Annotated in this window: 47 protein-coding genes and 2 pseudogenes; 17 read left to right on the forward strand and 32 right to left on the reverse strand. The window is 72.5% G+C overall.

Translation table 11 applies throughout. From position 1 onward, the window contains the following. A pseudogene (locus IH09_RS40730) lies at nt 1–184 on the reverse strand (alpha/beta hydrolase); the annotation flags it as partial. Between the two features lie 496 nt (nt 185–680). Then, nucleotides 681–1007 (reverse strand): annotated as a pseudogene (locus IH09_RS40735) (transposase); the annotation flags it as partial. A 177-nt stretch (nt 1008–1184) separates the two neighbouring features. Between IH09_RS40735 and IH09_RS37995 the strand changes: the two are divergent. Continuing rightward, a complete protein-coding gene (locus tag IH09_RS37995) occupies nt 1185–1847 on the forward strand; it encodes a site-specific integrase (protein ID WP_190233431.1) in 663 nt (220 codons plus the stop codon). Between the two features lie 122 nt (nt 1848–1969). Here IH09_RS37995 and glnA read toward each other — a convergent pair whose 3' ends face one another. Beyond that, nucleotides 1970–3379, reverse strand: coding sequence for a type I glutamate--ammonia ligase (gene glnA, locus IH09_RS27620; RefSeq protein ID WP_052860211.1), 1410 nt, complete (start codon nt 3377–3379; stop codon nt 1970–1972). 249 nt (nt 3380–3628) lie between these two features. On the opposite strand from glnA, the gene IH09_RS27625 reads away from it, so the two are divergent. Then, nucleotides 3629–4096, forward strand: a complete 468-nt coding sequence (locus IH09_RS27625; protein WP_165484726.1) for an RDD family protein — start codon at nt 3629–3631, stop codon at nt 4094–4096. A 293-nt stretch (nt 4097–4389) separates the two neighbouring features. On the opposite strand, the gene IH09_RS27630 is transcribed toward IH09_RS27625, so the two are convergent. From IH09_RS27630 to lipB, 4 genes are all read right to left on the reverse strand, one after another. After that, nucleotides 4390–5100: a DUF4191 domain-containing protein gene (locus IH09_RS27630; protein WP_052860213.1), complete on the reverse strand. Its 711-nt coding sequence runs from the start codon at nt 5098–5100 to the stop codon at nt 4390–4392. Between the two features lie 10 nt (nt 5101–5110). Further along, entirely contained in the window at nt 5111–5326 is a 216-nt protein-coding gene (locus IH09_RS27635) for an SCO2195 family GlnR-regulated protein (protein ID WP_052860214.1), read from the reverse strand. Nucleotides 5327–5524: 198 nt separating this feature from the next. After that, a complete protein-coding gene (lipA, locus tag IH09_RS27640; protein WP_052860215.1) occupies nt 5525–6469 on the reverse strand; it encodes a lipoyl synthase in 945 nt (314 codons plus the stop codon). A 144-nt stretch (nt 6470–6613) separates the two neighbouring features. Then, entirely contained in the window at nt 6614–7378 is a 765-nt protein-coding gene (lipB, locus tag IH09_RS27645) for a lipoyl(octanoyl) transferase LipB (protein WP_404827294.1), read from the reverse strand. 373 nt (nt 7379–7751) lie between these two features. Here lipB and IH09_RS27650 point away from each other — a divergent pair, with 373 nt between their 5' ends. Further along, nucleotides 7752–9206: a hypothetical protein gene (locus IH09_RS27650; protein ID WP_052860217.1), complete on the forward strand. Its 1455-nt coding sequence runs from the start codon at nt 7752–7754 to the stop codon at nt 9204–9206. Nucleotides 9207–9281: 75 nt separating this feature from the next. On the opposite strand, the gene IH09_RS27655 is transcribed toward IH09_RS27650, so the two are convergent. The 3 genes from IH09_RS27655 to IH09_RS27665 form a co-directional block, all read right to left on the reverse strand. Then, on the reverse strand, nt 9282–10589 hold the full coding sequence (locus tag IH09_RS27655; protein ID WP_052860218.1) for an FAD-dependent oxidoreductase: 1308 nt from the start codon (nt 10587–10589) through the stop codon (nt 9282–9284). A gap of 245 nt (nt 10590–10834) precedes the next feature. Further along, complete coding sequence (locus IH09_RS27660; RefSeq protein WP_052860219.1) at nt 10835–11749, reverse strand: TIGR01777 family oxidoreductase; 915 nt, start codon at nt 11747–11749, stop codon at nt 10835–10837. Nucleotides 11750–11959: 210 nt separating this feature from the next. Continuing rightward, nucleotides 11960–12478: a DUF4240 domain-containing protein gene (locus IH09_RS27665; protein ID WP_052860220.1), complete on the reverse strand. Its 519-nt coding sequence runs from the start codon at nt 12476–12478 to the stop codon at nt 11960–11962. Nucleotides 12479–12671: 193 nt separating this feature from the next. Here IH09_RS27665 and IH09_RS27670 point away from each other — a divergent pair, with 193 nt between their 5' ends. Beyond that, on the forward strand, nt 12672–14606 hold the full coding sequence (locus IH09_RS27670) for a hypothetical protein (RefSeq protein WP_052860221.1): 1935 nt from the start codon (nt 12672–12674) through the stop codon (nt 14604–14606). A gap of 227 nt (nt 14607–14833) precedes the next feature. Then, nucleotides 14834–15793 carry an SDR family oxidoreductase gene (locus tag IH09_RS27675; RefSeq protein ID WP_381719486.1) on the forward strand — a complete coding sequence of 320 codons (960 nt, stop codon included), beginning with the start codon at nt 14834–14836 and terminating at the stop codon, nt 15791–15793. 6 nt (nt 15794–15799) lie between these two features. On the opposite strand, the gene IH09_RS27680 is transcribed toward IH09_RS27675, so the two are convergent. The 7 genes from IH09_RS27680 to IH09_RS27710 form a co-directional block, all read right to left on the reverse strand. Further along, the gene (locus IH09_RS27680) at nt 15800–16804 is read right to left on the reverse strand and encodes a helix-turn-helix transcriptional regulator (protein WP_052860222.1); all 1005 of its coding nucleotides are present in this window, start codon (nt 16802–16804) and stop codon (nt 15800–15802) included. Between the two features lie 213 nt (nt 16805–17017). Continuing rightward, nucleotides 17018–19690: a pyruvate dehydrogenase (acetyl-transferring), homodimeric type gene (gene aceE, locus IH09_RS27685; protein WP_052860223.1), complete on the reverse strand. Its 2673-nt coding sequence runs from the start codon at nt 19688–19690 to the stop codon at nt 17018–17020. Between the two features lie 220 nt (nt 19691–19910). Then, nucleotides 19911–20534: a GntR family transcriptional regulator gene (locus IH09_RS27690; protein ID WP_052860224.1), complete on the reverse strand. Its 624-nt coding sequence runs from the start codon at nt 20532–20534 to the stop codon at nt 19911–19913. A 141-nt stretch (nt 20535–20675) separates the two neighbouring features. Next, nucleotides 20676–22418: a 2-oxoglutarate dehydrogenase, E2 component, dihydrolipoamide succinyltransferase gene (gene sucB, locus IH09_RS27695; RefSeq protein ID WP_052860225.1), complete on the reverse strand. Its 1743-nt coding sequence runs from the start codon at nt 22416–22418 to the stop codon at nt 20676–20678. Between the two features lie 92 nt (nt 22419–22510). Further along, entirely contained in the window at nt 22511–23899 is a 1389-nt protein-coding gene (lpdA, locus tag IH09_RS27700) for a dihydrolipoyl dehydrogenase (RefSeq protein WP_052860226.1), read from the reverse strand. Nucleotides 23900–24199: 300 nt separating this feature from the next. Next, entirely contained in the window at nt 24200–25726 is a 1527-nt protein-coding gene (locus tag IH09_RS27705) for a leucyl aminopeptidase (protein ID WP_052860227.1), read from the reverse strand. Between the two features lie 327 nt (nt 25727–26053). After that, nucleotides 26054–26869, reverse strand: coding sequence for an adenosylcobinamide-GDP ribazoletransferase (locus IH09_RS27710; RefSeq protein ID WP_052860228.1), 816 nt, complete (start codon nt 26867–26869; stop codon nt 26054–26056). A gap of 84 nt (nt 26870–26953) precedes the next feature. Here IH09_RS27710 and IH09_RS27715 point away from each other — a divergent pair, with 84 nt between their 5' ends. After that, the gene (locus IH09_RS27715; protein ID WP_052860229.1) at nt 26954–27691 is read left to right on the forward strand and encodes a hypothetical protein; all 738 of its coding nucleotides are present in this window, start codon (nt 26954–26956) and stop codon (nt 27689–27691) included. On the opposite strand, the gene IH09_RS39360 is transcribed toward IH09_RS27715, so the two are convergent. The 8 genes from IH09_RS39360 to IH09_RS27755 all read right to left on the reverse strand — a co-directional run bounded on the left by IH09_RS39360 (nt 27666) and on the right by IH09_RS27755 (nt 36464). Then, nucleotides 27666–28373 carry a hypothetical protein gene (locus tag IH09_RS39360; RefSeq protein WP_052860230.1) on the reverse strand — a complete coding sequence of 236 codons (708 nt, stop codon included), beginning with the start codon at nt 28371–28373 and terminating at the stop codon, nt 27666–27668. The two genes, IH09_RS27715 and IH09_RS39360, sit on opposite strands and share 26 nt — an antisense overlap. After that, the gene (locus IH09_RS27725) at nt 28370–30136 is read right to left on the reverse strand and encodes a phosphatidylglycerol lysyltransferase domain-containing protein (RefSeq protein WP_110952629.1); all 1767 of its coding nucleotides are present in this window, start codon (nt 30134–30136) and stop codon (nt 28370–28372) included. Before IH09_RS27725 ends, IH09_RS39360 begins: the two co-directional genes overlap by 4 nt. A 120-nt stretch (nt 30137–30256) precedes the next feature. Then, nucleotides 30257–31303, reverse strand: coding sequence for a nicotinate-nucleotide--dimethylbenzimidazole phosphoribosyltransferase (gene cobT, locus IH09_RS27730; protein WP_052860232.1), 1047 nt, complete (start codon nt 31301–31303; stop codon nt 30257–30259). A 91-nt stretch (nt 31304–31394) separates the two neighbouring features. Further along, complete coding sequence (locus tag IH09_RS27735; RefSeq protein ID WP_318279571.1) at nt 31395–32213, reverse strand: class I SAM-dependent methyltransferase; 819 nt, start codon at nt 32211–32213, stop codon at nt 31395–31397. A gap of 62 nt (nt 32214–32275) precedes the next feature. Then, the gene (locus IH09_RS27740; protein ID WP_052860233.1) at nt 32276–33592 is read right to left on the reverse strand and encodes a bifunctional adenosylcobinamide kinase/adenosylcobinamide-phosphate guanylyltransferase; all 1317 of its coding nucleotides are present in this window, start codon (nt 33590–33592) and stop codon (nt 32276–32278) included. 102 nt (nt 33593–33694) lie between these two features. Further along, nucleotides 33695–34246: a hypothetical protein gene (locus IH09_RS27745; RefSeq protein WP_190233432.1), complete on the reverse strand. Its 552-nt coding sequence runs from the start codon at nt 34244–34246 to the stop codon at nt 33695–33697. A 10-nt stretch (nt 34247–34256) separates the two neighbouring features. After that, entirely contained in the window at nt 34257–35852 is a 1596-nt protein-coding gene (locus IH09_RS27750; protein WP_052860235.1) for an alpha/beta hydrolase, read from the reverse strand. Nucleotides 35853–35855: 3 nt separating this feature from the next. Beyond that, the gene (locus tag IH09_RS27755) at nt 35856–36464 is read right to left on the reverse strand and encodes a type VII secretion target (protein WP_052860236.1); all 609 of its coding nucleotides are present in this window, start codon (nt 36462–36464) and stop codon (nt 35856–35858) included. Nucleotides 36465–36720: 256 nt separating this feature from the next. Between IH09_RS27755 and IH09_RS27760 the strand changes: the two genes are divergently transcribed. After that, a complete protein-coding gene (locus IH09_RS27760; RefSeq protein WP_052860237.1) occupies nt 36721–36933 on the forward strand; it encodes a hypothetical protein in 213 nt (70 codons plus the stop codon). A 103-nt stretch (nt 36934–37036) separates the two neighbouring features. Here IH09_RS27760 and IH09_RS27765 read toward each other — a convergent pair whose 3' ends face one another. The 3 genes from IH09_RS27765 to IH09_RS27775 form a co-directional block, all read right to left on the reverse strand. Beyond that, nucleotides 37037–38977, reverse strand: a complete 1941-nt coding sequence (locus tag IH09_RS27765; protein ID WP_110952631.1) for an ABC transporter ATP-binding protein — start codon at nt 38975–38977, stop codon at nt 37037–37039. A gap of 226 nt (nt 38978–39203) precedes the next feature. Next, nucleotides 39204–39911 (reverse strand): class I SAM-dependent methyltransferase, encoded by a 708-nt coding sequence (locus IH09_RS27770; protein WP_052860238.1) that lies wholly within the window; start codon nt 39909–39911, stop codon nt 39204–39206. An 86-nt stretch (nt 39912–39997) separates the two neighbouring features. Further along, a complete protein-coding gene (locus tag IH09_RS27775) occupies nt 39998–40594 on the reverse strand; it encodes a DUF3043 domain-containing protein (RefSeq protein ID WP_052860241.1) in 597 nt (198 codons plus the stop codon). A 295-nt stretch (nt 40595–40889) separates the two neighbouring features. Here IH09_RS27775 and IH09_RS27780 point away from each other — a divergent pair, with 295 nt between their 5' ends. The 6 genes from IH09_RS27780 to IH09_RS27805 all read left to right on the forward strand — a co-directional run bounded on the left by IH09_RS27780 (nt 40890) and on the right by IH09_RS27805 (nt 48803). Continuing rightward, on the forward strand, nt 40890–41687 hold the full coding sequence (locus IH09_RS27780; protein WP_052860243.1) for a PspA/IM30 family protein: 798 nt from the start codon (nt 40890–40892) through the stop codon (nt 41685–41687). 57 nt (nt 41688–41744) lie between these two features. Continuing rightward, nucleotides 41745–42023, forward strand: coding sequence for a PspA-associated protein PspAA (pspAA, locus tag IH09_RS27785; RefSeq protein ID WP_052860245.1), 279 nt, complete (start codon nt 41745–41747; stop codon nt 42021–42023). Nucleotides 42024–42142: 119 nt separating this feature from the next. Continuing rightward, nucleotides 42143–43423 (forward strand): sensor histidine kinase, encoded by a 1281-nt coding sequence (locus tag IH09_RS27790; protein WP_244934328.1) that lies wholly within the window; start codon nt 42143–42145, stop codon nt 43421–43423. Further along, entirely contained in the window at nt 43420–44106 is a 687-nt protein-coding gene (locus IH09_RS27795; RefSeq protein ID WP_052860247.1) for a response regulator, read from the forward strand. The genes IH09_RS27790 and IH09_RS27795 overlap by 4 nt, the downstream gene beginning before the upstream one ends. A 163-nt stretch (nt 44107–44269) precedes the next feature. Then, nucleotides 44270–47428 (forward strand): efflux RND transporter permease subunit, encoded by a 3159-nt coding sequence (locus tag IH09_RS27800; RefSeq protein ID WP_052860248.1) that lies wholly within the window; start codon nt 44270–44272, stop codon nt 47426–47428. Between the two features lie 271 nt (nt 47429–47699). Continuing rightward, a complete protein-coding gene (locus IH09_RS27805) occupies nt 47700–48803 on the forward strand; it encodes a methyltransferase domain-containing protein (protein WP_052860249.1) in 1104 nt (367 codons plus the stop codon). Nucleotides 48804–48960: 157 nt separating this feature from the next. Here the strand turns inward: IH09_RS27805 and nadA are convergent, their stop codons facing one another. Next, nucleotides 48961–50151, reverse strand: coding sequence for a quinolinate synthase NadA (nadA, locus tag IH09_RS27810; RefSeq protein WP_052860258.1), 1191 nt, complete (start codon nt 50149–50151; stop codon nt 48961–48963). Nucleotides 50152–50478: 327 nt separating this feature from the next. Between nadA and IH09_RS27815 the strand changes: the two genes are divergently transcribed. Further along, nucleotides 50479–50832 carry a HesB/IscA family protein gene (locus IH09_RS27815; RefSeq protein ID WP_052860250.1) on the forward strand — a complete coding sequence of 118 codons (354 nt, stop codon included), beginning with the start codon at nt 50479–50481 and terminating at the stop codon, nt 50830–50832. 181 nt (nt 50833–51013) lie between these two features. Here the strand turns inward: IH09_RS27815 and IH09_RS27820 are convergent, their stop codons facing one another. Both IH09_RS27820 and IH09_RS27825 read right to left on the reverse strand, forming a co-directional pair. Beyond that, nucleotides 51014–52606 carry a hypothetical protein gene (locus IH09_RS27820; RefSeq protein WP_318279572.1) on the reverse strand — a complete coding sequence of 531 codons (1593 nt, stop codon included), beginning with the start codon at nt 52604–52606 and terminating at the stop codon, nt 51014–51016. A gap of 129 nt (nt 52607–52735) precedes the next feature. Then, nucleotides 52736–53059 carry a hypothetical protein gene (locus tag IH09_RS27825; RefSeq protein WP_052860251.1) on the reverse strand — a complete coding sequence of 108 codons (324 nt, stop codon included), beginning with the start codon at nt 53057–53059 and terminating at the stop codon, nt 52736–52738. A 141-nt stretch (nt 53060–53200) separates the two neighbouring features. Between IH09_RS27825 and IH09_RS27830 the strand changes: the two genes are divergently transcribed. Continuing rightward, nucleotides 53201–54175 carry a carbohydrate kinase family protein gene (locus IH09_RS27830; RefSeq protein WP_052860252.1) on the forward strand — a complete coding sequence of 325 codons (975 nt, stop codon included), beginning with the start codon at nt 53201–53203 and terminating at the stop codon, nt 54173–54175. A 49-nt stretch (nt 54176–54224) separates the two neighbouring features. Here IH09_RS27830 and IH09_RS27835 read toward each other — a convergent pair whose 3' ends face one another. Then, nucleotides 54225–55682: an aminotransferase class V-fold PLP-dependent enzyme gene (locus IH09_RS27835; protein WP_052860253.1), complete on the reverse strand. Its 1458-nt coding sequence runs from the start codon at nt 55680–55682 to the stop codon at nt 54225–54227. Nucleotides 55683–56017: 335 nt separating this feature from the next. Here IH09_RS27835 and ctaC point away from each other — a divergent pair, with 335 nt between their 5' ends. Together ctaC and IH09_RS27845 are read left to right on the forward strand one after the other, a co-directional pair. Further along, nucleotides 56018–56980: an aa3-type cytochrome oxidase subunit II gene (ctaC, locus tag IH09_RS27840; protein ID WP_110952630.1), complete on the forward strand. Its 963-nt coding sequence runs from the start codon at nt 56018–56020 to the stop codon at nt 56978–56980. Next, nucleotides 56977–57633 (forward strand): cbb3-type cytochrome c oxidase subunit I (locus tag IH09_RS27845; RefSeq protein WP_190233433.1); only part of this gene is annotated, 657 nt, incomplete at its 3' end. The genes ctaC and IH09_RS27845, both read left to right, overlap by 4 nt.

Raw genomic sequence — 57633 nt, forward strand, 5'->3', positions numbered from 1 at the left:
TGGTGGCGCGGCACTTGGCGGCCAGGTCCTTCTGGAGGGTGACCTGGCGCTCGAAGCTCGTCCGGCTGAGACCGGCCGAGAAGAGATTGGTGCCGACGGGCAAACCGCAGTCCAGCGGGGTGCTGCGGCCGACGAAGCGCGGGTCGAAGCCGACGATGTCGTAACGCGGGCCAACCTTCTTCATCCACGCGTGGAATTCCGGCGGGGATTCGAGGGCGGTGCCGCCGGGGCCGCCGTTGTTGAGCAGGATCGAGCCGATGCGGTGGCGGGTGTCGGTGGCCTTGAGCCGGACTTCGACATGGCGGGGGCCGGCGCGGCCGTGGCGGTGGGGGCCGCGCCGAGGCAGGCGACGAGGGCGAGGCCCACCGCAGAGGTGCGGCGCACGGCGGGGCTGGAGGTGATCACGAATCCTCCTTGGGGTGCTGGGTGTTGTGGTCGGAAGTGCCAGTCGTATGTGCCGAGTCCGCCGCGGGTACGGCAACCGCCGGCACGCCCGACGGGACAGCCGACACCACTGCGGGCCGGGCCGGTCGGTGCCTGTCGAAGGGGGATCTCTCCACCCCGTTCCGTATATGTCTCACACCGCAGACGCTATGCGCAGCAGTAGCCCCCACTCACTACGGCTGTCCCCCCGATCCCGGTGCGGCCATCCCCCGCAACGGATCGTCCACGGCCCTGCATTCGGAGCGAGTGGGCAGGGCCTCGTAGTCGCGGGCCGGTCGGCGGTGCAGCATGAGCCGGCCATAGGTCCGTTCGGCCGCCCACGGTTTCGGTATCGGCGTGAAACCTCTGGTCCCGGGCTTGCGGGCGGTAATTTCCATGTAGCCGTAGACCGTGTTCCAGTGCGGGAAGTCGTGTGGGAGGTAGCGCCACTGAACGCCCGTGCGGTCGACGTACAAGATCGCATCCATGATGTCGCGCAGCTCGTGCTCGGCCGGCCGGCCGAAGTCCAGGGCCCGGCCACGGCGCTCGAAGCGCCAAGCGCGAAGAAGCGATTGGAGAAGGATCTCGGCCCGACCTCCTCCGTCTGGTCTGGGCGACGCTGTCCGGTGTCCTCCAGGCCGCCGTCGAGGACCGCCGCCTCGGGCGCAATCCGTGCCGGTCCAGCACGATCGGCCCGCCGCCTGCCACGCCCGGGAGGGTTGAAGCATGGACGCCTGAACGTGTGCTGGCGGTACGGGCCGATGCCGGACTGCTACCGGCTCCTTGCCACGATCGGTGCGGGTCTTGGACTGCGGCAAGGGGAGGCACTCGGGCTCTCCGTGGAGGACATCGACTTCGCCAAGGAAATCGTCCATGTCCGTCGCCAGGTGAAGATAGTGCGGGCGAAGCTGTGCTTCGCGCCCCCTAAGGGGCGCAAGGTCCGGGATGTGCCGCTGCCGACGAGCGTGGCCCGAGCCGTCCAACGGCATATGGAGGTCTTCACACCCGTGCCGGTCACGTTGCCCTGGGACGACCCGGCTCCTCCGAAGACGTCAGCGGAAGCCAAGCCCCGTCGGCCGAGGACGTACCGCCTCTTGGTGACAGGACGCGAGCGGAAGGCGGTCAACCGGAACTGCTTCAACTCCTACGTGTGGAAGCCCGCTTTGGCCAAGGCCGGCGTGATCGCACCACTGGGGGAGAACGAAGGGAACGGGGCCCGTGTGCGGGAGCCGTCCCGGGAGCACGGATTCCACGCCCTGCGCCACTTCTACGCCTCCGAGGAACTGGAGGCCGGGGAATCGGTCGTCTCGCCGGCACGTTGGCTGGGTCACTCCGAACCGGGGTTCACATTGCGGAAGTACTCCCACTTCCTGCCCCGCGCGGGCGCGCGGGGCAGCGCCGCCATCGATGCGGTTTTCGCGTAGCCAGGTACAGCTGGCAGAAGGCCGGACCCGGCTCAAATTCCCAGAGAAGTCCCACAGATGCCGCCGCACCCCTCCATACCCGCGTCTGCGCAGGTCTGGAGGGGTGCGGCGGCATCTACCTCTTAGATGTCGAAGTAAAGCTCGAACTCATGCGGATGCGGCCGCAGCTGGATCGGGGCGATTTCGTTCGTGCGCTTGTAGTCGATCCAGGTTTCGATCAGGTCGGAGGTGAAGACGCCGCCCTGCTGGAGGTACTCGTTGTCGGCCTCAAGAGCGTCGAGGACGGCGGGGAGGGAGGTCGGGACCTGGGGGACGCTCGCGTGCTCCTCGGGGGCGAGTTCGTAGAGGTCCTTGTCGATCGGCTCGGCCGGCTCGATCTTGTTCTTGACGCCGTCCAGGCCCGCGAGGAGCAGTGCGGAGAAGGCGAGGTACGGGTTCGAGGACGGGTCCGGGGCGCGGAACTCGACGCGCTTGGCCTTCGGGTTGGAGCCCGTGATCGGGATGCGCATGGCCGCGGAGCGGTTGCGCTGCGAGTAGACCATGTTGACCGGGGCCTCGAAGCCGGGGACCAGGCGGTGGTAGGAGTTCACCGTCGGGTTGGTGAAGGCCAGCAGCGACGGGGCGTGCTTGAGGATGCCGCCGATGTAGTAGCGGGCGGTGTCCGAGAGGCCCGCGTAGCCCTGCTCGTCGTAGAAGAGCGGGACGCCGCCGGACCAGAGGGACTGGTGGACGTGCATGCCCGAGCCGTTGTCGCCGAAGATCGGCTTGGGCATGAAGGTCGCGGTCTTGCCGTTGCGCCAGGCGACGTTCTTCACGATGTACTTGAAGAGCATCAGGTCGTCGGCCGCGGCGAGCAGCGTGTTGAACTTGTAGTTGATCTCCGCCTGGCCGGCCGTGCCGACCTCGTGGTGCTGGCGCTCGACCTCCAGGCCGGCCGCCTCCAGCTCCAGGGAGATCTCGGCGCGCAGGTCGGCGAAGTGGTCGACCGGCGGGGCCGGGAAGTAGCCGCCCTTGTAGCGGACCTTGTAGCCGCGGTTGTTCTCCTCCGACCCGGTGTTCCAGGCGCCGGCCTCGGAGTCGATGTGGTAGAAGGACTGGTTCGCGCTGGTCTCGAAGCGCACGCTGTCGAAGACGTAGAACTCGGCCTCGGGGCCGAAGTACGCGGTGTCCGCGATGCCGGTGGAGGCGAGGTACGCCTCGGCCTTCTTGGCGATGTTGCGCGGGTCGCGGCTGTACTGCTCGCCGGTGATCGGGTCGTGGATGAAGAAGTTGATGTTGACCGTCTTGTCCCGGCGGAACGGGTCCACCCGAGCGGTCGACAGGTCCGCGCGCAGCGCCATGTCGGACTCGTGGATCGCCTGGAAGCCGCGGATCGACGAACCGTCGAAGGCCAGCTCCTCGGTCGGGTCGAACGCCTTCGCCGGGATCGTGAAGTGCTGCATCACACCGGGCAGGTCGCAGAAGCGGACGTCGATGAATTTGACGTCCTCGTCCGCGATGTACTTCTTTACCTCGTCGGCGTTCTGGAACATCCCTACTCCTCCTAGCCCGGTCACCGGTCGGCGGACGCGGGGTTGCTACGCGGAACGCACCCTTGTGCAGTGGCGCGCTTGCCCGACCATAAGCAGGCGTGATTTCCCAAGCATGACCCATTTGTTTCGCCGAGGTTAACCGGCGCGCGGCCCGTCGCACGCTCCGGCGTGCGCCGCCGACGGTCCGGCCGGTCCGTGTCCGCCGCCCCTCCGCGAGGCGTATGTATGCGGTCGCAGTACCGTGGACGGGTGGACAACAGGCAAGCAATCGGATCGTGGATCTCCGGGCCCCGCGCGGCAGCCGAGGACATGGGCGTCGAATTCGGATACCGCGGCCAGCGGCTCGGGCTGCCGGAGGAGGGCCCGGGTTCGGTCGCCCGTCCCGGGCGCCGTATCGCCGCCCTCTTCATCGACTGGGCGCTGTGCATGCTGATCGCCTACGGACTACTCAGCGGCGGCAGGATGCAGTCGGCGAGCAACTGGGCGCTGGTCGTCTTCGCGGTGCTCAGCGTGCTGACGGTCGGCACGGTCGGCTTCACGCCCGGCAAGCGGCTGGTGGGCCTGCGGGTAGCCGCCGAGGGCGGCGGCCGGATCTCGCTGCCGCGGGTGGTGCTGCGGACGCTCCTGCTCCTCGTGATCATCCCGGCCGTCATCTGGGACCGCGACGGCCGCGGCCTGCACGACCGCCTGGCCCGCTCGGTAGAGGTACGGATCTGAGAGGTCCGGGCAGCTCGTCCGCCTGCCTGCCCGTATGCCGCTCATCCACGAGCCCCAGCGGGTGCGCCTACGGCCCGACCGTATACAGGCCCCCGTACGAGCCCGCCTGCCGCTCGTACCCGGAAGGCCGGGCCCCCGCCCGTACCGAGGGACACCCGTACCGCATACGGCATACCGCACCCGGATCGCTCGCACACCGCCCCCGCACCGCATACAGAACGCCCCGGAGCTCTCCGCTCCGGGGCGTTCGTGGTTTCTCGTCGGGGCGCCGGGGTGTCCGGCCGTCCGGGTGGTCAGCGCGTCTTGCCGCCGCCCTTGGGCATCCGCATGCCCTTCGGCATCGGACCCTTCGGCACCGGCATATTGCTCATCAGGTCGCCCAGTGCGCGGAGCCGGTCGTTGACGGCCGTGACCTGGGCGCCGGGCAGTACGCGCGGCAGCTTCAGCAGGGTCGTCCGGACCTTCTTCAGCGGCACCTGGCCCTCGCCGTCGCCCACGATGAGGTCGTGGACCGGGGAATCGGCGACGGTGCGCGCCATCCGCTTCTTCTCGGCGGCCAGCAGGCCGCGGAGACGGTTCGGGTTGCCCTCGCCGACCAGCACGATGCCGGCCTTGCCGACGGCGCGGTGCACGACGTCCTGGCTGCGGTTCATCGCCACCGCCGGGGTGACCGTCCAGCCGCGGCCGACGTTCTCCAGCACGGCGGCCGCCGCACCGGGCTGGCCCTCCATCTGCCCGAAGGCAGCTCGCTCCGCGCGGCGTCCGAAGACGATCGCCATCGCGAGGAAGGCCAGGACGAAGCCCAGGATGCCCGCATAGATGGGGTGACCGATCAAGAAGCCGATGGCAAGGAGAACGCCGAATACGACGATGCCCACGCCAGCGACGACAAGACCGACCTTGGAGTCGACCCGACGGGTCATCTTGTAGGTCAGGGCGATCTGCTTGAGCCGCCCGGGGTTCTCAGCGCCGGCAGCGCCGTCTGATTTTGCCTTCCTCGCCATACAGCGAAGTTTACGTGGCCTGTGGGCGCCTGGTCGCCGCGGCCTCCAGTACGTCCTGGGCCTCGTGCCGGTCCTTGGCCCGGCGGCGGTCCTCCAGTACCGACGTCCAGGCGTTCCGGCGGGCGGTGCGCTGTCCGCCGCGCAGCAGCACGGCCTCGACGGCACGCAGAGCACCGGTGACGGCGGGGATGGAGCGGGCGGTGGCGCGGAGCTGCGCGGCCTGCATGTCAGGTCTCCCTCAGGCGGTCGAAGGTGCGGGAGCGGTGCGTGCATCCATCGTCACCGAAGGGTGTTACCAACGGATGACCTGCCGGTCAAACACCTATGAAACGTTGACGCGGCCCGCACCGCCCCCGCCCTGGGGGAGCGCGGGCCGCGTCCTCTCAGCATGTGCCACGATTCACAAGATGGCGCGCCGGGCGGCTCAGACCGCCTGAGTGGACGCCTCGACCTCGCGCCGTTCGATCGCCTGCTGGTAGAGGCGGCCGGCGCGGTAGGAGGAGCGGACCAGCGGGCCGGACATGACACCGGCGTAGCCGATCTCCTCGGCCTCCTCCTTGAGCTCCACGAACTCGGCGGGCTTGGCCCAGCGCTCGATGGGGTGGTGCCGCACGGAGGGGCGCAGGTACTGGGTGATGGTGATCAGCTCGCACCCCGCGTCGTACAGGTCCTGGAGCGCCTGGCTGATCTCCTCGCGGGTCTCGCCCATGCCCAGGATCAGGTTGGACTTGGTCACCAGACCGGCCTCGCGGGCCTTGGTGATGACCTCCAGCGACCGCTCGTAACGGAAGCCGGGGCGGATCCGCTTGAAGATCCGCGGCACCGTCTCGACGTTGTGCGCGAGCACCTCGGGACGCGAGGAGAAGACCTCGGCCAGCTGCTCGGGGACCGCGTTGAAGTCGGGGATCAGCAGCTCGACGCCGGTGTCCGGCATCCGGGTGTGGATCTGCCGGACCGTCTCCGCGTACAGCCAGGCGCCGCCGTCCGCCAGGTCGTCGCGGGCGACGCCGGTGATCGTGGCGTACTTCAGACCCATGGTCTCGACGGACTCGGCCACCCGGCGCGGCTCGTCGCGGTCCAGCGCCTGCGGCTTGCCCGTGTCGATCTGGCAGAAGTCGCAGCGCCGGGTGCACTGGTCGCCGCCGATGAGGAAGGTCGCCTCGCGGTCCTCCCAGCATTCGTAGATGTTGGGACAGCCCGCCTCCTGGCAGACCGTGTGCAGGCCCTCGCTCTTGACCAGGCTCTGGAGGTGGTTGTACTCCGGGCCCATCTTCGCCCGGGTCTTGATCCACTCGGGCTTGCGCTCGATGGGGGTCTGGCTGTTCCGGACCTCCAGGCGCAGCATTCGCCGGCCGTCAGGCTTGGGCATTGACTGCCCATCGGGTGCGACAGCGGACACGTCCGGCTCCCTACGACTTCGATTCTTCGGCGTCCACCAGGGTACGCCCGTAATTCACACGTCTTTACGTGCAGCCCAACCCTGCATGCCAGGGGTGCATTCCCGCCGTGCGGTTCAGACGGCGCGGGGGAGGAGCTCGGCGCCCTCCAGGACGTCCCGCAGATGTTTCTCGACGGCGGGCAGCACCTCGGCGATGGTGATCTCGCGGCCCAGCTCGGCGGAGAGCGAGGCGACACCGGCGTCGCGGATACCGCACGGCACGATCTTGTCGAACGAGGTGTTGTCCGGGTTCACGTTGAGCGCGAAACCGTGCATCGTGACGCCCTTGGCGACGCGGATGCCGATGGCGGCGAGCTTGCGGTCCTCCCGGCGCTGGCCGGCGTTGGACGGCGCGTACTCCGGGCCGTTCAGCCGCGCGTCGAACATCTCGTCCGCCACCAGGGGGTCGAAGTCCAGCGTCAGACCGCCCAGGGCCGGCCGCTCCTCGACCGGGTCGCCCAGCACCCAGACGCCGCTGCGGCCCTCGATCCGGGTGCCCTCGACGCCGAAGTCGGCGCAGACCCGGATCAGGGCCTCTTCGAGACGGCGGACGTGGGCGACGACGTCGACCGGGCGCGGCAGCTTCTGGATGGGGTAGCCCACCAGCTGGCCGGGGCCGTGCCAGGTGATCTTTCCGCCGCGGTCCACGTCGATGACGGGGGTGCCGTCCAGGGGGCGCTCGTCATCGGCCGTGCGGCGTCCCGCGGTGTAGACGGGCGGGTGCTCCAGCAGCAGACAGGTGTCCGGCACCTCATCGGCGAACCGGGCGGCGTGCACCCGGCGCTGTTCCTGCCACGCCGCCTCGTACTCCACGGCGTCCGCTCCGAAGCCCAGGTGCACAAAGCGCAGCCTCTCGGGTACGGGGGTCTCCCCCCGAGAGATCGCAGTCACGGCAGCTCCTCTTCGAACCATTGGTGCAGTTCATCGCCACATTTGATGCCACTTCGCGCCCTTGCCACTGTACGGCCGCCCGCCGGCGTCCCCGCAGGCGGCCGGATCCGGACGGTGCGTACCCCGGGGGAGGGGCGGGTGCCGGGCCGCCTGCCGCACCGAAGCGCCCTGCTCACACGATCGGATGAACGCGGCGCACAGGCGGCGAGAAAGGCACCGAAGGCCGTTACATTCACGCCGTTCCACAAGGGCGAGGAGTGCACCGGGCGGGGCCGGCCGAATCCGGCGGCCCGGCCCGAAAGGCAGGAGACCGGTAAAGCCGATGACCGAACGACCCCCGCAACACATGCCCAACCGCCAGCTCGCAGGGCTGATCGCCGAGGCGGGATTCTCCAATGCCGGGCTGGCCAGACGGGTGGATCAGCTCGGCATCGAGCACGGCCTCGACCTGCGCTACGACAAGACCTCGGTGACCCGCTGGCTCCGCGGCCAGCAGCCGAGAGGCACCACACCGGCGCTGATCGCCGAGGTGTTCACCCGGCGGCTCGGCCGTCGGCTGTCCGCCCAGGACCTCGGCCTGGACGCCTGCGCACCGGTCTACGCCGGACTCGAATTCGCCGCGACGCCCGCCGAGGCGGTGGACATCGTCACCGGCCTGTGGCGCAAGGACTCCGGCAGCCACGCCGAACTGCGGAAGATCGCCTTCACCCCGGCCGGGCTGGTGGTGCCCAGCCGGGACTGGCTGATCGGCCGCGCCGACGAACGGGTGGCCCGCGGCGACCCGCCGGCCGACGGCGCGGGCCGGGTGCCCGCCCAGGGCCGGATGCCGGTGCCGCGGCAGCGCCGGACCGACCGCACCGACCGTCCCCAGGGCGCCCGGGTCTGCGCCGGCGACATCGCGGCACTGCGCTCGGTCGGCGAGCTCTTCCGGGCGCTGGACCACGCCTACGGCGGCGGCCACGCCCGGCAGGCCCTGGTGCGCTATCTGGAGCACGAGGCCGAACCGATGCTGCGCGGCACGTACAGCGAGGCGACCGGCCGCCGGCTCTTCGCGGCCGCCGCCGACCTGACCCGGCTGGCCGGCTGGACCTCGTACGACATCGCCGCGCACGGTCTGGCGCAGCGGTACTTCGTCCAGGCGCTGCGGCTGTCCCAGGCGGCCGGTGACCGGGCGTACGGCTCCTACGTCCTGGTGACGATGAGCCGGCAGGCCGTCTATCTGGGGCACGGCCGGGAGGCCGTCCAACTGGCGCGGGTCGCCCAGCAGGGCGTCGGCAGCAGCGCGCCGCCCGTGGTCCAGGCGCTGCTGCACGCCGCGGAGGCGCGCGGCCACGGCCTGCTGTCCGAGGTCCGGGCCTGCACGGCGGCGCTGGCCCGCGCCGAACGCGCACTGGAGACCGCCCGGCCGGGCGACGAGACCCCGCACTGGGCGCGCTTCTTCGACGAGGCGCAGCTCGCCGACGAGCTGGCGCACTGCCACCGCGACCTCCAGCAGTACCGCGCCGCCTCCCAGCACGCCGAGCGCTCGCTGCAACTGCGCGCCGCCGGCTTCGCCCGCAGCCGGCTCTTCTGCCGCGTCGTCCTGGCCACCGCCCGCCTCGGCCTGGGCGAATTGGAGCAAGCCTGCACGCTCGGCGCCGAGGCGGCCCTGCAAGCCTCCGAGATGCGCTCGGTACGCGCCCATGAGTACGTCCGGGACTTCGAACGCCGCCTGGAGCCGTACCGGGACGCGGCGCCGGTACGGGGATACCGGGACCGGGTCGCGGCGCTGGGCTGACCGGACCGGCCGGCATGCGGCGCCCGGACCGGCGGGTGGCGGGGCGGCGGCCCCGCCACGGCCGGCGGGGCCGGATCAGGCCGCGGTGCGCAGGGTGTTCGGCTCCACCAGCGGCGGCAGACCGAAGTCCCGGAGCAGGGCGCGGGCGGCGCGGTGGCCCGAGTGCAGGGCGCCCTGGACGGTGCTGATGTCGCGGTGGTCGCCGCACACGTAGAGACCCGACAGCACCCGCACGGGCCGCTCCGGATCGTGCGGGACCGGCATCGCGGGCACCGCGTACGGGTCGTGATGGGCGGTCAGCAGCTGCCAGTCGTCGCCCGCGGCGCCGTAGATCCGGTCGAGCTGGGGCCGGACCGCTCCGTCGAGAACGGACAGCGGCAGCGAGGCCGCGGCGCCCAGCACGACGGTGGTGACCAGGGAACGGCCGGGCGGCGTCCGGGACGGGTCGATCGCGCCCGCGGCGTACGAGTACGCCACCGGGCCCTCCGTCGGGAGGACCAGCGCGGTGCCGTGGTACGGCGCGGTGCGCGCTCCGGTGGCGGTGCCCGCGGTGTGGTGCAGGACCGTCACCGGGTGGAACGCGGGCACCCGCAGCCCCGGCAGCAGTTCGGCCGCATCGCGCGCGCCGGTCGCCACCAGCACCGCCCGGCAGGGGATGAGACCGTGCTCGGCGGTGCGCACGCCGGTGGTGGAGACGGCCGTGGCGCGGACGGAGGTGCGGACCGTACCGGGCGGCAGCGCGGCGGCAAGGAGTTCGGGGACGGCCGAGGCGCCGCCGGCCGGCAGGCACAGCCGGCCCTCGGCGAACGCGCGCAGGAGCTGCGCGGCACTGCGGCTGGAGCCGCGCAGCCGCGGATCGCAGAGCAGCGCGCCGAGCAGCGGGCGCAGGAACGCGTCGTGGCCGCGCGGTGGGAAGGCGGGGCGGCTCGCCAGGGCCTCACCGACCGGGCGGTCGGCGGGGGTGGGAGGGGCGGCCCGCTCGCCGTAGCGGTCGGTGTGCCGGTCCGGTCTGCGGTCGGTACGCCGGTCGGCGCGCGAGAGGGCGCGTGCCGCGGCCAGTGCGCCCCTTGTGCTTCGGGGCGCGCTGATGCGCTGCGCCCGTTGGCCGTTGTGGAGCCAGAGGCCGGCCGCGAACGGCCGCAGCGTCAGACCGCCGAGGCCGGGAATCCGGCGCAGTTCGGCGGCGGTGGCGACCAGCGGCCGTCCGCCGCGGTCCAGCCGGAAGCCGTCGAGATCGTCCGTGGCGGCCCGGCCGCCGATCCGCGGGGCGGCCTCCAGCACGGTGACCGACAGGCCCGCGCCGGTCAGCTGCCGGGCGGCGGCGAGTCCGGCCGGGCCGGCCCCCACGATGACGACGTCCACGGCCGATGCGATACGCACCACGTGCCCCTCCCGAGGTCGGTCCCGCCGGCCCCGCCCCGGGGCTGGCGCCCGGTGCGGCCGCGCGGGATGCCGAGATGTGTGCCCGAGACGGTAAGGGGGCCGGGCGGCGGCGGACAGGGGGCTCGCGGGGCGCGTCGGGGGTCGTCCCGGGGCACCGTCCGGCGGGGGAGCGGGGCGGGGCAGCCGGCGGGACCGGGGCGGCCGTTCCCGTCAGGGGCCGGTGCGGGCCACCGCCGTCGGCCGCCTCATGCCGCGCGGACCGCGTCCGCGATGCCGGGATGGGCGAACGTGAACCCGGAGGCCAGCAGCCGCGCCGGGACGACCCGCTGACTGCCGAGCACGTCCCCGGCGAACTCGCCGAGCGCGACCCGCAGCACCGGCGCCGGTACGGACAGGAGCGTGGGGCGGTGCAGGACGCGGCCCATGACGGCGGTGACCTCGCGGTTGGTGACCGGTTCCGGGGCGGTGAGGTTGACCGGTCCGGACAGGCCGTCGGTGTCGATCAGGTGGCGGAGCGCCGCCACCTGGTCCCGGAGGGAGATGAAGCTCCAGTACTGGCGGCCGTCGCCGAGCCGCCCGCCCAGGCCCAGGCGGAAGACCGGGAAGAGCCGGCCCCAGGCGCCGCCCGAACGCGCCACGACCAGGCCGGTGCGGGCGAACACGGTGCGGATACCTGCCTCCCGGGCGGGCGCCGCGGCCGCCTCCCAGTCGACGCAGACCTCCGGCAGGAACCCCGTACCGGGCGGTGCGCTCTCGTCCGTCCGCCGGTCGCCGGTGTCGCCGTAGTAGCCGATCGCCGAACCGCAGACGAGGACCCGCGGCGGGGTGTCCATCGTGGCGAGGGCCGTGGCGAGGGCCCGGGTGCCCAGGACGCGGCTGTCGTGGATCTCGCGTTTGTAGGCCGCGGTCCAGCGGTGGTCGCCGACGCCCGCGCCGGCGAGATGGACCACCGCCCCGCAGCCGGCGAGCCCGGCGGTGTCCACCTCCTGGCGCCGCGGATCCCAGCGCACCTCGTCCGGGGCGGCGGGCGGGTGCCGGACGAGCCGGACGACGTCGTGGCCGCCCGCCGGGCCGCCGGGCCGGGCGCTGTCCCCGGCGCGCAGCGACCGTACGAGCGCCGTGCCGATGAGACCGGTCGAGCCGGTGATCGCGATCCGCATGTGCCCATACTGCCCGCACCCCGTCCGCACCGCCGGGCGGGCCGTGGCGACGCCACGCCGGTGGCCCGCCCCAGGGCCTGTCGTCACCTTCCCGTCCGCCCCGCGACGCCCGGCACGCGCGCTCGCCGCACCGAGCGAAAGACCCGGTACTCCAGTACTCGGACGCCGCGGGGCCACCCTTCGGGCGACGACGGGAGGGGGCGACCGGCCCTACGGCCGGAAGCGGTCCCAGAGCCGTGGGAAGCGTTCCGCCAGGGCCCGGTCGTCGTCGAAGTCGAGGTAGGTGCCGAGCGGTTCGGGCGGCTGCGGGGGCAGGCCGAGGTCGGGCAGTACGGCGCCGGTCAGCTGCTCGTACGCTTCGTCGGCCGCGTAGCCCAGCTCCTCCGCGTCGCCGTCCACCGCCTCGTCGAAGTCGGCCACGAGGTCGGCGAGGCGGTCCGGATCGTGCAGTGCGCCCTCGAAGACCTCCCGGCCCTGGCCGATCAGCCAGCAGCGGAAGAAGTCGAACGCGTCGTCGCTCGCACCGCCCAGCATGATCCCCGCCGCCGCCCACAGCTCCCAGGCGTACGCCCGGTTGTAGCGGGCCTCGAAATGGCGGGCGAAGTCCACGACGACGTCCGGGTCCCGCCCCGCCAACCGCTCGACCAGCAGGTCGGCCTGTTCCTCGGGGTCGCCCTCGGCGGCCTCGCGGGAACCGTCGATCAGTTCCCAGAACTCCGTCTCGTCCATCACCGCTCCAGCATCCGCCCTGCCACCCGGGCCCGCACGCGGAAGACACCGGATGTGACCAGGGCGATATCCGCCGGTGTCCGCCGCCCGCCGGAGCGGTCCGCCGCCGGGTGACCGGCCCCGGATTCACTCGTTGGAAGGCGTGCAACGACGACATATCCCCCCACCCCGTGAAGGGCTGTTCAGCATGCCCATGGACGAACGCACCCGGGCCGATGTCGAACGGGCGGAGGCGGCCCTTGTCGAGCACTACCCACGGCTCGTCCGCCTCGCCTACCTCGTACTGCCCCCGCCGATGGGCCGCCACCGCCGGGTGCTCACCGCCCACGGCCTGGTCCAGCGGGCGCTGCCGCGGACCGGTCGCGGCCGGCCGGCCGGTGGGCCGCCCGGCGGGCCCGACCGGGCGCCGGCCACCGACTCCGGCTACGCCCTGGTGCGGCTGCGCACCCTGCGGCAGGCCCTGGCATACGAGCGGGTGCCGCGCCGTTGGCCCGCCCAGCTGCTGCCCGCGGTGCCCCTCGTCTGGGGGCTGCGGCTCTTCCCGCTGGCCGGTGGCGCCGACGAACTCGCCCTGGACCGGGCGCTGTCCGCGGTCGCGGCGCCGGTCCGGGCCGCCGTCGGGCTGTGGCATCTGGAGGGGCTGGACGAGGAGGGCACCGCCGCGGTGCTGGCGGCGGCCGGGGTCGAGGACCCGGCCGCGGCGCAGCGGGCGGCCGGACAGCTGGACCGGGCGGCCGGCGCCGGTGCCGGGGCGCTGCTGAACTCGGGCGAGTTCGACCCGTGCACGGTGCAGACCCGGCCGACGGATCTGCTGCGCCGTCGGCAGCGGGTGCGGGTGGCGGCCGCGGTGGCGGCGGTGGTGGCGGCCGGCGCGGTGGTGGCCGCCGTCCCGGGCGGCGACGGCGCGGCGTGGGAAACGGCCGGCCACCGGCCGGCCGCCACCGAGGCGCGGCAGGCGCTGGACCCGGGACGGCTGGTGCGCACCCCCGATGAGCGGTGGGCCGCCACCTCGCGGATGGACTTCACCGCCTGGCCCGCCCGGGGACGCGCCGCGGGCGACAAGGCGCTGCTGGGGCGGGCGCTGCGGGTCTGGGCGGCGCCGCCCGCCGGTACCCGGATCACGGCGTCCGCCGGGACGTCCACCCGGCCGCCGGACCATCCGCCGCAGCTGCTCTACGCGGGCCTGATCGACAATGTGCGGGTGGTGGTCTGCCACGACGGCGAGCGGCTGGTGCGCTACGCGGAGCCGGCCGGGGCCACCCCGACACTGCACTTCGCACGGGTCGACGGCGCCGATCTGACGACCGGCGCCGCGCTGGTGATCGGGCGCGGCGACGGCTGGCTGCGCTATCTGATCGCGCCGTGGGTCGCCGACACCGCCACCCGCGATCTGCTCGCGCCCCGCGCCCCGGACCGTCCGCTGCACATCGCCCCGGACGGTGTCACCGACCGGGTGCCGGCACCGCCGGCGGCGGGCGGCGGCTGCGGGCGGTGGCCGGTGGTCCGGTTCCGGTCCTCGGCGCGGATCGCGGCGCACCACTCCTTCCTCGTGACCGACCTCGGCGAGCCGGTGCCGGCGCACCTCACGTACCGGCCGCCGTCGGCCGACGGCGAGCCGCCCCGGGAGCCGGACGAGGCGACCGGCCACCCGGCGCTGCTGAGCTGGGCCCGTACCGCCTGTGCGCTGCGGTCGCTGCGCGGTTTGGGCGTACGGTCCGTCGGCAACTGGGAGTTCGCGCGGCAAGACCTCCCGGAGGGCGGCGGCAGCGCGACCTGGGTCTGTACCCGCGCGGACACCTGGCGCGGGTCCGGCCGGGTCACGGTGCGGCTCCAGCCGCCCGCCGCGCGCCCGGCCGACTCCGGGCGGATCGCCGGACGGGCCCGGGACACCGCAGCGTGCGGCCGCTTCGGCCGCCAGGTGGTCGGCGCCGTCCGCTGGCGGTCGGCGTCCGGGAGGTGGTACCTGCTCGCCGCGGGCAGCCGGGCGGTCACCGGTCTCGACGTCACCGGCGGGGTACGGGCCGCCACCGGGGAGGGCACGCTCGCCGTACCGGCCGCGCCGCAGACCCGTGCCGAGGTCGCGGGCCGGCTGCGGACCGGCGCCGGTCCGCGCGCGCTCCGGCCGTAGTCCCGTCCCGGGGGCGGCGCCGCCGGGACCTCGTGGGGAAGCCGGGGCGAGCGGGCGGGAGAACGGACGAATGCCGGAGGGAAGACCTGGCGGAAAGCCCGACGGAAAACCCGACAGAAGGTGTCGGGTTTCGCTGCGAACGTCGACTTGTACGGCGGACGAACGGCGTACGGGGCACGGCGCAAGCCGCGCGGTGCCCGGTGCACGAACAGCGAGGAGTGGCGCACGTGACGGAGCAGGCGGACGTGACGAGGCAGGCGGATGCGGCGGAGCAGGGGCGGCCACTGGCGGGGCGGGTGGCGCTGGTCGCGGGGGCGACCCGGGGCGCGGGACGGGCGATCGCCGTGGAGCTGGGCCGGGCCGGGGCCCTGGTGTATGTGACGGGGCGGACGACCCGGGAGCGGGTCAGCGAGGTCGGGCGGGCCACCGAGACGATCGAGGAGACCGCGGAGCTGGTCACGGCGGCCGGCGGCACCGGGATCGCCGTACCGGCCGACCACCTCGAACCGGACCAGGTCAAGGCGCTCATCGCACGTGTCGACCGGGACCACGGACGGCTGGACGTGCTGGTCAACAGCGTCTGGGGCGGTGACCATCTGCTGGAGTTCGACACCGCGCTGTGGGACCTCGATCTGGCCGACGGGCTGCGGATGCTCCGGCTCGGCGTTGAGAGCCACCTCGTCACCAGCCACTACGCGCTGCCGCTGCTGATCCGGCGGCCCGGGGGGCTGGTCGTCGAGATGACGGACGGTACCGCCGCCTTCAACCGGACCTACCGCGGCAACCTCTGCTTCGACCTCACCAAGAACGCCGCGCACCGCGTCGCGTTCGGGCTCGCGGCCGAGCTGAAGAAGTACGGCGGCACGGCCGTCTCGCTCACCCCCGGTTTCCTGCGGTCCGAGGAGATGCTGGACCACTTCGGGGTGACGGAGGAGACCTGGCGCGACGCGGTGGCGCAGGAACCGCACTTCGCCGTCGCCGAGTCGCCGCTCCTGGTCGGCCGCGGCGTCGCCGCACTGGCCGCCGACGCGGACAAGGCGCGCTGGAGCGGCCGGTCGCTCTCCAGCGGCCAGTTGGCCAAGGAGTACGACTTCAACGACGCGGACGGCTCGCGGCCGGACGGCTTCGGCTACTTCGAGGAGGTGGTCCTGGGCGGGAAGGAGGGGAGCCCGGAGGACTACCGGTAGCGGCGGTCAGTCATAGAGCGCGGCGGTCCCCCGGGCGGCCGCCGCGAACCGCTCGCGCAGCGCGGGGGGCGCCAGCACCTCGCCCTCCGGGCCGAGCGCGAGCAGCTGGCTGTAGGCGATATCGGCGGACTCCACGGCCAGCGTGACGGTCAGCCGGCCGTGTTCGTCGGGCGGGCCCGCCTGCTCGATCGCCTCCCGCGCCGCCGCGCGCTCGGTGACGTACGGAAGCTGCCGGACCCCGCGCGCGGAGAGCCGCAGCACCACCTCCGCGCGCAGCAGCGAGCGGGCGAACTGCTCGGCCCGCGCCGCCCAGAACGCGGGCAGGTCGAAGGTCTCGTCGCGGGTGAAGCGCTCACCGGTGGCGGTGACGGCGGTGAAGCGGTCCACGCGGTAGACGCGGTAGGAACCGGAACTGGCGGCGGGTGCGGGGGCGGCCACGGGGGTGCCGCCGGCGCGGGCCGCCAGATACCAGACCCCGGCCTTCAGCACGAGGCCGTACGGCTCCAGCTCCCGCTCGACCTCGCGGTCCTTGCGGTGGTAGCGGGCGGTCAGGCGGCGGTCGTCCCACACCGCGTCGGCGACGGCGGGCAGCAGAGCGGGGGTCGCGGGCTCCTGATACCAGGCGGGCGCGTCGAGATGGAAGCGCTGGGCGGCGCCCGCCGCGGCGTCCCGCAGTTCGGGCAGCAGCGCCGCGGACACCTTGAGCCGGGCGGCGGACGCGGCGTCCGCGAGGCCCATCTCGCGCAGGGCGGTGGGCACTCCGGAGAGGAAGAGCGCCTCCGCCTCGCTGCGGCCGAGGCCGGTGAGCCGGGTGCGGTAGCCGCCGATCAGACGGTAGCCGCCGGCCCGGCCGCGGTCGGCGTAGACGGGCACGCCGGCCTCGGAGAGGGAGAGGACGTCCCGGGCGACCGTACGCTCCGAGACCTCCAGCTCGCGCGCCAGCTCGGCGGCCGTCATCGACGGCCGGGACTGGAGCAGCAACACCATCTTGATCAGCCGGGCAGCGCGCATGCCGTCATCATGCCGGGCGGTACTGACAACCACCGGTGGTCCGGGCGGCCGGGGAAGGGATCGCCGGTGATGGGTGGTACGGCCCGGCCGCCGCCTCGAAGGCGCGGCCGGGCCGTACCGGTGGAATCCCGTGCGAAGACCCCGGGCGCGGTGGTGATCTCCGCACGGGAGCGGGGCGGGCGGCATCCGGCGCCGGCCGGTGCCGCCCAGGTCTCACAGGCCGTAGCGCTCCCTGGCCTCCTTGACGGTCTCCGGCTTGACCTCGCCGCGGCGGGCCAGCGCGGCCAGCGTCTGGACGACCACCGACTGCGGATCGACACCGAAGTGCCGGCGGGCCGCGTCGCGGGTGTCGGAGAGGCCGAAACCGTCGGTCCCGATGGAGACCCAGTCCTGCTCGACCCACGGCGCGATCTGGTCGGGCACCGCCCGCATCCAGTCGCTGACCGCGACGACCGGGCCGGGGGCACCGGACAGCGCACGGGTGACGTACGGAATCCGGTCCTCGCCGTCCAGCCGGGCCGCGTCGCACTCCAGCGCGTCGCGGCGCAGCTCCGTCCAGGAGGGTGCCGACCAGACGTCCGCCGCCACGCCCCAGTCGGCGGCCAGCAGCCGCTGCGCCTCCAGGATCCAGTGGACGGCGGTGCCGGAGGCCAGCAGCTGCGCCCGCGGGCTGTCGGCCTGCGGCCGGGCGCCCTCCTGGTAGCGGTAGAGGCCCTTGAGGATGCCCTCTTCGACGCCCGCCGGCATGGCCGGCTGGACCTTGGTCTCGTTGTAGACCGTCAGGTAGTAGAAGACGTCCTCGGCGTCGGGGCCGTACATCCGGCGCAGCCCCTCCTTGACGATCACCGCCACCTCGTACGCGAACGCCGGGTCGTACGAGAGGGCCGCCGGGTTGGTGGAGGCGATCAGGTGCGAATGGCCGTCGGCGTGCTGGAGGCCCTCGCCGGTCATGGTCGTACGGCCCGCGGTGGCGCCGATGACGAAACCGCGGCCCAACTGGTCGGCCAGCGCCCAGAACTGGTCGGCGGTGCGCTGCCAGCCGAACATCGAGTAGAAGATGTAGAAGGGGATCATCGGCTCGCCGTGGGTGGCGTACGACGTCGCCGCGGCGGTGAAGTCGGCCAGCGAACCGGCCTCGGTGATGCCCTCGTTGAGGATCTGACCGTCCTTGGCCTCCTTGTAGTACAGGAGCTGGTCGCGGTCGACGGGGTCGTAGGTCTGGCCCAGGGGGGAGTAGAGGCCGGCCGACGGGAAGAGCGACTCCATCCCGAAGGTACGGGCCTCGTCGGGGACGACCGGCACCCAGCGCCGGCCGGTCTCCTTGTCCCGCATCAGGTCCTTGATCAGCCGGACGAACGCCATGGTGGTGGCGATCTCCTGGCTGCCGGACCCCTTCTTCAGGGCGTCGAAGGACTTGTCCGCGGGCATCGGCAGCGGCTTGGCGACGACCTTGCGGGCCGGTGCCGGGCCGTCCAGGGCCGCGCGCCGCTCGCGCAGGTAGCGCATCTCCGGGGAGTCCTCGGCCGGGCGCCGGTACGGCACCAGGCCGTCCGCCAGCGCGCTGTCCGGGATGGGCAGTTCCAGGAGGTCGCGCATGGTGCGGAACTCCGACCCGGTCAGCTTCTTCATCTGGTGGTTGGCGTTACGGGACTCGAAACCCGCGCCGAGGGTGTAGCCCTTGACGGTCTGCGCCAGGATGACGGTCGGCGCGCCCTTGTGCTCGACGGCGGCCCGGTAGGCGGCGTACACCTTGCGCGGCTCGTGGCCGGCGCGGGAGGTCTGGAACAGCTCCAGCAGCTTGGCGTCGGAGAGCGTACGGCCGATCGCCCGGAGGGCGGCGTCCGCGCCGAAGAAGTGGTCGCGCAGGTAGGCGGCGTCGCGGGTGGCGTACGTCTGGAACTGGGCGTCGGGGACCTCGCGCAGCCGGCGCACCAGGGCGCCGTCGGTGTCCTGGGCGAAGACCTCGTCCCAGGCCCGGCCCCACAGCGATTTGACGACGTTCCAGCCGGCCGCGCGGAACTGGGCCTCCAGCTCCTGCACGATCTTGAAGTTGGGGCGGACCGGGCCGTCGAGGCGTTGGAGGTTGCAGTTGATGACGAAGGTCAGGTTGTCCAGGCCCTCGCGGCCGGCCAGCGCCAGGGCGGCGGTCGACTCCGGCTCGTCCATCTCGCCGTCGCCCAGGAAGGCCCAGACGCGGGAGCGGGAGGTGTCCTTGATGCCGCGGTGCTCCAGATAGCGGTTGAAGCGCGCCTGGTAGATCGCGGAGAGCGGGCCCAGGCCCATGGAGACGGTGGGGAACTCCCACAGCCAGGGCAGCCGCCGCGGGTGCGGGTACGAGGGCAGGCCCGCGCCGCCGGCCTCCTGGCGGAAGTGGTCGAGCTGCTCCTCGGTCAGGCGGCCGTCGAGGAAGGCGCGGGCGTAGATACCGGGGGAGGCGTGGCCCTGGAGGTAGAGCTGGTCGCCGCTGTCCGTGCCCTCCTTGCCGCGGAAGAAGTGCTGGAAGCCGGTCTCGTAGAGCCAGGCGGCGGAGGCGAAGGTGGCGATGTGGCCGCCGAGGCCGTACCGGGCGCCGCGGGTGACCATCGCGGCGGCGTTCCAGCGGTTCCAGGCGGTGATCCTGGCCTCCAGCGCCTCGTCGCCCGGGAAGTCGGGCTCGGCGGAGGTCGGGATGGTGTTGACGTAGTCCGTCTCCAGGAGGGACGGGAGGGCGGTGCCTTCGGTGCGCGCGGTGTGCTCCAGGGCACGGCGCATCAGATAGGCGGCGCGATGCGGGCCCGCTGCCTTGGTGACGGCGTCGAGGGACTCGCGCCACTCGGCCGTCTCCTCCGGGTCGCGGTCCGGGAGCTGGTCGAGCTGGCTGTACGGCAGGCGCACGGGATCGGGCATGGATGGCCCCTTTCCGGACGGGGGGAATGCGTGTTCGGCAGGCATTCGGCAGGCAGGGGTATCGCGCCCCAGCCGCGACCATACGCCTCTGATCGATGATCGATCAACGCTCTTCGGGCGAATAACCGCAGGTCGGCACGGGGTGCCGCCGTTTCCGGCACGCGGTGCCAGACGGAAAAGGGCCGGGCGATACCGTCGCCCGGCCCTCCTGGAGCCCCCCTCAGACCCTCGGCGCGCAGCTCAGCACATGTGTCTTGAGCAGGGTGCCGATCCTCGGGTCGCGCCGCCGGAACGCGTCCACGATCTCCTGGTGGTCCTGGGCGTGCGAGCGCGGCTCCGGGCTGAACCAGCGGATCGAGAGCGTCGTCCAGACCTCGACGCCCAGCGACTCCCAGGTGTGCAGCAGTACGGCGTTCCCGGCCGCCTGCACGATCTCGCGGTGGAAGGCGACCGTGTGCCGCACCTGGGCCTCCCCGTCGCCCGTCCGGTCGGCCTCCCGCAGCGCCGCCACCTCGCGCTCCAGCGCCGCCGTGTCGCTCGCCAGCCGGCCGGCCGCCAGCTCCGCCGCCACCTGCTCCAGACCGGCCCGCACCGGGTAGCTCTCCTTGAGATCGTCCGCGGTCAGATTCCGCACCCGTACGCCCTTGTTCGGCGCCGACTCGATCAGCTGGAGCGACTCCAGCTCGCGCAGCGCCTCCCGTACGGGGGTCTGGCTGACCTTCAGCTCGACCGCGATCCGCCGCTCCACGATCCGTTCGCCCGGCTGCCAGCGGCCGCTGACGATCCCCTCAAGGATGTGCTCGCGGATCTGCTCGCGCAGCGAATGGACGACCGGCGGGGTCATGACGTGCTCCTTCAGAGCGGTGGTGACAATCGGGTGGAGAAGTGACAAGGGGGCCATTATCCGGGAAACGCGAAGGGACCGGCCCCGGCTCGTCATGAGCCGGGGCCGGTCCCCTGTGCACCTACCGGAGGGCTACCGGATTCAGAGACCGATCTCGGTCTCGAACTCGGCGGCCTCCAGGATCTGCTTGACCGTGGTCAGGTAGCGGGCGGCATCGGCGCCGTCCACCAGACGGTGGTCGTAGGAGAGCGCGAGGTAGGTCATGTCGCGCACCGCGATGGTCTCGCCGAGGTCCGGGTGGTTGATGACCACCGGGCGCCGGACGGTCGCACCGATACCCAGGATGCCGACCTGGTTCGGGGGCACGATGACCGTGTCGAACAGGGCGCCGCGCGAACCGGTGTTGCTGATGGTGAAGGTCGCGCCGGCCAGGTCGTCCGGGGTGATCTTGTTGGCCCGGACCTTGCCCGCCAGCTCCGCCGTCTTCTTGGCGATACCGGCGATGTTCAGGTCGCCCGCGGCCTTGATGACCGGGGTCATCAGGCCCTTCTCCGCGTCCACCGCGATACCGATGTTCTCGGTGTCGAAGTAGGTGATGGTGCCCTCGGCCTCGTTGATCCGGGCGTTGACGACCGGGTGGGCCTTCAGCGCCTGGACGGCGGCCTTGACGAAGAACGGCATCGGCGAGAGCTTGACGCCCTCACGCTGCGCGAAGGACTCCTTGGCCTTGTTGCGCATCCGCATGATCGCGGTGATGTCCACCTCGACCACGCTGGTCAGCTGCGCCTGGCCGTGCAGGGCCTTCATCATGTTGTCGCCGATGACCTTGCGCATCCGCGGCATCTTGACGGTCTGGCCACGCAGCGGCGACGGCTCGATGGAGACGCCGGCAGCCTTCGCGGCGGCGGCCGGAGCCGCGACCGGCGCCGGAGCGACGGCCTTGGCGGCCTCCGCGGCGGCGATGACGTCCTGCTTGCGGACCCGGCCACCGACACCGGTGCCCCGCACGGTGGCGAGGTTCACGCCGCTCTCCGCGGCGAGCTTGCGCACCAGCGGGGTGACGTACGCGCCGTCGCCCTCACCCGCGGCCGGAGCCGGGGTGACGGGGGCCGGTGCGACCGGAGCCGGAGCCGGCGCCGGCGCGGGGGCCGGAGCGGGCGCGGGGGCCGGTGCCGGAGCGGGCGCGGGCGCCGCGGCGACCGGCGCGGGAGCCGGGGCCGGGGCGGGTGCGACCGGAGCCGGGGCCGGCGCGGGGGCGGGGGCCGCGGCCGGGGCGGCCGAACCGATGACGGCGAGCTTGGCGCCGACCTCGGCGGTCTCGTCCTCGGCGACGGTGATCTCCAGCAGCGTGCCGGAGACCGGCGCCGGGATCTCGGTGTCGACCTTGTCGGTGGAGACCTCCAGCAGCGGCTCGTCGGCCTCGACCGACTCACCGACCTCCTTCAGCCAGCGGGTGACGGTGCCCTCGGTGACGCTCTCGCCGAGCGCGGGGAGGACGACGTCGGTGCCCTGGGCGGCGCCGGCGGGGGCCGCCGGGGCCGGGGCCGCGGCGGCCGGAACCGGGGTGGGCTCGGGCTGCGCGACCGGCGCCGGGGCGGCCGGGGCCTCGACGGCGGCCGGGGCCGGGGCGGCGGCCGGCGCACCGGTGCCGTCGTCGATGATGGCCAGCTCGGCGCCGACCTCCACCGTCTCGTCCTCGGCCACCTTGATGGAGGCCAGGACGCCTGCGGCCGGGGCCGGGATCTCGGTGTCGACCTTGTCGGTCGACACTTCGAGCAACGGCTCGTCGGCCTCTACACGCTCACCCTCGGCCTTCAGCCAGCGGGTGACGGTGCCCTCGGTGACGCTCTCGCCGAGCGCCGGAAGGGTTACGGAAACCGCCATGGTTTCTGTTGCTCCTTACGGATGGGATCTCCCCTGCTCGCTGTGTCGAGAGCCTGGGGAAGTGCGGATGTGATCGCGCCCGGGACTGGGGGTCAGTCGTGGGAGTGGAGAGGCTTGCCGGCCAGGGCCAGGTGGGCCTCGCCGAGAGCCTCGTTCTGCGTCGGGTGCGCGTGGACGAGCTGCGCAACCTCGGCCGGCAGGGCCTCCCAGTTGTAGACCAGCTGGGCCTCACCGACCTGCTCGCCCATACGGTCACCGACCATGTGGACGCCGACCACGGCACCATCCTTGACCTGGACGAGCTTGATCTCGCCCGAGGTCTTGAGGATCCGGCTCTTGCCGTTGCCCGCGAGGTTGTACTTCAGAGCGACGACCTTGTCGGCGCCGTACAGCTCCTTGGCCTTCGCCTCGGTGATGCCCACCGAAGCGACCTCGGGGTGGCAGTACGTCACGCGCGGCACACCGTCGTAGTCGATCGGCACGGTCTTGATACCGGCCAGCCGCTCCGCTACCAGCATGCCCTCGGCGAAGCCGACGTGCGCGAGCTGGAGGGTGGGGACGAGGTCACCGACGGCCGAGATGGTCGGCACGTTGGTCTGCATGTACTCGTCGACCAGGACATAGCCGCGGTCCATCGCGACGCCCTGCTCCTCGTAGCCCAGCCCCTGGGAGACCGGCCCGCGGCCGATCGCGACCAGCAGCACCTCGGCCTCGAAGGCCTTGCCGTCGGCGAGGGTGACCCGGACGCCGTCGGCGGTGTACTCGGCCTTGTCGAAGAAGGTGCCGAGGTTGAACTTTATGCCCCGCTTGCGGAAGGCCCGCTCCAGCAGCTTGGAGCTGTTCTCGTCCTCGACCGGGACGAGGTGCTTGAGGCCCTCGACGATGGTCACGTCGGTGCCGAAGGACTTCCACGCCGAGGCGAACTCGACGCCGATGACGCCGCCGCCCAGGACGATCGCGGACTTCGGCACGCGGTCCAGCTTCAGCGCGTGGTCCGAGGAGATGATGCGGTTGCCGTCGATCTCCAGGCCCGGCAGCGACTTCGGCACGGAGCCGGTCGCCAGCAGGACGTGGCGGCCCTCGACGCGCCGGCCGTCCACGTCGACGGACGTCGGGGAGGAGAGCCGTCCGGTGCCCTCGATGTAGGTCACCTTGCGCGAGGCGATCAGACCCTGGAGGCCCTTGTACAGGCCCGAGATGACCTCGTCCTTGTACTTGTGGACCGCGTCGATGTCGATGCCCTCGAAGGTGGCCTTGACACCGAACTGGTTGGCCTCGCGCGCCTGGTCGGCGATCTCACCGGCGTGCAGCAGCGCCTTCGTGGGGATGCAGCCGTTGTGCAGGCAGGTACCGCCGACCTTGCCCTTCTCGATCAGGGCGACGTCCAGGCCCAGCTGCGCCCCGCGCAGGGCAGCGGCGTAACCGCCGCTACCGCCTCCGAGGATCACTAGGTCGAAAACGGTGCTGGCGTCGTTCGCCACGTCACGTCCTCCATGCATGGGTACGCCGGAGCCGGTCTCCAATGACCGGACGGCGGCTGTTGATCGGCCGCTTTTACGTCGGCCCTGGGTAAGGGGGGCCCTGTCCTGCCGAGAACCCATCTTCGCACTTGTTGAACGAAGCCGGGACGCCGGGCCGGGCCGGGGGCGGCCGGAGGGCCGCGCCACAGGGGTTACTGCTGCGTACGCGCGTGCGGATTTCGTTGAGGGCGAACGCATACGTACGGCCCCGGGAACGGTGCCCGGGGCCGTACGGACAAAACAGGCGAGACCGGGACGGCGTCAGCCGAGGTCGCCCGCGGCGGTGCGCTCGGCCAGCCGGACCAGGGTGCGGACCGCGGAGCCGGTGCCGCCCTTGGGGGTGTAGCCCCACGGCGCGCCCTCGTGGAAGGCCGGGCCCGCGATGTCCAGGTGCGCCCAGGAGATGCCCTCGCCGATGAACTCCTGCAGGAAGAGTCCGGCGGCCAGGCCGCCGCCCATCCGCCCGCCGATGTTGGCGAGGTCGGCGACCGGGGACTCCATGCCCTTGAGCAGCTCGGCGGGGAGCGGCATCGGCCAGGACTGCTCGCCGGTCTCCTCCGCGATCTCGTGGATCGAGGTGCGGAAGGCGTCGTCGTTGGCCATGATCCCGAAGGTGCGGTCGCCCAGCGCCACCATCATCGCGCCGGTCAGCGTCGCGACGTCCACGATCGCGTCCGGGGACTCCTCCGAGGCGCGGGCCAGCGCGTCGGCCAGCACCAGGCGGCCCTCGGCATCGGTGTTGAGCACCTCGACCGTCTTGCCGCTGTACATGGTCAGCACGTCACCGGGGCGGGTGGCGGAGCCGGACGGCATGTTCTCGGCGAGCGCCAGCCAGCCGGTGACGTTCACCTCCAGGCCCAGCCGGGCGGCGGCCACGACCGTGGCGAACACCGCGGCCGCGCCGCTCATGTCGCACTTCATGGTCTCGTTGTGGCCGGCCGGCTTGAGCGAGATGCCGCCCGAGTCGTAGGTGATGCCCTTGCCGACGAGCGCGAGGGTCTTCGTCGCCTTGGCGTGCGTGTGCGCGATCCGCACCAGCCGCGGCGGCGCCTCCGAGCCCTGGCCGACGCCCAGCAGGCCGCCGTAGCCGCCCTTCTTGAGCGCCTTCTCGTCGAGCACCTCGACGGCGAGGCCGAACTCCTTGGCGGCGGCCTGCGCCTCGGCCGCGAAGGACTTCGGGTCGAGGTCGTTGGAGGGCGTGTTGATCAGGTCGCGGGCGCGGTTGATCTCCGCGACCAGTGCCTGGGCGCGCTCGGCGGCGGCCTTGAACCCCTTGTCGCGGGGCTTGCCGCCGAGGATGGCGACCTCGGCCAGCGGCGCCGACTTGGCGTCGTCCTTCTTCTTGCCGCCGTTGCTGCGGTACGCGGTGAAGGTGTACGCGCCGAGCAGCGCGCCTTCCGCGACGGCGGCCGCGGCCTCGGCGTCCTCGACGGGCAGCGCGAAGGCGGCCTTCTTGGTGCCGGTCAGCGCGCGGGCGGCGCTGCCCGCGGCGCGGCGCAGCGACTCGTGGCCGTAGCCGTCGCCCTTGGCCGGGGCGTCGCCGAGGCCGACTGCCAGCACGACCGGCGCCTTGAGGCCGTCGGCGGCGGGCAGCTTGGTCACCTCGCCCTCGGCACCGCTCGCGCCGAGGGTTTCCAGCACGGCGGCGAGCTTTCCGCCGAACGCCTTGTCCACGGCCTCCGCGCCGGGGGCCGTGACGACGCCCTTGGCGCCCTTGGCCACGCCGACGACGACGGCGTCCGCACGCAACGTTGCGGCGGAAGAAGTACTGAGGGTCAGTGCAGTCACGGTGATGAAGGTCCTGTTCCGTCAGGGGAATCCGGTCGCGCCCAGGGCGCTGCTGCGGCCGAGCCTACGCTCGGCGCCGCCGCCCGGTCCCGTCCGCCGCCGCACCGGGACGTATCCGGGCGCCGCCCACCGCCGCCCATCCGGGGTGAACCGTCCGCCAATGCGGGGGAGTTGCCCCCTTTAGGATAGTTTCGGCCTCTTCTTCCGGCGGCTCCCGGCGGTGTGCGCCCGTACCGATGAGACGCGCGCCACAACGGCCGGTGAGGCGGCGTCACCTCGCCGACGGGCCCCTCCCGCTCCCCGTCGCGCCCGCCGTACGGCCGGACGTCAGCCGAGCGCGAGGACGACCAGCGCCGCCAGCCCCGCGCTCTCCGCGAGCGCGCCGAACACATCGCCGGTCACCCCGCCGAACCGCCGTCGGCAGTGCCGCAGCACCAGTTCGCCGGTCCCGAGGCCGGCCAGCGCCGCCACCCCGGCGTGCAGCGCGCCCCACGGACCGGACAGCGCGCCCGCAGCGGCGCACAGGGCCGTCACCAGGGCGGCGCACAGCAGCGCCGCGCGGAGCGGCACGGTACCCGCGACCGCCGCGCCGAGCCCGCCGGGCCGGGCGGCCGGCACCCCCGGGCGGGAGGCGAGGGTCAGCGCGCAGCGGGCGGTGACCGCCGCGACGGCGACGGCCGTCGCACCCCGCGCCCAGCCGTCCGCGTACAGTTCGGACACCGCCGCCACCTGCGCGAACAGGGTGAACAGCAGCGTGATGACCCCGAACGGGCCGATGTCGGACTGCTTCATGATGCGCAGCGCGTCCGCGGCCGGCCGGCCGCTGCCCAGGCCGTCCGCGGTGTCGGCGAGCCCGTCCAGATGCAGACCGCGGGTGAGCGCGGCGGGCACCGCGGCGCTGCCGACCGCGGCGAGCAGCGGCCCGCCGCCCAGCAGGAGCAGCACCCCGCCGAGCGCGGCCGCGGCCGCCCCGACGGCCAGCCCGGCCAGCGGTGCGCAGAGCATCCCGCCGCGGGCGGTCTCCCGGTCCCAGCGGGTGACCCGCACCGGCAGCGCGGTGAGCGTCCCGAAGGCGAAGCGCAGCGCGTCGGTACGGGCCGGGGGCCCCGGGGCGGCGGTCGGGGAGTCGGGTGCTTCGCTCATCGCCGCAGGCTACCCCGGTTGCCGCGGCGTTAAATTGCCCTCATATGACGGAAAGCTTGCTGTGACAGAAGGGGAGTATGTGGCATGGGTCACTGGTGGGTCCGCAACATCATCGAGCCGGGGAAGCTGCCGCTGCTGCTCGCCCTCGCCTCCTTCGTGCTGACCTTCCTCGTGACCCGCGTCATCACCCGGCTCATCCGCGCGGGCAAGGGCCCGTTCCGCAACATCACACCGGGCGGGATACACGTCCACCACGTCGTCCCCGGCGTGATCCTCATGGTCATCGGCGGCTTCATCGGGATGGCCGGCGGCCCGCGCGGTTTCGGCTCCGCCGTCGCGGCCGTGCTCTTCGGCATCGGCGTCGGCCTGGTCCTGGACGAGTTCGCGCTGATCCTGCACCTGGACGACGTCTACTGGACCGAGGCCGGCACCAAGAGCGTCGAGATCGTCATCATCACCGCCGCGCTGGTCGCCCTGATCCTCTGCGGCTTCCTGCCGTTCGGCGTCAACGAGCTGAGCCCCGACGAGACCCACGACCGCTTCCTGGTCGTGCGGACCGTCGGCATCAACTTCCTCTGCGCCCTGATCGCACTGTTCAAGGGGAAGGGCCGGATGGCCGTCATCGGGGTGGTCATCCCCTTCGTCGCGCTCGTCGGGGCCATCCGGCTGGCCCGGCCCAACTCACCCTGGGCCCGGCGCTTCTACGCCCGCCGGCCCAGGGCGCAGGCCCGCGCGAAGGTCCGTGCCTACCGCCACGACGTGCGCTGGTCGGGGATCCGCCGCCGGATCGAGCACCTCATCGGGGGTGCTCCCAGCCGCTGACGTGCTGGAGGCCGCCGGGCTTGCGGCGGCGCCCGGCGATCTCCCACACCGCGCAGAGCACCAGCACGGCCGCGACGGCCGCGATGTGCTCCTTGCCCGCCAGGTTGTTCTTGATGAACAGCACCTCGACGACCATCGCGACCACCACCGCCGCGCAGGTGAACCAGGCGCGGTAGCGCCAAGTTACGACCAGCGCCAGGCCCACCACGGCCGCCGAGGGGCCGGTGTCGATGACGTACGCGTCGGTGGGCGGCAGCCCGACGGGGGTGCCGGGCCCGAGCCAGATGCCGAGCCGCGCGTACATCGTCCCGGCGAGCGTGGCGAGGTACGCGACGGCCAGCATCTGCCGCCGGCCCAGGCAGATCTCGGCGATCCCGAAGACCAGCAGCAGCTGCGCCAGCGCACCCCAGACCGGCAGATCGAGGGCGGGCACGAACAGCGAGAGCGGGGTGCGCAGCAGCGCCAGCCACAGATGCTCACCGGCCTGCACGGAGCCGATGTTCTGGATCGGCCGGTAGCCCCAGGGCTGGTTCTGCACGATCTGGAAGACCAGCGTCAGCAGCACCGCCGCGAGCGTCACCGGGATCGCCCGCAGTTTCCGCTTCGCCAGCGCCGACCGCACGGTCCGAAGGAGCGGGCCCCACTCGGCGCGTGCGGCACGACGCAGGGCCGGCTCCGTCATCTCATGTTCTCCAGGTGCTTGCGGTTCAGCCACTTCGGCAGACCAGGGGCCTCCAGGAAGCCCTCGGCGCGGGCGCCGGCGACTCCGATGCGCAGCAGATCGGTGCTCTTGTCGAAGAGCATGTACCGCGGTTCCCAGATGGGCCGGTATTTGGCATTGGCGCGGTAGAGCGATTCGATCTGCCACCAGCGGGAGAAGAAGCTGAGCAGCGAACGCCATATGCGCAGTACCGGACCCGCGCCGAGCCGCGATCCGCGTTCGAAGACGGAGCGGAACATCGCGAAGTTCAGTGAGATCTGCGTGATCTCCACCTCTTTCGCCCGCTGGATCATCTCCAGGACCATGAATTCCACCAGGCCGTTCTCGGAATCCCGGTCACGCCGCATCAGGTCCAGCGAGAGGCCGCTGTCGCCCCACGGCACGAAACTCAGCAGCGCCCGCAGCCGCCCCTCGCCCTCCCCGTCGCCGGCGTCCCGGCATTCGAGCATCACGCACCGCCCGTCCCCGGGATCCCCGAGCCGGCCCAGCGCCATGGAGAAGCCCCGCTCGGTCTCCCCGTCGCGCCAGTCGTCGGCCAGCCGCAGCAGCTCGTCCATCTCCGGCCCGGGAATGTCCTCGTGGCGCCGGATGCGGACGGTGTACCCGGCCCGCTCGACCCGGTTGTACGCCTGCCGGACGGTGCGCATCGCGCGCCCGCCGAGGGTGAACTCCTCGGTGTCCACGATCGCCTCGTCGCCGATCTCCAGCGCGTCCAGACCGTGCCGGGCGTAGATCGTGCCGCCCTCCTCGCTGGCGCCCATCACGGCCGGCGTCCAGCCGTGCTCCCGGGCCTCGGCGAGCCACCGCTCGATGGCACCGGGCCACGCCTCGGGATCGCCCAGCGGATCGGCGGAGGCCAGCGACACGCCGCCCACCACGCGGTAGGTGATCGCCGCCTTGCCGCTGGGGGAGAACAGGACGCTCTTGTCGCGGCGCAGCGCGAAATAGCCCAGCGAATCGCGGTCGCCGTGCCGGGCGAGGAGCGCGCGCAGCTTCTCCTCGTCGTCCCCGGTGATCGGATCGGTGCTGCGCACGGACCGGAAGGCCGCCCACAGGACGGCCACCAGCAGCGCCGTACTCATCACGTTGATGACGACATCCACCCAGTTCGGGGCGGAGATCCCGAGGAACTTCAGCTCGTCGGGGGCGAGCGAGATCAGCCGCATCAGGCCGTACCGCCACCGCAGGAAGAACGTCGAGGACGCGTTCTGGGCGGTGTTGGTGACCGTGACCAGCAGCGCCGCCAGCAGCGAGGCGGTCAGCAGCCCGCCGACCGCGGTGACCGCGGCCAGCTTCGGATTCGACCGGTCGCCCTTCGCGTAGAACTCCCGGCGGCCGACGACCAGTGCGACGACGAACAGCAGCGTCAGCACCAGCGACACCCAGTTCTGCGCATGCGCGCGGAACTCGGGGAAGAGCGCGAGCACGGAGCCGATCAGCGCCAGGAACAGCCCCGACAGCACCAGGCTCAGAATCCAGGCCGCCCGCTTGCGCCGCCGCAGTGTGACGGCGAAGAACAGCGAGAAGGCGCCGGAGGCGAACCCCGCGGTGAGCAGATACGGGGTGAAGAACTCGTCGACGTTGTGCCGGCGGATGTTGTTGCCGAACGACACCCACACCGCGCTGAGGAAATTGATGAACGTGACGGTGCGCAGATACCAGACGCCGAACGCGGCGCCGCGCTGTGACCAGGGGCCGCGGGGGCGGTCCTCATCCGGGCTCAAGCGACATCTCCCATGAAAAGTGATCCTGTGGGCGCCGCTGACGGACCGGAATGTGCGTGACGTGTGCGCGCTCTTCCGGCCGCCGTGAACCGGCGGCCGGCCGTTCGGGTCCGGCGCCGCTCAGTCGCGTACGGGCAGTTCTGCCGACAGGGCCGCGGCTGCCCGCACCAACGGCAGAGCCAGCAGCGCCCCAGTCCCCTCACCGGCAGTGACGCCGTGATCGAGCAAAGGGTTGAGTGCGATCCGGTCCAGCGCCTTGCCCTGCGCCGGCTCCCCGCTCGCCTGCCCGGCCACCCACCAGTCCGGCGCCCGGAACGCCACCCGCTGCGCCACCAGCGCACAGGCCGCCGAGACCACCCCGTCCAGGATCACCGGCGTGCGGCGCACCGCGCTCTGCAACAGGAACCCGGTCATCGCGGTCAGATCGGCGCCGCCGCAGGTGGCCAGCAGCGCCAGCTGGTCGCCGAGGACCGGCCGGGCCCGCCGCAGCGCGTCCCGGATCGCCGCGCACTTGCGCATCCAGGCCAGATCGTCGATGCCCGCCCCGCCCCGCCCGGTGACGACCGAGGCGTCCGTCCCGCACAGCGCGGCGATCAGCGTGCTCGCGGCGGTGGTGCCGCCGACGCTCAGATCGCCCAGCACGACGAGGTCCGTACCGGCGTCGGCCTCCTCGTCCGCGATCGTCATCCCGGCCCGGAACGCCGCCTCGGCCTCCTCGGGCGTCAGCGCGTCCTCGATGTCGATCCGCCCGCTGCCGCGCCGCACCCGGTGCCGGGTGACCTCCTCGGGCAGCTCCGCCGGATCGCAGTCCACCGCCATGTCCACCACCCGGACCGGTGCCCCGGCGCCGCGGGCCAGCACGGCGGCCGGGCTCACCCCGTCCAGTACGGCCCGGACGAGATCCTTGGTGCCGCCGGCCGGACGCGCCGAGACGCCCAGCTCCGCCACCCCGTGATCGCCCGCGAACAGCAGCACCCGCGGGTGCGCGAGGGGCCGCACCGGTACCTGCTGCTGGACGGCGGCCAGCCACCCGCCCAGCTCGTCGAGCCGGCCGAGGGCGCCCGGCCGCACGGTCAGCCGCGCCCGCCGTTCCTCGGCGTCACGGCGTGCGGCGCTGTCGGGGCGCTCGATCAGTGGGGCGAAGTCATCGAGGTTCAGGGCGCTCATTCGGCGCAGATTACCGGCAACGGACCGCGGGCGACGCGCCCGGCGGCCGATGACCGCGCACCGGGGCCGCCGGGACGCCCCGGCCACCCGCTCATGGACCGGCGAACCGCACCTCGCACACCAACGGCAGCAGCGCGCGCAGAACCGGGACCCGGTGCCGGTACGCCGCCGGCCGCCGCAGGGAAGCGGCGGGGAGCCGCGCCGGGGGCAAGGGCAGTTCGCGGACCGCGACGATGCCCGGGTGCGCGCTCGCCACCCGCGGCAGCTCGGCGCGGTCCAGGCTCCAGCGCACCGGGGCGGCCCACCGGCCGCCGGCCAGCGCACCGCACCGGCGGGCCAGCGCGGCGCTCCGGCGCGGCAGCACGTCGAAGACCAGCGCCCCGCCCGGAAACCGCTCCGCACAGGCCGCCAGCAGCGCCCGTACCTCGGGCGGCGGCAGCCGCATCAGGACCCCCGCCGCCGTGACGACGACCCCGCGCCGCGGCTCCGGTACCGCGTCCAGCCAGCCGTGATCGGCCGCGGCGCGGGCGACCGTACGCCGCCGGGGGCCGTCCGGCAGCAGTATCCGGCGCACCGCGGCGGTCTCCGGCGGCGCCACCGTCAGCCAGGTCAGCCGCCCGTTGTCCAGCCGCCAGAACCCGGTCCCCAGCCCCTCCCCGAGCGCGACCACGGTCGCCTCCGGGCGCCGGTCCAGATAGCGGCGCACGGCCGCCTCGGCACACCGGCCGCGCGGGCCCGGCTCCCGCGGGCCGCGGGCGTCGTACGGGGCGGGACGGGAGCGGACGGCGCCCGGCCCCGGCACCCGGGTGGGGCCGCCACCCGGTGCGGGCACCGGCCCCACAGGGACGGCCGGCGCCGGGTGGCCCGCCGCGCCCGGCGGTTCGGATTCGGTCAGCTCGGATTCGGTCACGGTCCAAGAGCACCCGCCGCCACGCCCCCGGGCAAGCGGACACGGGCACCGTCCGGCCGCCGTCAGCCACGCAGCGCAAGCGCCTGGCCCGCGACGACCAGCAGCAGCTGCTCGCACTCGGCGCCGAACGCGGCGTTCAGCCGGCCCAGTTCGTCCCGGAAACGGCGGCCCGACGCGGTCGCCGGGACGACTCCGGAGCCGACCTCGTTGCTCACCGCGACCACCGTGCGGCGGGTCGCCCGGACGGCCGCGACCAGGGCGTCGGTCCGCTCCCGCAGCGCCTGCCGCCCGCCCGCCTCCCATGTCGCGTCGTCCCAGGCCCCGACCTCGTCCATGGCGTGCGTCAGCCACAGCGCCAGACAGTCGATGAGCAGCGGCGCCGCGCCGGGCTTCCGGCCGGTACCGGTGCCGGGGCCGGGGACCGCGCCGAGGTCTGTCCCGCCGCCCGCCCCGGCACCGTCGTCCAGCAGCAGCGGCACCAGATCGCAGGTCTCGGCGGTACGCCAGCTGCCGGGGCGCCGCTCACGGTGCAGCGTCACCCGCTGCGCCCACTCCGTGTCGCCCTCCCGGGTGCCGCCGGTCGCCACGTACAGCACGTCGGGGAAGGCCGTCAGCCGCCGCTCCGCCTCCGCCGACTTGCCGCTGCGCGCACCGCCCAGCACCAGCGTGCGGCGCGGCAGATCGGGCACCGCGTGGTACTCGCCGACCACCAGCGAGCTGCCGTCCGGCACCGCGCGGGCGCCCGCCGCGGCCAGTCTGCGGTGCAGCTCGGGGCCGGGCGGCACCTCGTGGTCGATGTGTACGGCGACCACATCCGTCGCCGCGTCGACCGCCCCGCCCGCCCGCAGCCGGGCCAGCGCGTCGGGGCGCGCCAGGACGTCCAGCAGCACCAGGTCGTACGGGCCGCCGCCCGCCCCGTGGGCATCGCCGCGGCCCGCCGTGGTGCCGTTCCCCTCACCGAGGCCGGCCGGGGCCGCGCCGGGCGGCAGATAGAGCAGCCGCTCCCCGTCGGGGCCGCCGATCTCGTAGCCGGTGCCCGGGACGTCCACCGCGACGGCCCGCACCCGGTGCCCGTCGAGCAGCGCCAGCTCCCGCCCGTCCGCGACCCGGCCCGGCTGCGGCAGCCCGGCCGGCACCTCCAGCGCGGGCCCGTCGTGCGGATGCGAGAGCAGCACCTGTCGTACGGCGGTGAGCGACTGACCGGCGCGGGCCGCCGCGAAGGCGGGGCCCGGCGTCAGATCGATGAGCAGCGCGCCGTCGACGAGCAGCGCGGTCGCCGCCCGCGCCTCGCCGCCGACGGCACGGGCACAGACGGCACACGGACAGCCGGGGCGCGGCAGCCCCCGCGGGGCCCCGGTGCCGAGGAGAGTGAGTTCCACCTGCCGAGTTTCTCGCGTCCACGCCCGGCGGGCGCGCGGGGGGCCGCCCCGACACCGCCGTTGGACGGGCGGAACCGGACGGGTCCGGCCCCCTGGTACCCGTCAGAACTTCTGCTGCTTCGCCTCCGGGGGCAGGAAGCACGGGGTGCTGACGGACAGCCGGAGGGTGTTCGGGGGTTTGACGGTGTCGGCGATGAGGCTGAAGTTCTCTCCGTCGTGGCGGCCGTAGAGGGTGACCTCCGAGTTCTTCTCCTGGAAGCCGGTGATTTTCACGTCCGCGTGCTTTTCCAGTGCCGTCCGGAGTTTACGGACCGCCGGAATGTGCGCCGCCAGCGGAAGATCGGCGTACACGGTATAGGTCAGGGTGTACCGGCCGTCGTCGGCCACCTCGTCGTTTTTGCCGATGCATTCCTCGAAATCCGTGAAGGGGCCGAAGGTATGGCCTGTCTTCACCTCCGCGTAGTGCGCCATGGTCGAGGTGTACTGCTTCGCCCAGGTCAGGGATTCCGCACGGCTCTTACGCGGCAGCGGCTTGTTGGGGTCTTCGGATTTCTGGGGCATGCAGGCTCCGGCGTACAGGAGGACCGAGGCGGCCAAGGCGATCAGGATGGGGGTGAGGATTTTCTGCTTCACCCTGCGGGGAGATCCGCTCACGGATTGTCCTTCACATTTTGACGGGTGTGTGCAGTGATTCATCCGGCTGCCTGCCGGCGATGATTTTCCCTTGATTGGCGAGACTCTCACTGTTCTCGTCCCAATAGCCGCTGTGGCCGTGGGTATCGGTGATGAACCGGGTACCGCCGAAGACCTGGGTGTTCGGGTCGGGGCCGAGAGTCAGGCCCTGTGCGTTGCTGATGGGGTCGTCGTCGGCGAGCCCCGAGTAGAAGTGGCGCGGGTCGACGTGGAGATCGGACGCCTTGCCGACGGTCATCCCCGGACTGCCGACGACGGAAATGCTGTCGGCGTCGAGGCCGTTTCCCCCGGCGTCCGCGTCGCCCACGACAGTGGCGCCATAACTGTGTCCCAGCACCGTCATGTGCGCACGGTCCGGCCCCTCGTGCGAGGCCCGCAGACCGTGGGTGAAATCCCGCAGGTCCGGAGCCGCGGCGTCAGCCCGGCCCGTGCCGGCGACGGCGAGATTCGGGGCCTCGGCCACCGGAATCTCCGGCGCGTCGTAACCGAGCCAGTAGACCATCGAGGTGTTCGCCGAGGGATCGGCCCGCCCGGCCGACCTCTGAAGTTTGTCCATCCGCGCCAGCTGGCCGCCGGTCGAGTCCATCGTCGTGGCGGTGCCCGGCACCTGCACACCGACATTGTCGGCGGTGTCCGGATTTCCCATGGCGATGACGGTTTTGCCGTCCTCGAACCCGTCGAAATCGAGCAGATAGAGCTTCTTGTTTCCCGTCGCGCCGTCCCGTTTGTCGAGTTCGGCCTTCAGGACCTCAAGGTTGTGACGGTGTTCCGGAATGCCGGGGATGGACTGGTCGCTGCCGCTGACGAAGTTGAGTTCCTGGTCCAGCGCGAGCCGGTTCGCATCGTCGCGGACGGTGCTCGGGAGGCCGTTCGCCTTGCCGATCTGCTCCGGGTACATGGCCGCGTACTCCTGCCGCGACGCGTCGTCGAGGCCCTTCCACCAGTCGGCGGCGTCCTTGGGGTCCTCGGGGATCTGCGGCCCCTGGACGCCCAGGTCCTTCATGGCCTGCCGGCTGTCGGCGGCGGATTCCGCGGCCATGTGGGTGTTGGTGCGGTCCAGGATGTCGCCGCGCAGTTCCGACAGCGCCTTGTCGCCGTCGTCACTGGCCTGCCGCGCATCCAGCACCGCGGTGTCGACGGCCTCCTGAAAGTGCTTCATCCGGGCCAGCTTCTGCTGCGCGTCGGCCTCCGGCACGTCCACCTCGCAGAGGGCTTCCCCCACCGAGCCGGAGTCGTTGACCAGGAATCCCTCGGCTTCCGCGCTCCGCACGGCGTTGCGCAGATCCGTCTGCGCCTGCTCCATGCGGAAACGCACCGTGTCGATCGACTTCGCGAGGGTCATCGACTCGCGGCGGACCACGTGGATGCGCGTCTCGATGTCCTCCAGGAACGTCAGGGCGGCCTTGGCGTCGTCCCCCTCCCAGGAGGCGTGCAGCGGACCGGTCACCTTCGTACGGTGCCGGTCGAAGGCGCCGTCCATCGCCTGCGACACCTGCCGCCAGGAGTCGGCGGCGGCCGTCAGGTCCGCGAAGTCCTGCTTCAGCAGACGTGCGTAATCGGAAGCCATGACCTATCCAAAGGGGGTGTCGTCGGTACGTGCGCCGGCCGCCCGGCCCGGCATCGTACGGACCTCACCCGGGTCGTACACGGGCATCGCCGGCTTGGCGTGCAGCATCTCGTCCGTGCCGGGTGAGGGCGTACCGGGTGGCGGCGGCTGGTATTCGCCGACGTCCTCGCGTATCGAGTCGGTGTGCCCTGCACCGGGGCGCGGCAGTCCGGCGTGAACCGGTGGTGGCACCGCCTGTCCGGCCGTACCGGTATGCGGCATCCCGGCGCCGCCCGAGGCGGGGGCCGACATGATCACGCCCACCATGTCCCCGTCGAAGTCCTCGAAGTCCTGATCAACCATCTGCTCGTTCCACGCATGGTTGTCGGCGGTGTCGCGGAGATTGCCGGCGCCCTGCCGCAGGCGCTTGTGCAGACCGTCGAGGGCGGGCTGCCAGGTCTCACCGATCATGTGCAGGGCCGAGGCGACGGACCAGCCCTCGGCGGAACCGGCGGCCGTACGGGTCTCGGTGACGGCCTTGTCGCAGGGCTTCTCGATGTCTTCGGCGATGCCGTCCTGGGCGTGCGCCGATGCCCGCAGTTCGTCGGGCTGAACCGACAGGTTGTCCGACACTGAATGTGCTCTCCCCCGTAACTCTGTGCGAGGAAGACGTTATCAAGCCGCTTTCACCCCAGGTCCGGGCGTATCGCCCTGGCTTGCCGCATCCCTGGCGGGCGCACGGCCCACCGCCGGACGCGCCGATCTAAGCTGCGGATCAGCACAGCAGGCAGGACCCGGAAGCAAGGCTCGCAAACAGGACCGGGCGGGGCGCGGTGGACGCGGTCCGCGGTGGCCCTGACACGTACTCGGTGGGATCCAGGAGGCGGACATGGCGTGGACGTGGCGGTTCGAGAAGGCGGACGGTACGGAGACCGCACCCGCGGTGGAACCGGAGGAGTTCACCACACAGGGGGACGCGGAGTCCTGGATCGGTGAGGAGTGGCAGGGCCTGCTGGACGGCGGCGTGGACCAGGTCAGGCTCTTCGAGGACGGTACGGAGATCTACGCGGCCCCGATGAGCCTGCACGCCGAGGCGGGCTGAACCGGACGGTGAACGCGGCGCCCGCCGGCCCCGAATGGGTCGGCGGGCGCCGCGTTTTCCGGCACTGCGTTTTCCGGCGCTGCGCGGCGCCGCACCCGCACGGTCAGCCGGTCGCCGCCGGTCCGCCCCGGCCCGCCGCGGCCACCTCGCCACCGGCCGCCCTGGCGCCGGGCACGTCGGTACCGGGCCCGCCGCCGTCCGGCTCGTCACCCTCCGGCCCGCCGCCGGCCCGCCCGGGGCCGGGCACCCCCGTGTCACCGGCCGCCCCGCCCTCCGGTGCGGACGCCAGGAACTGCGTCGCCGCCAGCTCCCCGTACAGCGGATCGCCGGACACCAGCTCCGCGTGGGTGCCCACCGCCCGCACCAGGCCCGCCTCCATCACCACGATCCGGTCCGCGAGGGTCACCGTGGACAGCCGGTGCGCGACCACCAGCACCGTCGTGGACTCGGCCGCCCGCGCCACGGTCTCCCGCAGCGCCAGTTCGTTGACCGCGTCCAGCTGCGAGGTCGCCTCGTCCAGGAGCAGCAGCCGGGGCCTGCGCAGCAGCGCCCGCGCGATCGCCACCCGCTGCCGCTCACCGCCCGACAGCTTGCTGCCGCGGTGGCCCACCGGCGTCTGGAGCCCCTCCGGCAGCCGCGCCACCAGCCCGTCCAGCTTGGTCCGTGCCAGTACCTCGGCGATCTGCGCGTCGGTGGCGTCCGGCGCGGCGAAGACGAGGTTCTCGCGGAGTGTGCCGGCCAGTACGGGCGCGTCCTGCTCGACGAAGCCGATCGTCGCGCGCAGCCGGTCCAGGGGCCAGTTCCGGACATCTTCGCCGTCCACCAGCACCCGTCCGCCGGTCACCTCGTAGAACCGCTCGATCAGCCCGAAGACGGTGGTCTTGCCCGCGCCCGACGGGCCGACGAAGGCGGTCAGCCCGCCTCCGGGCACGGTGAAGCTGACGCCGTGGTGCACCGGCGCGAGCTCCGGGCCGTACCGGAACGACACGTTCTCGAACGCCACGCTCGCCGGGGGCCCCGCCACCGGAGTCGCTGCCGGCCCCGCCACCGGAGTCGCCGCTTCGCCGTCCGCCGGCTCCCCGCCCGTCGACTCCACCTCCAACTGCTCGGCCTCCGCCATCCGCGCGATGGCCGCCGACCCCACCTGGTACGCGGACGCCGCCTCCACCAGATGGGAGATCGGGTCGATCAGATAGAAGAGGTAGAGCAGGAACGCCACCAGGGTCGCGATGTCCACGGTGCCGGACGCCACTCGCGCCCCGCCCACCCCCAGCACCGCGAGGAACGACACCTGCACCGCGAGCCCGATCGAGGACATCGCGACCGACTGCCACTTCGCGGCCCGGACCCCGTGCCGCCACGCCTCGCGCGACGCCGCCTCGATGACGGCACCCTCCCGGGCCTCCGCCCCCGACGCCTTGACCGTGCGGAACGCCCCGAACGTCCGCTCCAGCGCCGCCGAGATCGCCCCCACCGACGCCTGCGCCTGCTGCGTCGCCTTCGAGATCCGCGGCAGCACCAGCCCCAGCGCGCTGCCGATCAGCACGATGACCCCGAGAGTGACGCCCAGCAGCACCGGGTCGAGCAGCGCCATCATCACGATCGCCCCCACCAGCGTCAGCGCACCGGTCGCCGCGGAGACCATCGACCGGGTGGTGACCGCGCGCAGCAGTGTGGTGTCCGAGGTGACCCGGGACATCAGATCGCCGGGCGGGACCCGCTCCACCGCCGGCATCCGCAGCCGCAGCAGCCGGCCGACGAGCTGCCGGCGGGCCACCAGCACCACCGATTCGGCGGTGCGCTCCAGGACGTACGCGCCGACCGACGAGATCGCGGTGCCCGCCACCACCAGCACCGTCAGCCCCACCAGCAGACCGGTGATCGACCCCTCGCCGCCGAGCCGCCCGACCAGCTCCTTCGCGGCCATCGGCTGGACGAGGCCGGTGAGCGTACCGATCAGGGTGAGGAGTCCGCCCAGCGCGATGGCGGCGCGGTGCGGCCGGATATGGCCGTAGAGGATCCGCCAGGTCCGGCGGAACGGCAGTTTCGGCCCGGCCTCGGGTGCGTCGGCTGCGGGCGCGTCGGTCCGCTCCGGGGTGCCGGGTGGCGCCGCCCCGGGCCGTGCGGTGTCGGGGGCTCCGCTCCCGGGCGGGGCTACAGGATCATGGCTCACACCGGACAGGACGCAGCCGGCGGCCGTTCACCTGACCGGAGAGCAGCCGGAATGCGCCGGAAATCCTCCCCGGCGCCGCGCCCGGCCGCGTCCGGTGTCAGCCGCGCACTCCGCACAGATGCAGCAGCGCCGCGACCGAGCGGTACGGGTCCGTCCGCCCCGCCCGTTCCTCGGCGGCCAGCAGCCCGGCCAGACCGTCGGGGGAGGGCGGCGCTTCGCCGTCGGCCGCGAGATCGGTGAAGACCCGCACGCCGTACCAGGTGGCCAGCGGTGCGCCGATGCCGGCGAGGGTGGACGTCAGTGCCGCCAGCCGGTCCGCACGTACGGGCCGTCCGATGCGGTTGGTGTACTCCGGCGAGTCGAAGGCCGCCAGCGCGGTGGCCCAGTCACCGGACAGCCCGGGGCGCATGGCCAGCGCGTCGGCGTTGCGCACGACCAGCGACAGCAGACCGCCGGGCGCCAGCACCCGCGCCAGCCCGGCCAGCATCGGGTCGGGCTCCGCCACGTACATCAGGACACCGTGGCACAGCACGATGTCGAAGGAGCCGGGCAGGAAGTGCGCACCGGTCTCCCGGCCGTCGCCGTCCATCAGCCGCACCCGGTCCTGGATGCCGGCGGGCTCCTCGGACAGCGCCGCGCGGGCGGCCGCCATCATCTGGGGATCGGACTCCAGCCCGGTGACCTCGTGGCCCGCCCTGGCCAGCCGCAGCGCCTGGGTGCCCTGGCCGAGGCCCACATCCAGCACCCGCAGCCGCTGCCCGACGGGGAACCGCCCGGCTATCTGCTCCTCGATCTGGCGGGCCACCAGCTCCTGGCGGACGGTGTTCCGCAGGCCGCCGAGGCCCTCCAGCCAGGCGCCGGCCGCGCCTCGGAAACCGGCCGGCGTGGTGCTCAGGGCCGCTCTCCGCGCTTGACCTGCGGCTTGGGCAGCCGCAGCCGTCGCATCTGGAGGGTGCGCATCACCGCGTATGCCTTGACGCCCTTGAGGTTCTCGTTCGGGAAGCGCTCGTTGAGCCGCTTGCCCAGCCGGATCCAGATGCCGATCGAGTCGAGCACGATCAGCACGATGATCGCGAGCCAGAGCAGCAGCGCGATGGTCTGGATCGACGGCACCCGGACCATGGTGAGCACCAGGATCACCACGGCCAGCGGCAGGAAGAACTCCGCCACGCACCAGCGTGAGTCGACGAAGTCGCGGGCGAACCGGCGGACCGGTCCCTTGTCACGTGCGGGCAGATAGCGCTCATCGCCACTGGCCATGGCCTCGCGCTGCTTGGCCATATCGGCACGGCGGGCCTCGCGCTGGGCCTTCGTCGCATCTTTGCGGTTGGTCGGGGTGTGCGCGCGTGCCCGGCGCTGCGACTGGGAGTCGCTGCGCTTGGGCGTCGGGCGGCCTTTGGGGGCCTGCGGGTCGCGGGGCTGCTGGGGCTGGTCCGCGGTCACCTTGGCGGTCGCGGCCTGCTCATCCTTCGAACGGCTTCGGAACACAAGACCCAAGGGTACGGGGTAGCCGGATCGTTCCCCCGGTCGGCGGGGGAACGATCCGGCAACGGCACGGGACCCTGACGGGGGTCGTACCAGGACAGACCGGACGTGACGGCGGTTTCTCCGGCCTCTCTACTCCCTGCGCCGGAGTGGACCGATCGCCTAGATCGTCCTCCAGGATGAGCGCATCGGGACCCGAACAGTGCGGTAATGGAACCAAGGCCCGTACTGTGGGGTCTGTAGATGTGCTGGAGCCTAAGCCCGATGTAACTCGGTCAGAAGGGGGCGCGCGAGGCCCATGAGCGGTGTCATGAAGCGGATGGGGATGATCTTCCGCGCGAAGGCCAACAAGGCCCTGGACCGGGCCGAGGACCCGCGCGAGACCCTCGATTACTCGTACCAGAAGCAGCTTGAGCTGCTTCAGAAGGTGCGTCGCGGCGTCGCCGACGTGGCGACGTCCCGCAAGCGCCTGGAGCTGCAGCTCAACCAGCTCCAGGGGCAGTCCAGCAAGCTGGAGGACCAGGGCCGCAAGGCGCTCTCGCTCGGCCGGGAGGACCTCGCCCGCGAGGCGCTGTCCCGCCGTAGCGCGCTGCAGCAGCAGGTCAACGACCTCCAGACGCAGCACCAGACGCTGCAGGGTGAGGAGGAGAAGCTCACCCTCGCCGCGCAGCGCCTCCAGGCCAAGGTCGACGCCTTCCGTACGAAGAAGGAGACGATCAAGGCCACGTACACCGCCGCCCAGGCGCAGACCCGGATCGGCGAGGCGTTCTCGGGAATCTCCGAGGAGATGGGCGACGTCGGGCTGGCCATCGAGCGGGCCGAGGACAAGACCGCGCAGATGCAGGCGCGGGCCGGCGCGATCGACGAACTGCTGGCCTCGGGTGCGCTGGACGACCCGACCGGTATGGCCAAGGACGACATCACCGCCGAGCTGGACCGGCTGTCCGGCGGCACCGATGTCGAGCTGGAGCTCCAGCGGATGAAGGCCGAGCTGGCGGGCGGTCCGTCCGCCGGCAAGCAGGCCATCGAGCCGGGGCAGGGCGGCCAGGCCCAGCCGGCGCAGCCGAACGACCAGCCGCGCTTCGACAAGAAGTGACGGTCCTCCGCGGATAACCTCGTAGAGATCGTCGGACCGGAACCAAGGGAGACCGTCGTGATCGTACGGATCATGGGGGAGGGCCAGGTGAAGCTGGACGATGCCCACTTCACCGAGCTCAACAAGCTGGACGACGAGCTGCTCGAAGAGATGGAGAGCGGCGATGAGGAAGGCTTCCGCCGGACCCTCGGCGGTCTGCTGGACGCGGTGCGCCGACTGGGCTCACCGCTTCCGGACGACGCCCTGGAACCCTCCGAACTGATCCTGCCGTCCCCGGACGCCAGCCTCGACGAGGTCCGGGACATGCTCAGCGACGACGGCCTGATCCCGGGCTGAGCGGCCCCGGCCGGTGCGCACCCCGCGGGGAGCGCACCGACCCGGTACCGCTCGCACTCCAGCACATGACGGACGACGCCCCGGCCCCCGATGGGACCGGGGCGTTACCGTTTGCTCTTGTGACCTCCCACGACCCCGGCCCGGAAGTGCCCCGCGCCGGCCGTTTCCGCTGGCACCAGACGCACCCGCTCGCGTTCGACGCCGTCCTGGCGGCGATCGCGCTCGCCGCGATCCTGTCCACCTCGGTGGCCGATCTGCACGGCTCGCAGGGTCCCCGGTTCGGGGTCCGTCCCCTCTCGGCCACGACCGCGTCGCTGGCCGCCGTCGCCTGCGCCGCCCTGGTGCTGCGCCGCCGGATGCCCCGCACGGTGCTGGCCGTCACCGGTGTGCTGACCATCGTCGAACTGATCGCTCAGGGCGGCGCACCGCGCGGCCCGGTCGTCGGCCCCACCGTGCTCGCGCTCTACACCCTGGCCGCCGTGACCGACCGGCCCACCACCTGGCGGATCGGCGCGCTGACCATGGTCGCGCTCACCGCCGCCGGGATGATCTTCGGGACCCACCCCTGGTACTCCCAGGAGAACCTCGCGATCTTCGCGTGGACGGGCATGGCCGCCGCCGCGGGCGACGCGGTACGCAGCCGGCGCGCCTATATCGACGCCATGCGCGAGCGCGCCGAACGCGCCGAACGCACCCGTGAGGAGGAGGCCGGGCGCCAGGTCGCCGAGGAGCGGCTGCGCATCGCCCGTGAGCTGCACGACGTCGTCGCCCACCACATCGCGCTGGTCAACGTCCAGGCCGGGGTGGCGTCGCACGTCATGGACAACCGCCCCGACCAGGCCAAGCAGGCGCTCGCGCACGTCCGCGAGGCGTCCCGTTCGGCGCTGGAGGAACTCCGCGCCACCGTCGGCCTGCTGCGCCAGTCCGACGACCCCACGGCGCCCACCGAACCCGCACCGGGGCTCGGCGTCCTGGACCAGCTCGTCGACGGGTTCGTCCGCGCCGGCCTCCCCGTCGACCTGGAGCTCCCGGAGCCGGCCGGTGCGCTGCCCGCCTCCGTGGACCTCACCGCCTACCGCGTGGTCCAGGAGGCGCTGACCAATGTGCACAAGCACGCGGGCGACGGCGCCCGTGCGACGGTGCGGATCGTCCGCACCGGATCCGGTCTGACGGTGACCGTCCAGGACGATGGCGCGGGCCCGGCCGGCGCGGACCGCCGCGGCGGCGCCGACGGGCCGGACGGCCGGCCCGCGCACGGCGGCGGCCACGGCCTGACCGGTATGCGCGAGCGGGTCCTCGCGCTGCGCGGCACGCTCGTGACGGGCCCGCGCGCGGCCGGCGGTTTCCAGGTGCTGGTCACCCTGCCACTTCAGTCCGTCCGTACGGGGGAGTCGATATGACGATCAAGGTGCTGCTCGCCGACGACCAGACGCTGCTGCGCAGCGCGTTCCGCATCCTGGTCGACTCGGAGCCGGACATGCGGGTGGTCGGCGAGGCGTGCGACGGCGCCCAGGCGTACGAGCTGGCCCGGTCCACCGGCGCCGATGTCGTCCTGATGGACATCCGGATGCCCGGGGTGGACGGCCTCGCCGCCACCCGCATGATCAGCCAGGACCCGCAGCTCACCGCGGTCCGGGTGGTCATCCTGACCACGTTCGAGGTGGACGACTACGTCGTGCAGTCGCTGCGGGCCGGGGCCAGCGGCTTCCTGGGCAAGGGCGCCGAGCCCGACGAACTGCTGAGCGCGATCCGGATCGCGGCGGCCGGTGAGGCGCTGCTCTCGCCGGTCGCGACCAAGGGTCTGATCACCAAGTTCCTCGCCCAGGGCGAGGGTGCGGACGGCGCCGGACCGGCCGGCCGCGGCGCCGAGCGGCTGGCGACGCTCACCGGCCGTGAGCGCGAGGTGCTGGTGCTGGTCGCCGGCGGCCTGTCCAACGACGAGATCGCCGAACAGCTGGCCGTCAGCCCGCTGACCGTCAAGACCCATGTGAACCGCGCGATGGCCAAACTCGGCGCCCGCGACCGGGCCCAATTGGTGGTCATTGCGTACGAAACCGGTCTCGTACGCCCACGGGTGCAGTGAGGGTGGAGGCCCCCGTACTCCGAACGCGGTACACGACCGGGCCGGAAACCGACTTGCGAGCGAGGAAATCGGGCCGGGGCATGACGGAGGGTGTAGGTGGGCCTGTGGAGGTGTTTCAGGCCCTCCGCCGACTTTTTTCAGATCAGAAGAGAGAACCCCACCCATGTCCTGGCTGTCCCGACTCAGCCTCGTACAACGGGGCCTGGTAGCGCTGATATCGGTCGTCGCGATCGCCTTCGGCGCCATCGCGATCCCGCAGCTCAAGCAGCAGCTCCTGCCGTCCATCGAACTTCCCATGGTGTCCGTGCTGGCGCCGTATCAGGGCGCCTCGCCCGATGTCGTGGAGAAGCAGGTGATCGAGCCGCTGGAGGACGGAATCCAGGCGGTCGACGGCATCAAGGGCGTCACCTCGACGGCGAGCGAGGGCTCGGCCGTCATCATGGCGCAGTTCGACTTCGGCAACGACTCCAAGCGCCTGGTCGCCGACGTCCAGCAGGCGGTGAACCGCGCCCGCGCGAAGCTGCCCAAGGAGGTCGACCCGCAGGTCGTGGCCGGCTCGACGGACGACATTCCCACCGTCGTCCTCGCCGTCTCCGCCACGGACAAGGACCAGCAGACCCTCGCCGACCAGCTGCGCCGCAGCGTCGTACCGGACCTGAAGAACATCGACGGCGTCGGCCAGGTCACGGTGAGCGGCGTCCAGGACCGGATCGTCGCGGTCACCCCCGATGACGCGAAGCTCGCGGCCGCCGGACTCTCCCCGGCCGCGCTCGGCCAGGCGCTGGAGGCGGGCGGCACGTCCGTGCCCGCCGGATCGTTCGCCGAGCACGGGCAGAGCAAGACCGTCCAGGTCGGCGCCGGCTACACCTCCGTGCGGCAGGTCCAGGACCTGATGGTCGCCCCGGCGGCGGGCGGCGCGGGCGGCGGCCAGGCGGCCAAGCCGGTCCGGCTCGGTGACGTGGCCACCGTCAAGGAGACGGCGGCCACCCCGGCCTCCATCACCCGCACCAACGGCAAGCCCAGCCTCGCCGTCACGGTGACGATGGACCGGGACGGCAGCGCCGTCGCCATCTCCGACGCGGTCAAGGACAAGCTGCCCAAGATCCGCCAGGACCTCGGCAAGGGCACCGCCCTCACGGTCGTCTCCGACCAGGGCCCGGCCGTCTCCAAGTCGATCGAGTCGCTGACCACCGAGGGTCTGCTCGGCCTGGTCATGGCCGTGATCGTGATCCTGGTCTTCCTGCTGAGCCTGCGCTCGACACTGGTGACCGCGGTCTCCATTCCGCTGTCCGTCGTCCTCACCCTGATCGTGCTGTGGACCACGGACCTCTCCCTCAACATGCTCACCCTCGGCGCGCTGACCATCGCCATCGGCCGCGTCGTGGACGACTCCATCGTCGTCCTGGAGAACATCAAACGGCACCTGGGCTACGGCGAGGAGCGCCGCGAGGCCATTCTCACCGCGGTCCGCGAGGTCTCCGGAGCGATCACCTCCTCCACCCTGACCACCGTCGCCGTCTTCCTCCCCATCGGCGTCGTCGGCGGCATGGTCGGTGCCCTCTTCGGCTCCTTCTCGCTGACCGTCACCGTCGCCCTGCTCGCCTCCCTCATCGTGTCGCTGACGGTCGTGCCGGTGCTCTCGTACTGGTTCCTGCGCGCCCCGGAGATCCCCGAGGGCGCCGACCCGGAGCAGCTGCGCCGCGAGGCCGAGGAGAAGGAGACCCACAGCGCGCTGCAGCGGCTGTACGTCCCGGTGCTGCAGTTCGCGACCCGCCGCCGGGTCACCAGCGTGGTGATCGCCGTCGTCATCCTGCTCGGCACCTTCGGCATGGGCCCCCTGCTCAAGACCAACCTCTTCGACCAGGGCTCCCAGGACACCCTGAGCATCAAGCAGGAACTGAAGCCCGGCACCAGCCTGGGCGCCGCCGACGCGCAGGCCAAGAAGGTCGAGACGCTGCTCGCCGGCACGGCCGCGGTCCAGGACTACCAGGTCACCGTCGGCTCCTCCGGCTTCATGGCGGCCTTCGGCGGCGGCACCGGCGCCAACCAGGCGTCCTACCAGGTCAAGCTGAAGGACGCCAAGGACTCCGACAAGGTCACCGAAGAGCTGCGGACCGGACTCCACAAGCTCGGCACGGGCATCGGCGAGACCACCGTCACCGCGGGCGGCGGCGGTTTCGGCAGCCAGAACCTGAGCGTGGTCGTCAAGGCCGGTGACGCGAACGTCCTCAAGACGGCCTCGGAACAGGTCCGCAAGGCCGTCGCGGGCCTCGACCACGTCACCGACGTACAGAGCGACCTGGCGCAGAGCGTGCCGCGGATCTCCGTCACGCCCAACGACAAGGCCGCGGCGGCCGGTTACAACCAGGCCACCCTCGGCGCCACGGTCGCCCAGGCGGTGCGCGGCACCACCAGCGGCAAGGTGCTGCTGGACGACACCGAGCGCGATCTCGTCGTCACCTCGGCCCACCCGGCCACCAGCGAGGCCGAGTTGAAGGCGCTGACCGTGCCGACCCCGGCCGGCACGGTCAAGCTCGGCGACATCGCCACCGTCCGGACCGTCCCCGGCCCGGTCCAGATGACCCGGATCGACGGGGCGCGGTCCGCGACGATCACGGCCAAGCCGACCGGCGACAACACCGGCGCGGTCACCGCCGACCTCCAGAGCAAGATCAAGTCGCTGAAGCTGCCGGCCGGCGCGACCGCGGAGATCGGCGGCGTCTCGCAGGACCAGAACGACGCGTTCTCCTCGCTCGGCCTGGCCATGCTCGCCGCCATCGCCATCGTCTTCATGCTCCTGGTCGCGACCTTCAAGTCCCTGATCCAGCCGCTGATCCTGCTCGTCTCGATCCCGTTCGCGGCGACCGGCGCGATCGGCCTGCTGGTCGTCACCGGCACCCCGCTGGGCGTCCCGGCGATGATCGGCATGCTGATGCTGATCGGCATCGTGGTCACCAACGCCATCGTGCTGATCGACCTGATCAACCAGTACCGGGCGCAGGGCTACGGCGTGGTGGAGGCCGTCATCGAGGGCGGCCGGCACCGGCTGCGCCCGATCCTGATGACCGCCCTGGCCACGATCATGGCGCTGCTCCCGATGGCGCTGTCCATCACCGGTGACGGCGGTTTCATCTCCCAGCCGCTCGCGGTGGTCGTGATCGGCGGTCTGATCACCTCGACCCTGCTCACCCTGCTCCTCGTCCCGACGCTCTACGCGGTGATCGAACTCCGCAAGGAACGCCGGGCGAAGAAGAAGGCGGCCAAGGGCCTGGGGGCGCAGCCGGCGGAAGCCGACCGCGCGCCGGAGCCGGCGGGCGTCTGACGCCGGTCCGTCCGATGCAGAAACGATGCCCCCGTGAGCGTGTGCTTGCGGGGGCATCGCGCTGGGCATGCCCGCTCCGGACACGGCACGGCGGGCGCCCGGCGCCCGGCCACGGCCGACGCTCAAGACCACCAACGGAGGGGCTGTTCATGGGGAAGCACGGTGACGGCAAGGGCGGCGCGGACGGCGACAAGCAGCAGAGCCCGAAGGAGTCCGACGGCCGGTGGACCAAGCCGGTGACCAACCCGCCCAAGAAGTAGGGAGCGACGCCATGTCCTCGCCGAGCCGGCTGGTGGAGATCCTGCGCAACAAGGGCGCCCTGGCGCCGGAGTGGGCGCCGACCGTGGCGGCGGTCGACCGCGCCCGCTTCGTACCCGACACGTTCGAGGTGGGCGACCGTACCGTCTCCCGGTCCGCGGACGAGGCGGAGTGGCGCCGCATGGTTTACGCCGACCTGCCGCTCATCACCCAGCACAACGACGGTGACGCCACGGACGGCCGGGTCGCCTTCCCCACCTGTGCGACGTCGATGCCCTCCCTCATGCTCGCCATGGCCGCGATCGTCCGGGACGGCGACGCGGTACTGGAGATCGGGACGGGCACCGGCTACCACTCCGCGTGGCTCGCGCACCGGCTCGGCGAGGACCGCATCACCACGATCGAAACCGACAAGGCGCTGTACGACATCGCCCGGCACAACCTGCGCCGCGCCGGATTCCGCCCGCACACGGTGTGCGGCGACGGCCTGGCGGGCGTTCCCGGACGGGCGCCCTACGACCGCACCATCGCCACCTGCACGGTCCGCGACATCCCGTACGCCTGGGTGGCGCAGAGCGCCCAGGGGGGCACCATCCTCACCCCCTGGGGCTCGTCCTTCCACTCCTACTCGTTCGCGACCCTGACCGTCCGCGACAGGCGGGCCACCGGCCGCTTCTCCGGCCGCCCGGCCTTCATGTGGGCGCGCCAGCAGCGCCGCTCCTACGGCCGCATCCGGGACTGGTACCACGGTGAGCGGGGCGACCTCGCGACGACCACGATCGACCCGCGGATCCTGGAGGAGGACCACCACGCCCGCTTCGCCGTCGGACTGCGGGTCCGGGACGCCTGGCCGCTGCTGAGCCCCGCCGACGACGGCAGCGACGAGGCCACCTACTGGCTCTTCGACGACGCCCGCACCTCCTGGGCCACCGTCGAGTACGTCCCCGGCCGCGACCGCTACGAGACGGAACAGCACGGCCCCCGCCGCCTCTGGGACGAGGTGGCCGCCGCCTACCGCGCCTGGACCGACGCGGGCAGCCCGCCGCGCGACCGCTACGGCATCACCGTCACCGCGGACGGCCAGCGCGTATGGCTGGACGACCCGCCGCGGAGCTGACCGCGGATCCCGGCACGCCGCCGGGCCCGGACCGGCCCGTCCCGGCGGCGCGCCGGTGCACCGCTCGCCGTCATCCCGGCGCCACGCCGAAAAGGGGCCGGGGCCCGCGCCCGTATCCAGCGCGGGCCCCGGCCCCTCACACGTATCCCCCGCGCGCCTACGGCAGCGCCAGCATCCGCTCCAGCGCGAGCTTCGCGAACGCGGCGGTCCCGGGGTCCACCTCGATCCGGTTGACCGTCTTGCCGGCTGCCAGCGATTCCAGCGTCCACACCAGGTGGGGGAGGTCGATCCGGTTCATGGTCGAGCAGAAGCAGACCGTCTTGTCGAGGAAGACGATCTCCTTGTCCTGGTCGGCGAAACGGTTCGCCAGCCGCCGGACGAGGTTCAGCTCGGTGCCGATCGCCCACTTCGACCCGGCGGGCGCCGCCTCCAGGGCCTTGATGATGTACTCCGTCGATCCGACGTAGTCCGCCGCCTCCACCACCTCGTGCTTGCACTCGGGGTGCACCAGCACGTTGACGCCGGGGATCCGCGCCCGTACGTCCTCGACCGACTCCAGCGAGAACCGGCCGTGCACCGAGCAGTGCCCGCGCCAAAGGATCATCCGGGCGTTTTGCAGCTGCTCGGTGGTGAGCCCGCCGTTGGGCTTGTGCGGGTTGTAAACGACGCAGTCCTCCAGGGACATGCCCATGTCCCGTACGGCGGTGTTGCGCCCGAGGTGCTGGTCGGGGAGGAAGAGCACCTTGCTCGTCGCGGGGTCGCCCTGTGCGAACGCCCAGTCCAGGGCCCGCTCGGCGTTGGAGGAGGTGCAGATCGTGCCGCCGTGCTCGCCGGTGAACGCCTTGATGTCGGCCGAGGAGTTCATGTACGAGACGGGCACGACCTGCTCGGCTATACCGGCCTCGGTGAGCACGTCCCAGCACTCGGCGACCTGTTCGGCGGTGGCCATGTCGGCCATCGAACAGCCGGCGGCCAGATCGGGGAGGACGACCTGCTGGTCGTCGCCGGTGAGGATGTCCGCGGACTCGGCCATGAAGTGCACACCGCAGAAGACGATGTACTCGGCGTCCGGGCGGGCGGCCGCGTCCCGTGCCAGCTTGAAGGAGTCGCCGGTCACGTCGGCGAACTCGATGACCTCGTCGCGCTGGTAGTGGTGCCCGAGGACGAAGACCTTGTCCCCGAGCTTCGCCTTGGCCGCGCGGGCGCGCTCGACGAGATCCGGGTCGGACGGCGCCGGGAGGTCGCCGGGGCACTCCACACCGCGCTCGCTCCGCGGATCGGCCTCGCGGCCGAGGAGGAGCAGGGCCAGCGGGGTCGGCTGGACGTCCAGGGGCTGGGCGGTGGTCACGACACGCACCCTCTCTTTTCTGCGGACAGCAGACGGTAGACAGCGGGCAGCAGCGGTGGGCGCACTGCCTTTTCGTCTATTTGACGCTATCTATCATAGCGGCTTCATGTCACGTTGACGATGGCCATAGTGTCGATGTGACGCATCCACCTCCGGGCATTTCCGGGCGACCGCCGAGCGCCGTCCGCCGGTGTGCGAGCATGAAAGGGAGAGCCTTCCGGCGATGCCCGGAGGCTCGTCGAGAACTTGCGCCCAGCCGGAATTAATCCGGGGCCCCGTCGGTTGCAGCCGAGGGCAAGCGGTCCGTACAACCCGGGAGAGATGTAGATGAGTGTTCAGGACGAGACCACCGTCAGCGAGGGCATCATCCTGTCCGACGCGGCTGCGTCGAAGGTGAAGGGCCTGCTGGAGCAGGAGGGCCGGGACGACCTCGCGCTGCGGGTGGCCGTGCAGCCCGGCGGCTGCTCCGGACTCCGCTACCAGCTCTTCTTCGACGAGCGTTCGCTCGACGGCGACGTCGTGAAGGACTTCGACGGCGTCAAGGTCGTCACCGACCGGATGAGCGCCCCCTACCTGGGCGGCGCCTCCATCGACTTCGTCGACACCATCGAGAAGCAGGGCTTCACGATCGACAACCCGAACGCCACCGGTTCCTGCGCCTGCGGCGACTCCTTCAGCTGAGCGCCCGCGGGTACGGAAGGCGGCGCCCCCCCGGTTGGGGGAGCGCCGCCTTCGTCGTTTCCCGCCTTCTCCGGCGCCCTCGACGGATTCCGGTGCCGTCCGCGCACTCCGGTACCGCCGACCGGTCGGCTGACGGGCTGGGACCGGCCGGATCTCCACGGTTTCCGGCCGACGGCCGCCGTCAGCCCTTCGGCACGGTCCCGCCGCTCGACACATCGACCACCTTCCGGCCGTCCAGCGGCTTCGCCAGCGTCACCGTCGCGGTGAACTCTTTGGCGATCTTGACGCAGACCTGCCCCGGCTCCCGCTCCGTGCCGACCACCTCGACCCGCACCGTCGTGGCCGACTCCACCGCGCTCGCCGCATAGCTGCTGCAGACCCCGCCCCAGAAGCGCAGCGTCAGCTTCCTGCCGTCCCCGGCGACGGTGTACGAGGCCGCCGCCGTCACCCCGGCCTTTCCGGACGGCCGCGGACCGTGCGGCGCGCCGTCGCCGCCCCGCCGCGTCAGATATTTCGGCTGCACCGCGGGGTGCGCGACCGTGGCGCTCGCGTCCGGGCCGTCGCCGGTGGTGCCCGCCTGGCGCACCGTGAACAGCCACGACGGCACCAGCGCCGGCCCGCCGTCCACGTACCGCATCGCGAGCCCGAAGACCGCGCCGGTCACCTCGGCCGGCTGCGGCGCCTTCGCCGGCGACGGCTCGCACGGGGCGATCCCGCCGGTGCCGGTGCCGGCGCCCTTGTCCGGCCGGGTGCCGTTCCCCGGCGACGCGCAGCCGTTGCCGGGGCCGGGCCGCCCGCCGGGGGAGTTCAGCAGCGCCAGCGTCTTGTCCGCGCTCAGCACCGGATAGTCGGCCCCCTTGACCAGCTGCGCCAACTGGCCGCTGCCGCCGACCACTTGGCCGTCGGAGCCGACCTGGAGGGTGCTCTGCCAGCCGTACGTCGGCAGCCCGCCGAGCACCGGACGCGCGGTCACGGTCCGCACCGCGCCGGACAGCCCGCCCGTATCGAGCTTCGCGTCCTCCTGGCCGAGCGCCGCCAGCACCGGCCGGACCGCCTGCGCCGCCTTCTCCGGCGGCACCGCGCCCCCGCCCCCGCCGCCGCCCTCGTCCGAGGCCGTGGCGCCCGCGTCGGCCCGGTACGAAGGGCAGCCCGGCGGGGTCGACGCCGGGCCCGCGGCGCCGCTCCCGCCGGACCCGGCCTTCGGTGAGGCGGGCAGCGGGCAGTTCGTGCCGCCCGGGGCGCCGTACCGCGTGTACGTCCACGCGCCGGAGCCGGTCCTGTTCACCTGGAGGGCGGGGCCGTGGCCGTCCCGGGCCGGCCCGCCGACCCTCCAGACCGTGCCCTCCGAACGAACCTTTCCGGCCACATCCAGGGCCTTCGCCAGCCGCTCCACCGCGTCCTGGCCGATCTGCCCCTGCGGGCGGTACACCGGCGCGGCCGCCGGCCCGCCGGGCAGCTTCACCACCGCCCGGTAGCGCGCGCCCCGCGGGTCGGGCTCACCGGCGGCGATCGAACCGCCGCCGGCGGTGCCGTCGAGCGCCAGCGGCGGCGGGTCGCCCTGGGCCGGTGCGCCCGTGCCGGGGGCCGCGGCGCCGCCCGCGGACGCGGCCCAGTACGCCGCGCCGCCCCCGGCGAGCAGTACGGCGGCGGCCATCGAGGTGACCGCCAGCGGGGTGCGCCGCCTGCGCACCGTGGGCGTCGGGCTGCCGGGGGTGTCGGGGCTGTCGGGGTTGCCGGGGGTGTCCGGGGTATCCGGGCTGTCGGGGGTCTGCACCGCATCGCTCCTTCGGCTCCGCTGGACATCTGACGTGTCATCCTCCGCGAGAGGAACGCCGATGGGACGGAGCCGGGGCGCGAGCGGTTCCCCGGCGTCGCCGCTCAGCCGCCGGGCCCGTACATACCGTCAGTCGCCGTACTCGGACATACCGTCGACGAGTGCGGCGGAGGCGGCCGGGACCTCGACCCCGCGCAGCTCGGCCGCGCGGCCCGGCGCCGGCGCGGCGGACCGGCCCGCCCGCCAGCGCGGCGCCATCCGCGCGCAGTCGCCGCGCAGCTGGGCCAGCGACTCCGGATCGGCGGCGGACCGCCGTCCGGGGTGCCCCGCCGCGCCGGCGCCCGACGGGTTACGCGAGACGCCGGAAGCGGCGGAGGTGCCGGAAGCGCCGGAGGGGAGAGAAGTCCCGGAAGTGACGGAATGCGAAGTGGCGGGTTTCACATGCTTGGTCATACCGGCACCGTACGCACCGGGCGGCCTGCGGAGAAAGACCTACTATTGGGTAGATTCGTCAGGTAGGAGCGCCCAGGGCAACCCGGTAGCGTTGCCCTCCGTCCGCCCGCCCCTTACGCCATCCGCAGGAGCAGACCCGTCGTGCGTATCGCAGTCACCGGCTCCATCGCCACCGACCACCTGATGACCTTCCCCGGCCGCTTCGCCGACCAACTGGTCGCCGATCAGCTGCACACGGTTTCCCTTTCCTTCCTGGTGGACCAGCTCGACGTCCGCCGCGGCGGCGTCGCCGCCAACATCTGCTTCGGCATGGGCCAGCTCGGCACCGAGCCGATCCTGGTCGGCGCCGCGGGCAATGACTTCGACGAGTACCGCGCCTGGCTCGACCGCCACGGCGTGGACACCAGCTCGGTGCACATCTCCGAGCTCCTGCACACCGCCCGCTTCGTCTGCACCACCGACGCCGACCACAACCAGATCGGCTCCTTCTACACCGGGGCGATGAGCGAGGCCCGGCTGATCGAGCTGCACACCGTGGCCGAGCGGGTCGGCGGGCTGGACCTCGTCGTGATCGGCGCGGACGACCCCGAGGCGATGATCCGCCACACCGAGGAGTGCCGCACCCGCGGTATCCCCTTCGGCGCGGACTTCTCCCAGCAGATCGCCCGGATGGACGGCGACGCCATCCGCACCCTGCTGGAGGACGCGGCCTACCTCTTCTCCAACGAGTACGAGAAGGGCCTGATCGAGTCCAAGACCGGCTGGAGCGACGCGGAGATCCTCGCCAAGGTCGGTACCCGCGTCACGACCCTGGGCGCCAACGGCGTCCGCATCGAGCGGGTCGGCGAACCGGCCATCGAGGTCGGCTGCGCGGAGGAGCGGACCAAGGCCGACCCGACCGGTGTCGGCGACGCCTTCCGCGCGGGCTTCCTGTCCGGTCTGGCCTGGGGCGTCGGCCTGGAGCGCGCGGCGCAGGTCGGCTGCATGCTCGCGACGCTGGTCATCGAGACCGTCGGCACCCAGGAGTACGAGCTGCACCGCAGCAACTTCATGGACCGCTTCACCAAGGCGTACGGCCACGAGGCCGCCGGCGAGATCCGGGCCCACTTGGCCTGAGCCGCACCGGCCGGGGCGGGCCCCGGCCGGGCCGCTCCGTTCCGGGCCGTCAGACGCGGCGCCGCACCATGTACGCGGCGCCGCGCTCCGCCGCCCGCTCGCCCAGGTACTCGTGCTCGCGCATCGCGCACCAGGCGGGGATGTCCAGCCGCGCGGCCTCGTCGTCGGCGAGCACGGTCACCGTCCCGCCGACCGGCACCTCGCCGATCACCTTCGCCAGCTCGATGACCGGGAGCGGACAGCGCTTGCCGAGCGCGTCGAGCACCAGCCCGCCGGGGGAGCCGGTGGCGGCTTCCGGGGTGACGGTTTCGGGGGCGGCGGCCGTCGGGGACCCCGGCGCCTGCCGGGTCGCGCTCGCAGCCGGTCCCGCCGGCACCCCCAGCCGCTCCCGTACCGAGCGCACCACCTCCGGCAGCACCGCAAGGAAGCGGTCCACCGCCTCCTCGGGGGTGCCGTACGGGAGCGAGATCCGGACATTTCCCTCCGACAGCACGCCCATCGCGCGCAGCACATGGCTCGGCGTCAGCGTGCTGGACGTACAGGACGATCCGGACGAGACCGAGAAGCCCGCGCGGTCGAGTTCGTGCAGCAGGCTCTCCCCGTCGACATAGAGACACGAGAAGGTCACCAGGTGCGGCAGCCGGCGGACCGGATCGCCGACCACCTCCACGTCCGGGACCAGCTCGGGCACCCGGACCCGGATCCGGTCCACCAGCCGCCGCAGCCGCGCCGCCTCGTCCGGCCCGCTCTCCGCCGCCGCCCGCAGCGCCCGCAGGGACGCCGCCGCGGCGATCACCGCGGGCAGATTCCCGAACCCCGGTACGCGGCCCGACTCCCGTTCGTCCTGCGGCCCCTGGGGGGAGAACCGGGTGCCCTTGCGGACCGCCAGCAGTCCGACGCCGGGTGGCCCGCCCCATTTGTGGGCGCTCGCCGCCAGCAGCGACCAGCCGCCGGGCACCGGACCCCAGGGCAGCGACTGGGCCGCGTCCACCAGCAGCGGCACACCCGCCTCCCGGCAGCGGTCCGCCACCGCTTCGACCGGCTGCTCGGTGCCCACCTCGTGGTTGGCGGACTGGAGGCAGACGAGCGCGGTGTCCGCCCGCAGCGCGGCCGCGACGTCCTCGGCCGCCACTCGGCCCGTACGGTCCACGGGCACCTCCGACAGCGTCCCGCCGGCCGCCTCGTGGCGGGCGGCGGCGTGCAGTACCGAGGAGTGCTCGACGGCGGAGTGCAGCAGCCGGCGGCCGACACGCCGACGGGCGGCGAGCGCGCCGGAGATTCCGGAGTGCACGGCATACGTCCCCGAAGGGGTGAAAACCAGTTCGTCGGGGCGGCAGCCCACCGCCTCCGCGGCGGCCTCCCGCGCGGCGTCCAGCAGCAGCCGGGCCCGCCGCCCCTCGCGGTAGAGCCGGGCCGGATCGGCCCAGCCCTCGTCGAGCGCGGCGAGCAGGGCCTCCCGGGCGACGGGGTGCAGCGGGGCGGTGGCGGCGGCGTCGAAGTAGGGCACGTACGAGACGGTAGATCACGGTGCCCGGCGCGGCACCGGCCCCGGGTCCCGGCGCGGCCGTACGGGCCGGGGCAGGTGCCGTACGGGCCCGGGGGCCGGACGCGGCGCCCCGGCGCGGTGCCGGGCGCCGCGTCAGATGCCTGGTGGGACCGGGGTTTCGGCCCCTTGGGGGTGCGGCGCGGCGCGTTGGGCACCCTCCCCGCGCGACCCCAAATAGCGTCCAGTAGGGTTTGGTCCGCATAAACATCCAAACCCCTGCCCGTGCCAGGGCCGGCGACCGACCAGCGAGACGGCCGCAGCCGGTCTCGCGGGCGAGACTCTCGGGAAGGCGCTACGTGAGTCCCAACGGCTCCGACCGCTCGTCGCGGCGCCCGATGCGGCGGAAGCTGCCGCAGGTGCTTGCTGCGGGCCTGGTCCTGGCGACCGCGACTGGTTGCACATACAAGGACTTCCCCCGCCTCGGCATGCCGACGCCCGTCACCGACGAGGCGCCGCGGATCCTCTCTCTTTGGCAGGGCTCCTGGGCCGCCGCCCTCGCAACGGGCGTGCTGGTGTGGGGCCTGATCATCTGGAGCGTGATCTTCCACCGCCGCAGCAGGACCAAGGTGCAGGTCCCCGCGCAGACGCGGTACAACATGCCGATCGAGGCTTTGTACACGATCGTGCCGTTCATCATCATCGCGGTGCTCTTCTATTTCACCGCGCGCGATGAGAGCGAAATCCTCAAGACCTCCAAGAAGCCGGACCACGTGATCAACGTGATCGGCTTCCAGTGGAGCTGGGCGTTCAACTACTTGGAGAACGTGGACGGCAACAAGTCGACCACGAACATCAACGCCAAGGAACTCGACGCGATCCCGGACAAGTGGAAGAAGGGTGTGCCCGAGGGCGCCGAAGGCGTCTACGACCAGGGCACCCCGGCGACACGGAACCCGCAGACCGGCAACCCGGGCCCGACCCTGTGGCTGCCCAAGGGCGAGACGGTTCAGTTCATCCTGACGTCGCGTGACGTCATCCACTCCTTCTGGGTGGTGCCGTTCCTGATGAAGCAGGACGTCATCCCGGGCCACACCAACGTCTTCGAGGTGACTCCGAACCAGGAGGGCACCTTCATGGGCAAGTGCGCCGAGCTCTGCGGTGTCGACCACTCCCGGATGCTCTTCAACGTCAAGGTCGTCTCCCCCGAGAAGTACCGGGAGCACCTGAAGGAACTGGCGAAGAAGGGCCAGACCGGTTACCTGCCGTCGGGCATCAAGCAGACGGATCACGCCAGGAACGCGGAGACCAAAAACAAGTGAGCATCCTCAACGAACCTCAGGGTGCCGCCGCCGATACGGCTCCGGCAGCACCGCCCGTACGCCAGAAGCAACCCGGTATCGCCGTGGTGAAGTGGCTCACGACCACCGACCACAAGACCATCGGCACGATGTATCTGGTCACGTCGTTCGCGTTCTTCTGCATCGGCGGCGTGATGGCGCTCCTGATGCGTGCCGAACTCGCTCGCCCCGGCACGCAGATCATGTCGAACGAGCAGTTCAACCAGGCGTTCACGATGCACGGCACGATCATGCTGCTGATGTTCGCGACGCCGCTGTTCGCAGGATTCGCGAACTGGATCATGCCGCTCCAGATTGGCGCGCCGGACGTGGCGTTCCCGCGGCTGAACATGTTCGCCTACTGGCTCTACCTCTTCGGCTCGCTCATCGCGGTGGCCGGCTTCCTCACCCCGCAGGGTGCGGCCGACTTCGGCTGGTTCGCGTACTCCCCGCTCTCGGACGCGGTGCGTTCGCCGGGTGTCGGTGCCGATATGTGGATCATGGGTCTGGCTTTCTCGGGCTTCGGCACGATTCTTGGTTCGGTCAACTTCATCACCACGATCATCTGCATGCGCGCGCCCGGCATGACGATGTTCCGGATGCCGATCTTCACGTGGAATGTGCTGCTGACCGGT

This window comes from Streptomyces celluloflavus (genome assembly GCA_000720995.1).
Lineage (GTDB): Bacteria > Actinomycetota > Actinomycetes > Streptomycetales > Streptomycetaceae > Streptomyces > Streptomyces celluloflavus.

Bases quoted from the DNA above. Each gene is read 5' to 3' on its own strand.
- IH09_RS37995 (WP_190233431.1), top strand. From the start codon at position 1,185: ATGCCGGACTGCTACCGGCTCCTTGCCACGATCGGTGCGGGTCTTGGA.
- glnA (WP_052860211.1), bottom strand. From the start codon at position 3,379: ATGTTCCAGAACGCCGACGAGGTAAAGAAGTACATCGCGGACGAGGAC.
- IH09_RS27630 (WP_052860213.1), bottom strand. From the start codon at position 5,100: ATGGCGAGGAAGGCAAAATCAGACGGCGCTGCCGGCGCTGAGAACCCC.
- IH09_RS27635 (WP_052860214.1), bottom strand. From the start codon at position 5,326: ATGCAGGCCGCGCAGCTCCGCGCCACCGCCCGCTCCATCCCCGCCGTC.
- lipA (WP_052860215.1), bottom strand. From the start codon at position 6,469: ATGCCCAAGCCTGACGGCCGGCGAATGCTGCGCCTGGAGGTCCGGAAC.
- IH09_RS27650 (WP_052860217.1), top strand. From the start codon at position 7,752: ATGACCGAACGACCCCCGCAACACATGCCCAACCGCCAGCTCGCAGGG.
- IH09_RS27660 (WP_052860219.1), bottom strand. From the start codon at position 11,749: ATGCGGATCGCGATCACCGGCTCGACCGGTCTCATCGGCACGGCGCTC.
- IH09_RS27665 (WP_052860220.1), bottom strand. From the start codon at position 12,478: ATGGACGAGACGGAGTTCTGGGAACTGATCGACGGTTCCCGCGAGGCC.
- IH09_RS27670 (WP_052860221.1), top strand. From the start codon at position 12,672: ATGGACGAACGCACCCGGGCCGATGTCGAACGGGCGGAGGCGGCCCTT.
- IH09_RS27680 (WP_052860222.1), bottom strand. From the start codon at position 16,804: ATGCGCGCTGCCCGGCTGATCAAGATGGTGTTGCTGCTCCAGTCCCGG.
- aceE (WP_052860223.1), bottom strand. From the start codon at position 19,690: ATGCCCGATCCCGTGCGCCTGCCGTACAGCCAGCTCGACCAGCTCCCG.
- IH09_RS27690 (WP_052860224.1), bottom strand. From the start codon at position 20,534: ATGACCCCGCCGGTCGTCCATTCGCTGCGCGAGCAGATCCGCGAGCAC.
- sucB (WP_052860225.1), bottom strand. From the start codon at position 22,418: ATGGCGGTTTCCGTAACCCTTCCGGCGCTCGGCGAGAGCGTCACCGAG.
- IH09_RS27710 (WP_052860228.1), bottom strand. From the start codon at position 26,869: ATGAGCGAAGCACCCGACTCCCCGACCGCCGCCCCGGGGCCCCCGGCC.
- IH09_RS27715 (WP_052860229.1), top strand. From the start codon at position 26,954: ATGGGTCACTGGTGGGTCCGCAACATCATCGAGCCGGGGAAGCTGCCG.
- IH09_RS39360 (WP_052860230.1), bottom strand. From the start codon at position 28,373: ATGACGGAGCCGGCCCTGCGTCGTGCCGCACGCGCCGAGTGGGGCCCG.
- cobT (WP_052860232.1), bottom strand. From the start codon at position 31,303: ATGAGCGCCCTGAACCTCGATGACTTCGCCCCACTGATCGAGCGCCCC.
- IH09_RS27750 (WP_052860235.1), bottom strand. From the start codon at position 35,852: ATGGCTTCCGATTACGCACGTCTGCTGAAGCAGGACTTCGCGGACCTG.
- IH09_RS27760 (WP_052860237.1), top strand. From the start codon at position 36,721: ATGGCGTGGACGTGGCGGTTCGAGAAGGCGGACGGTACGGAGACCGCA.
- IH09_RS27780 (WP_052860243.1), top strand. From the start codon at position 40,890: ATGAGCGGTGTCATGAAGCGGATGGGGATGATCTTCCGCGCGAAGGCC.
- IH09_RS27795 (WP_052860247.1), top strand. From the start codon at position 43,420: ATGACGATCAAGGTGCTGCTCGCCGACGACCAGACGCTGCTGCGCAGC.
- IH09_RS27800 (WP_052860248.1), top strand. From the start codon at position 44,270: ATGTCCTGGCTGTCCCGACTCAGCCTCGTACAACGGGGCCTGGTAGCG.
- IH09_RS27805 (WP_052860249.1), top strand. From the start codon at position 47,700: ATGTCCTCGCCGAGCCGGCTGGTGGAGATCCTGCGCAACAAGGGCGCC.
- IH09_RS27815 (WP_052860250.1), top strand. From the start codon at position 50,479: ATGAGTGTTCAGGACGAGACCACCGTCAGCGAGGGCATCATCCTGTCC.
- IH09_RS27825 (WP_052860251.1), bottom strand. From the start codon at position 53,059: ATGACCAAGCATGTGAAACCCGCCACTTCGCATTCCGTCACTTCCGGG.